Annotated in this window: 50 protein-coding genes and 1 pseudogene (2 of these 51 only partly in view); 27 read left to right on the top strand and 24 right to left on the bottom strand. The window is 73.0% G+C overall.

The window, feature by feature from the left end:
- Positions 1-487 carry the 3' end of an ArnT family glycosyltransferase gene (locus ACIOFR_RS11865; RefSeq protein WP_400995201.1) on the top strand. It extends 1,076 nt beyond the left edge of the window, so the window shows 487 of its 1,563 coding nt (coding positions 1,077-1,563); its start codon lies off the left edge, out of view; its stop codon occupies positions 485-487.
- A gap of 261 nt (positions 488-748) precedes the next feature.
- Here ACIOFR_RS11865 and ACIOFR_RS11860 read toward each other — a convergent pair whose 3' ends face one another.
- The 5 genes from ACIOFR_RS11860 to ACIOFR_RS11840 all read right to left on the bottom strand — a co-directional run bounded on the left by ACIOFR_RS11860 (position 749) and on the right by ACIOFR_RS11840 (position 7,527).
- Positions 749-2,875 (bottom strand): 3-hydroxyacyl-CoA dehydrogenase NAD-binding domain-containing protein, encoded by a 2,127-nt coding sequence (locus ACIOFR_RS11860; RefSeq protein ID WP_400995199.1) that lies wholly within the window; start codon positions 2,873-2,875, stop codon positions 749-751.
- A 2-nt stretch (positions 2,876-2,877) separates the two neighbouring features.
- Entirely contained in the window at positions 2,878-4,095 is a 1,218-nt protein-coding gene (locus tag ACIOFR_RS11855) for a thiolase family protein (RefSeq protein WP_400995197.1), read from the bottom strand.
- A gap of 261 nt (positions 4,096-4,356) precedes the next feature.
- On the bottom strand, positions 4,357-5,601 hold the full coding sequence (locus ACIOFR_RS11850) for an HRDC domain-containing protein (RefSeq protein ID WP_400995194.1): 1,245 nt from the start codon (positions 5,599-5,601) through the stop codon (positions 4,357-4,359).
- Between the two features lie 249 nt (positions 5,602-5,850).
- Positions 5,851-6,567, bottom strand: coding sequence for a LuxR C-terminal-related transcriptional regulator (locus ACIOFR_RS11845; protein ID WP_400995192.1), 717 nt, complete (start codon positions 6,565-6,567; stop codon positions 5,851-5,853).
- 309 nt (positions 6,568-6,876) lie between these two features.
- The gene (locus ACIOFR_RS11840; protein WP_400995190.1) at positions 6,877-7,527 is read right to left on the bottom strand and encodes a DUF3000 domain-containing protein; all 651 of its coding nucleotides are present in this window, start codon (positions 7,525-7,527) and stop codon (positions 6,877-6,879) included.
- Between the two features lie 147 nt (positions 7,528-7,674).
- On the opposite strand from ACIOFR_RS11840, the gene hemE reads away from it, so the two are divergent.
- The gene (gene hemE / locus ACIOFR_RS11835; protein WP_400995188.1) at positions 7,675-8,778 is read left to right on the top strand and encodes a uroporphyrinogen decarboxylase; all 1,104 of its coding nucleotides are present in this window, start codon (positions 7,675-7,677) and stop codon (positions 8,776-8,778) included.
- A gap of 64 nt (positions 8,779-8,842) precedes the next feature.
- Here the strand turns inward: hemE and ACIOFR_RS11830 are convergent, their stop codons facing one another.
- A complete protein-coding gene (locus tag ACIOFR_RS11830; protein ID WP_400995185.1) occupies positions 8,843-9,895 on the bottom strand; it encodes a DUF4349 domain-containing protein in 1,053 nt (350 codons plus the stop codon).
- A gap of 237 nt (positions 9,896-10,132) precedes the next feature.
- Between ACIOFR_RS11830 and ACIOFR_RS11825 the strand changes: the two genes are divergently transcribed.
- The 3 genes from ACIOFR_RS11825 (at position 10,133) to hemQ (ending at position 12,665) form a co-directional block, all read left to right on the top strand.
- The gene (locus ACIOFR_RS11825) at positions 10,133-10,378 is read left to right on the top strand and encodes a hypothetical protein (RefSeq protein WP_400995183.1); all 246 of its coding nucleotides are present in this window, start codon (positions 10,133-10,135) and stop codon (positions 10,376-10,378) included.
- A 155-nt stretch (positions 10,379-10,533) separates the two neighbouring features.
- Positions 10,534-11,955, top strand: coding sequence for a protoporphyrinogen oxidase (gene hemG / locus ACIOFR_RS11820; protein WP_400995181.1), 1,422 nt, complete (start codon positions 10,534-10,536; stop codon positions 11,953-11,955).
- Entirely contained in the window at positions 11,952-12,665 is a 714-nt protein-coding gene (gene hemQ, locus ACIOFR_RS11815; RefSeq protein WP_400995178.1) for a hydrogen peroxide-dependent heme synthase, read from the top strand. The genes hemG and hemQ overlap by 4 nt, the downstream gene beginning before the upstream one ends.
- Positions 12,666-12,713: 48 nt before the next feature.
- Here the strand turns inward: hemQ and ACIOFR_RS11810 are convergent, their stop codons facing one another.
- The 4 genes from ACIOFR_RS11810 to ACIOFR_RS11795 all read right to left on the bottom strand — a co-directional run bounded on the left by ACIOFR_RS11810 (position 12,714) and on the right by ACIOFR_RS11795 (position 15,937).
- Complete coding sequence (locus ACIOFR_RS11810; RefSeq protein WP_400995176.1) at positions 12,714-13,490, bottom strand: TIGR04222 domain-containing membrane protein; 777 nt, start codon at positions 13,488-13,490, stop codon at positions 12,714-12,716.
- A gap of 81 nt (positions 13,491-13,571) precedes the next feature.
- The gene (locus tag ACIOFR_RS11805; RefSeq protein WP_400995174.1) at positions 13,572-14,624 is read right to left on the bottom strand and encodes a TIGR04222 domain-containing membrane protein; all 1,053 of its coding nucleotides are present in this window, start codon (positions 14,622-14,624) and stop codon (positions 13,572-13,574) included.
- Between the two features lie 37 nt (positions 14,625-14,661).
- A complete protein-coding gene (locus ACIOFR_RS11800) occupies positions 14,662-15,108 on the bottom strand; it encodes a hypothetical protein (protein ID WP_400995171.1) in 447 nt (148 codons plus the stop codon).
- Complete coding sequence (locus ACIOFR_RS11795) at positions 15,101-15,937, bottom strand: DUF692 domain-containing protein (protein WP_400995168.1); 837 nt, start codon at positions 15,935-15,937, stop codon at positions 15,101-15,103. Before ACIOFR_RS11795 ends, ACIOFR_RS11800 begins: the two co-directional genes overlap by 8 nt.
- Before the next feature lie 224 nt (positions 15,938-16,161).
- Here ACIOFR_RS11795 and ACIOFR_RS11790 point away from each other — a divergent pair.
- Positions 16,162-17,080: pseudogene (locus tag ACIOFR_RS11790) on the top strand (GNAT family N-acetyltransferase).
- Between the two features lie 20 nt (positions 17,081-17,100).
- Here ACIOFR_RS11790 and ACIOFR_RS11785 read toward each other — a convergent pair.
- The 5 genes from ACIOFR_RS11785 to ACIOFR_RS11765 all read right to left on the bottom strand — a co-directional run bounded on the left by ACIOFR_RS11785 (position 17,101) and on the right by ACIOFR_RS11765 (position 22,712).
- Positions 17,101-19,305 carry a restriction endonuclease gene (locus tag ACIOFR_RS11785; RefSeq protein ID WP_400995165.1) on the bottom strand — a complete coding sequence of 735 codons (2,205 nt, stop codon included), beginning with the start codon at positions 19,303-19,305 and terminating at the stop codon, positions 17,101-17,103.
- 78 nt (positions 19,306-19,383) lie between these two features.
- The gene (gene msrB, locus ACIOFR_RS11780; RefSeq protein WP_400995162.1) at positions 19,384-19,800 is read right to left on the bottom strand and encodes a peptide-methionine (R)-S-oxide reductase MsrB; all 417 of its coding nucleotides are present in this window, start codon (positions 19,798-19,800) and stop codon (positions 19,384-19,386) included.
- A 25-nt stretch (positions 19,801-19,825) separates the two neighbouring features.
- On the bottom strand, positions 19,826-21,229 hold the full coding sequence (gene murC, locus ACIOFR_RS11775) for a UDP-N-acetylmuramate--L-alanine ligase (protein WP_400995160.1): 1,404 nt from the start codon (positions 21,227-21,229) through the stop codon (positions 19,826-19,828).
- A 126-nt stretch (positions 21,230-21,355) separates the two neighbouring features.
- Complete coding sequence (locus ACIOFR_RS11770; protein WP_400995158.1) at positions 21,356-21,817, bottom strand: indole-3-glycerol phosphate synthase; 462 nt, start codon at positions 21,815-21,817, stop codon at positions 21,356-21,358.
- A 112-nt stretch (positions 21,818-21,929) separates the two neighbouring features.
- Positions 21,930-22,712 carry a pyrimidine reductase family protein gene (locus ACIOFR_RS11765; protein WP_400995156.1) on the bottom strand — a complete coding sequence of 261 codons (783 nt, stop codon included), beginning with the start codon at positions 22,710-22,712 and terminating at the stop codon, positions 21,930-21,932.
- 64 nt (positions 22,713-22,776) lie between these two features.
- Between ACIOFR_RS11765 and zapE the strand changes: the two genes are divergently transcribed.
- On the top strand, positions 22,777-23,847 hold the full coding sequence (zapE, locus tag ACIOFR_RS11760) for a cell division protein ZapE (protein WP_400995154.1): 1,071 nt from the start codon (positions 22,777-22,779) through the stop codon (positions 23,845-23,847).
- Positions 23,848-23,966: 119 nt separating this feature from the next.
- Entirely contained in the window at positions 23,967-24,233 is a 267-nt protein-coding gene (locus ACIOFR_RS11755; protein ID WP_400995152.1) for a hypothetical protein, read from the top strand.
- Between the two features lie 15 nt (positions 24,234-24,248).
- Here ACIOFR_RS11755 and ACIOFR_RS11750 read toward each other — a convergent pair whose 3' ends face one another.
- The gene (locus ACIOFR_RS11750) at positions 24,249-24,920 is read right to left on the bottom strand and encodes a lysophospholipid acyltransferase family protein (protein WP_400995150.1); all 672 of its coding nucleotides are present in this window, start codon (positions 24,918-24,920) and stop codon (positions 24,249-24,251) included.
- A gap of 206 nt (positions 24,921-25,126) precedes the next feature.
- Between ACIOFR_RS11750 and uvrB the strand changes: the two genes are divergently transcribed.
- The 4 genes from uvrB to ACIOFR_RS11730 all read left to right on the top strand — a co-directional run bounded on the left by uvrB (position 25,127) and on the right by ACIOFR_RS11730 (position 31,270).
- Positions 25,127-27,217: an excinuclease ABC subunit UvrB gene (gene uvrB / locus ACIOFR_RS11745; protein ID WP_400995148.1), complete on the top strand. Its 2,091-nt coding sequence runs from the start codon at positions 25,127-25,129 to the stop codon at positions 27,215-27,217.
- A gap of 263 nt (positions 27,218-27,480) precedes the next feature.
- The gene (locus ACIOFR_RS11740; protein WP_400995146.1) at positions 27,481-28,059 is read left to right on the top strand and encodes a TerD family protein; all 579 of its coding nucleotides are present in this window, start codon (positions 27,481-27,483) and stop codon (positions 28,057-28,059) included.
- Between the two features lie 64 nt (positions 28,060-28,123).
- A complete protein-coding gene (locus ACIOFR_RS11735) occupies positions 28,124-29,980 on the top strand; it encodes a TerD family protein (RefSeq protein WP_400995144.1) in 1,857 nt (618 codons plus the stop codon).
- Positions 29,981-30,289: 309 nt separating this feature from the next.
- Positions 30,290-31,270, top strand: a complete 981-nt coding sequence (locus tag ACIOFR_RS11730; RefSeq protein WP_400995141.1) for a TerC family protein — start codon at positions 30,290-30,292, stop codon at positions 31,268-31,270.
- A gap of 147 nt (positions 31,271-31,417) precedes the next feature.
- On the opposite strand, the gene ACIOFR_RS11725 is transcribed toward ACIOFR_RS11730, so the two are convergent.
- Positions 31,418-32,071: an MBL fold metallo-hydrolase gene (locus ACIOFR_RS11725; protein ID WP_400995139.1), complete on the bottom strand. Its 654-nt coding sequence runs from the start codon at positions 32,069-32,071 to the stop codon at positions 31,418-31,420.
- A gap of 72 nt (positions 32,072-32,143) precedes the next feature.
- Positions 32,144-32,920 (bottom strand): maleylpyruvate isomerase family mycothiol-dependent enzyme, encoded by a 777-nt coding sequence (locus ACIOFR_RS11720; protein WP_400995137.1) that lies wholly within the window; start codon positions 32,918-32,920, stop codon positions 32,144-32,146.
- A 376-nt stretch (positions 32,921-33,296) separates the two neighbouring features.
- Between ACIOFR_RS11720 and uvrA the strand changes: the two genes are divergently transcribed.
- The 14 genes from uvrA to ACIOFR_RS11650 all read left to right on the top strand — a co-directional run bounded on the left by uvrA (position 33,297) and on the right by ACIOFR_RS11650 (position 49,191).
- Positions 33,297-36,290, top strand: a complete 2,994-nt coding sequence (gene uvrA / locus ACIOFR_RS11715; protein ID WP_400995135.1) for an excinuclease ABC subunit UvrA — start codon at positions 33,297-33,299, stop codon at positions 36,288-36,290.
- A gap of 280 nt (positions 36,291-36,570) precedes the next feature.
- A complete protein-coding gene (locus tag ACIOFR_RS11710) occupies positions 36,571-37,011 on the top strand; it encodes a Rieske (2Fe-2S) protein (protein ID WP_400995132.1) in 441 nt (146 codons plus the stop codon).
- A 145-nt stretch (positions 37,012-37,156) separates the two neighbouring features.
- On the top strand, positions 37,157-39,229 hold the full coding sequence (gene uvrC / locus ACIOFR_RS11705; RefSeq protein ID WP_400995129.1) for an excinuclease ABC subunit UvrC: 2,073 nt from the start codon (positions 37,157-37,159) through the stop codon (positions 39,227-39,229).
- Positions 39,230-39,347: 118 nt separating this feature from the next.
- Entirely contained in the window at positions 39,348-40,232 is an 885-nt protein-coding gene (gene rapZ / locus ACIOFR_RS11700) for an RNase adapter RapZ (protein ID WP_400995127.1), read from the top strand.
- A 45-nt stretch (positions 40,233-40,277) separates the two neighbouring features.
- Positions 40,278-41,381, top strand: a complete 1,104-nt coding sequence (yvcK, locus tag ACIOFR_RS11695) for a uridine diphosphate-N-acetylglucosamine-binding protein YvcK (protein WP_400995124.1) — start codon at positions 40,278-40,280, stop codon at positions 41,379-41,381.
- Positions 41,372-42,352: a DNA-binding protein WhiA gene (gene whiA, locus ACIOFR_RS11690; protein WP_371499835.1), complete on the top strand. Its 981-nt coding sequence runs from the start codon at positions 41,372-41,374 to the stop codon at positions 42,350-42,352. The genes yvcK and whiA overlap by 10 nt, the downstream gene beginning before the upstream one ends.
- Positions 42,353-42,687: 335 nt before the next feature.
- A complete protein-coding gene (gene gap / locus ACIOFR_RS11685; protein ID WP_400995122.1) occupies positions 42,688-43,692 on the top strand; it encodes a type I glyceraldehyde-3-phosphate dehydrogenase in 1,005 nt (334 codons plus the stop codon).
- 152 nt (positions 43,693-43,844) lie between these two features.
- A complete protein-coding gene (locus tag ACIOFR_RS11680; RefSeq protein WP_400995120.1) occupies positions 43,845-45,050 on the top strand; it encodes a phosphoglycerate kinase in 1,206 nt (401 codons plus the stop codon).
- Between the two features lie 4 nt (positions 45,051-45,054).
- Positions 45,055-45,840 carry a triose-phosphate isomerase gene (tpiA, locus tag ACIOFR_RS11675; protein WP_400995118.1) on the top strand — a complete coding sequence of 262 codons (786 nt, stop codon included), beginning with the start codon at positions 45,055-45,057 and terminating at the stop codon, positions 45,838-45,840.
- Positions 45,841-45,926: 86 nt separating this feature from the next.
- Entirely contained in the window at positions 45,927-46,163 is a 237-nt protein-coding gene (gene secG / locus ACIOFR_RS11670; protein ID WP_400995116.1) for a preprotein translocase subunit SecG, read from the top strand.
- A 224-nt stretch (positions 46,164-46,387) separates the two neighbouring features.
- On the top strand, positions 46,388-46,723 hold the full coding sequence (locus ACIOFR_RS11665; protein WP_371499845.1) for an RNA polymerase-binding protein RbpA: 336 nt from the start codon (positions 46,388-46,390) through the stop codon (positions 46,721-46,723).
- A gap of 139 nt (positions 46,724-46,862) precedes the next feature.
- A complete protein-coding gene (locus ACIOFR_RS11660; RefSeq protein WP_400995112.1) occupies positions 46,863-47,297 on the top strand; it encodes a GntR family transcriptional regulator in 435 nt (144 codons plus the stop codon).
- Positions 47,294-48,226 carry an ABC transporter ATP-binding protein gene (locus ACIOFR_RS11655; RefSeq protein WP_400995110.1) on the top strand — a complete coding sequence of 311 codons (933 nt, stop codon included), beginning with the start codon at positions 47,294-47,296 and terminating at the stop codon, positions 48,224-48,226. Before ACIOFR_RS11660 ends, ACIOFR_RS11655 begins: the two co-directional genes overlap by 4 nt.
- Entirely contained in the window at positions 48,223-49,191 is a 969-nt protein-coding gene (locus tag ACIOFR_RS11650; RefSeq protein ID WP_400995107.1) for a hypothetical protein, read from the top strand. The genes ACIOFR_RS11655 and ACIOFR_RS11650 overlap by 4 nt, the downstream gene beginning before the upstream one ends.
- Positions 49,192-49,261: 70 nt before the next feature.
- Here the strand turns inward: ACIOFR_RS11650 and pgl are convergent, their stop codons facing one another.
- The 5 genes from pgl to tkt all read right to left on the bottom strand — a co-directional run bounded on the left by pgl (position 49,262) and on the right by tkt (position 56,087).
- Positions 49,262-50,023 carry a 6-phosphogluconolactonase gene (gene pgl / locus ACIOFR_RS11645; protein WP_400995105.1) on the bottom strand — a complete coding sequence of 254 codons (762 nt, stop codon included), beginning with the start codon at positions 50,021-50,023 and terminating at the stop codon, positions 49,262-49,264.
- Positions 50,020-51,156 (bottom strand): glucose-6-phosphate dehydrogenase assembly protein OpcA, encoded by a 1,137-nt coding sequence (gene opcA / locus ACIOFR_RS11640; protein WP_400995102.1) that lies wholly within the window; start codon positions 51,154-51,156, stop codon positions 50,020-50,022. Before opcA ends, pgl begins: the two co-directional genes overlap by 4 nt.
- The gene (gene zwf / locus ACIOFR_RS11635) at positions 51,153-52,658 is read right to left on the bottom strand and encodes a glucose-6-phosphate dehydrogenase (protein WP_400995349.1); all 1,506 of its coding nucleotides are present in this window, start codon (positions 52,656-52,658) and stop codon (positions 51,153-51,155) included. The genes opcA and zwf overlap by 4 nt, the downstream gene beginning before the upstream one ends.
- Before the next feature lie 121 nt (positions 52,659-52,779).
- Positions 52,780-53,895, bottom strand: coding sequence for a transaldolase (gene tal / locus ACIOFR_RS11630; RefSeq protein WP_400995099.1), 1,116 nt, complete (start codon positions 53,893-53,895; stop codon positions 52,780-52,782).
- A gap of 95 nt (positions 53,896-53,990) precedes the next feature.
- Complete coding sequence (gene tkt / locus ACIOFR_RS11625) at positions 53,991-56,087, bottom strand: transketolase (RefSeq protein WP_400995096.1); 2,097 nt, start codon at positions 56,085-56,087, stop codon at positions 53,991-53,993.
- 475 nt (positions 56,088-56,562) lie between these two features.
- On the opposite strand from tkt, the gene ACIOFR_RS11620 reads away from it, so the two are divergent.
- Positions 56,563-57,504, top strand: coding sequence for a heme o synthase (locus ACIOFR_RS11620; protein ID WP_400995094.1), 942 nt, complete (start codon positions 56,563-56,565; stop codon positions 57,502-57,504).
- 98 nt (positions 57,505-57,602) lie between these two features.
- Here the strand turns inward: ACIOFR_RS11620 and ACIOFR_RS11615 are convergent, their stop codons facing one another.
- Positions 57,603-57,671, bottom strand: partial view of a DUF2461 domain-containing protein gene (locus ACIOFR_RS11615; protein ID WP_400995092.1) — the final stretch only. The gene runs 573 nt beyond the window's last position; only the last 69 of its 642 coding nucleotides appear in the window; the start codon falls outside the window, past its right edge; its stop codon occupies positions 57,603-57,605.

The raw sequence follows: 57,671 nt of genomic DNA, 5'->3' as shown, positions 1-57,671 counted from the left end.
CGCCGTCTCCACCTCGGCCGTCCGCTGGCGGCCGGTGGTGGTGTACTCCGCGGCCGCCGCCACCTTCTTCTGGGGCCTGGCGGTCTTCTGGCCCGGCCAGCGGCTCTACCAGACCACCGAGGTGGCCACCGCCGTCGCGGCCCAGACCACCCCCAAGGACACCGTGCTGGTCTGGGGCATGCACCCCGAGCTGTACTGGCTGGCCGACCGCAGGCCCGCCAGCCGCTACCTGACGGCCGGCTTCCTGACCAACTTCAGCGGCGGCAAGGACGGCCAGCAGGTCGGTGAGCAGTTCAGCGTCTCCGACGCCTGGCAGACCTTCGACGCCGAACTCCAGGCCAAGGGCCTCCCCGAGGTGGTCGTCGACGACTCCGGCACCGCCCCCTACAACCCCGAGCTGGTCCCCCGGATCGAAACCCTCCTGGAGACCCACTACGAGGTCGTCGGCATGACCGGCGACACCGTCATCTACCGCCTGAAGCGCTGACCCCGCCCGCCTGCTTTCCTCCCAGCGGCGCGGGGCACTGCGCGCCCCGCAGGCCCTCCTCCCGCACGGGGCCCGGAACACCCGGGCCCCACCCCGCCCGCCTGCCTTCCCTGCAGGGGCGCGGGGTACTGTGCGGCCCCGGCACCCCGGCGTGAACGCAGAGCGGCGGAGCAGCCCCCGCAAGGGCCACTCCGCCGCTCTCCAGCCAATCTCTCAGGTCATCCCTCAGACCGGCCGTCAGACCATCCCTCGAGCCGTGTTTCAGGCCGGGATCGACGCCACACCGGGCGCGAGGAACTTCTTCCCGTTGACCCGCTCCGAGACGCCCTCACGGTCCAGGTACGGGGTGATCCCGCCCAGGTGGAAGGGCCAGCCCGCGCCGGTGATCATGCACAGGTCGATGTCCTGCGCCTCGCCGACGACACCCTCGTCCAGCATCAGGCCGATCTCCTGCGCGACGGCCTCCAGGGCCTTGGCGAGGACCTGCTCCTCGGTCAGCACGGTGTCGCCGAACGACAGCAGCGCCAGCACCTCGGGGTCCAGCACCTGCTGGCCGTCCTGCCAGACGTAGAAGCCGCGCTTGCCGGCCTTGACCAGCTTGCCGAGGTTCTCGGAGACGGTGTACCGCTCCGGGAACGACGCGGCCAGCGTCTCCGAGACGTGCAGGGCGATGGCCGGGCCGACGAGCTCCAGGAGCACGATCGGGGACATCGGCAGGCCGAGCGGCAGCACGGCCTTCTCGATGGTCTCGATCGGGGTGCCCTCGTCGATGGAGCTCTGGATCGCGTCCATGAAGCGCAGCAGGATCCGGTTGACCACGAACGCCGGGGCGTCCTTGGTCAGGACGGCCGTCTTCTTCAGCTTGCGGGCGACCCCGAACGCGGTGGCCAGCGAGCCGTCGTCGGTCTTCTCGGCGCGGACGATCTCCAGCAGCGGCAGGATCGCGACCGGGTTGAAGAAGTGGAAGCCGACGACCCGCTCCGGGTGCTCCAGCTTCGACGCCATCTCGGTGACCGACAGCGAGGAGGTGTTGGTGGCCAGGATGGTGGTCGGCGCGACCACGGCCTCCAGCTCCGCCAGCACGTTCTGCTTGACGCCCATCTCCTCGAACACGGCCTCGATCACGAAGTCCGCGTCCCCGAAGGCGACGGCCTTGTCCAGGTGACCGGAGACCAGGCCCTTGAGCTTGTTGGCCTTGTCCTGGCCGATCCGGCCCTTGCCCAGCAGCTTGTCGATCTCGGCGTGGACGTAGCCGACGCCCTTGTCGATGCGCTCCTGGTCGATGTCGGTGAGGACCACCGGCACCTCCATCCGGCGCGCGAAGAGCAGCGCCAGCTGGGAGGCCATCAGGCCCGCGCCGACCACGCCGACCTTGTTGACCGGGCGGGCCAGCGACTTGTCCGGCGCACCGAACGGCTTCTTGGCCCGGCGCTGCACCAGGTTGAAGGCGTAGATGCCGCTGCGCAGCTCGCCGCTCATGATGAGGTCGGCCAGGGCCGCGTCCTCGGCGTCGAAGCCGGCCTGGAGGTCCTGGTCCTTGACCTGGGCGATGATGTCGAGGGCCTTGTAGGCGGCGGGGGCCGCGCCGTGGACCTTGGCGTCGGCGACCAGCCGGCCCCAGGCGACGGCGTCGTCCCAGGCCTTGCCGCGGTCGATCTCCTCGCGCTCCACCACGGTGGCGCCGGTGAGGACCTTGGCGGCCCAGGTGAGCGACTGCTCCAGGAAGTCGGCCGGCTCGAAGATCGCGTCCGCGATGCCGAGCTCGAACACCTCCTTGCCCTTGAGCTGCTTGTTCTGGCTCATCGAGTTCTCGACGATGACCTTGACGGCCTTCGCCGGACCGATCAGGTTCGGCAGGATGGTGCAGCCGCCCCAGCCGGGGACGAGGCCCAGGAAGACCTCGGGCAGCGAGAACGCCGGGACGCCCGAGCTGACGGTGCGGTAGGTGGCGTGCAGGCCGACCTCGACGCCGCCGCCCATCGCCGCGCCGTTGTAGAAGGCGAAGCTGGGGACGGGCAGCGCGGCGATCCGCTTGAAGACGTCGTGGCCGCCCTTGCCGATGGCCAGCGCGTCGCTGTGCTCCTTGAGCACCTCGACGCCCTTGAGGTCGGCGCCGACCGCGAAGATGAACGGCTTGCCGGTGATCGCGACGGCGGCGATGGTGCCGGCGGCGGCCTCGGCCTCGACCTGGTCCAGCGCCTCGGACAGCTTGGCCAGCGAGCCCGGGCCGAAGGTGGTCGGCTTGGTGTGGTCGAAGCCGTTGTCCAGGGTGATCAGGGCCAGCTTGCCGGCCTGCAGCGGCAGGTCCAGGTGGCGTACGTGCGCGGTGGTGACGACCTCGCCGGGGAACAGCTCGGCGGCGCGCTTCAGCAGCTCAGTGGTGCTCATGGTCACTTACCACCCTCGAAGTGCGGGTTCTCCCAGATGATGGTCCCGCCCATGCCGAAGCCGATGCACATGGTGGTCAGGCCGTACTGGACGTCGGGGCGCTGCTCGAAGCGGCGGGCCAGCTGGTTCATCAGGCGCACGCCCGAGGAGGCCAGCGGGTGGCCGAAGGCGATCGCGCCGCCGTACGGGTTGACCCGCTCGTCGTCGTCCGCGATGCCGTAGTGGTCCAGGAAGGCCAGCACCTGGACGGCGAAGGCCTCGTTGACCTCGAAGGCCTGGATGTCGTCGATCGTCAGGCCGGCCTTGGCCAGCGCCTTCTCGGTCGCCGGGACGGGGCCGATGCCCATCACCTCGGGCTCGACGCCCGCGAAGGCGTACGAGACCATGCGCATCTTGATCGGGAGGCCGAGCTCCTCGGCGACGTCCTCGGCGGCGAGCAGCGACGCGGTGGCGCCGTCGTTCAGGCCGGCCGAGTTGCCCGCGGTGATGTTGCCGTGCGGGCGGAACGGGGTCTTGAGGCCGCTCAGGCTGTCCATCGTGGTGCCCGGGCGCAGCGGCTCGTCCGTGGTGGCCAGGCCCCAGCCGGTCTCGCCGACGTCGGGGTTGGTGTTGCGGATCGCGATCGGCACCAGGTCGGGCTGGATGTCGCCGTTGGCGTACGCCTTGGCGGCCTTCTCCTGGGAGCGCACGGCGTAGGCGTCGCAGCGCTCCTTGGTGAGGTGCGGGAAGCGGTCGTGCAGGTTCTCGGCGGTCATGCCCATGAACAGGGCGGACTCGTCGACGAGCTTCTCCGACACGAAGCGCGGGTTCGGGTCCACGCCCTCGCCCATCGGGTGGCGGCCCATGTGCTCGACACCGCCGGCGACCACGATGTCGTACGCGCCGAAGGCGATGCCGCCCGCGGTCGCGGTGACGGCGGTCAGCGCGCCGGCACACATCCGGTCGATCGAGTAGCCCGGGACGGACTTCGGCAGGCCGGCCAGCAGCGCGGCGGTGCGGCCGATGGTCAGACCCTGGTCGCCGATCTGCGTGGTGGCCGCGACGGCGACCTCGTCGATGCGCTCGACGGGCAGGTTCGGGTTGCGGCGCACGAGCTCGCGGATGCACTTGACGACCAGGTCGTCGGCACGGGTCTCGTGGTAGATGCCCTTCGGGCCGGCCTTGCCGAACGGGGTGCGGACGCCGTCAACGAAGACGACGTCCCTCGCGGTACGAGGCACGGGGGCTCTCCTCCCAGGGGGACATGACGTTTGGCGCAGACCTCGGCTCACGGGTGGAGCGGCGCTGCTTCACGGTCATGCTACCCGCCGGTAACTACGTTGCCCATAGGCGACGGCCCGATATGCCTGTGTGTCCCCCACCACGTGCCCGCCCGTCCTGGGGCCCGGCGCCGGCCGCACCCGGGCGCGCGGACGCGAAGGGGGCGCCGGGAGACGATCCCGGCGCCCCCTTCGCGTCCGCGCCTACTCGCGCGTCCGCGCCTACTCGGCCTCGGGGGCCGGCTCGGCGAAGGCGGTGGCGAGGGCCGGGCCGACCAGGTCGACCTGCCACTGCCGGGCGCCCATGCGGCGCAGCGCGGCCGAGACGTCGGCCGCGGACTGCTCGGCCGGCGGTTCCCAGGACACCCGGCGGACCAGGTCCGGGGTGATCAGGTTCTCGGCGGGCAGGTTGTGCTCCTCGGCCAGTGCCGAGACGGCCGCGCGGGCGGCGCTCAGCCGGGCCGCGGCCACCGGGTCCTTGTCGGCCCAGGCGCGCGGCGGCGGCGGGCCGTCGTGCGGTGCGGAGGCCGGCGGCAGCTGGTTCTCGGGGATCTCGCGGGCCCGCTGGAGGGCGGCCAGCCACTGGTCGAGCTGGCGCCGGTTCACCCGGGGGCCGAAGCCGGAGACGGCCAGCAGCGCCGGTGCGTTCAGCGGCATCGCGAGCGCGGCGTTGACGATGGCCAGGTCCGGCAGGACCCGGCCGGGGGAGACGTCGCGCTCCCGGGCGATCCTGTCGCGGGTCTGCCAGAGCTCGCGGACGGCGGCCAGCTGGCGCCGGCGGCGGACCTTGTGCAGCTGGGAGGTGCGCCGCCAGGGGTCGACCCGGGGTGCGGGCTTCGGCGCGTCGACGAGGGCCGCGAACTCCTCCAGCGCCCAGCCGAGCTTGCCCTGGGCGTCCAGCTCCCGTTCGAGCGCGTCCCGCAGCTCGACCAGCACCTCGACGTCCAGGGCGGCGTACCGCAGCCAGGGCTCGGGCAGCGGGCGGGTGGACCAGTCGACGGCCGAGTGCTCCTTGGCGAGCGAGAGGCCGAGCACGTTCTCGGTCATCGGGCCGAGGCCGACCCGGGGGAACCCGGCCAGCCGTCCGGCCAGCTCGGTGTCGAACAGACGGCGTGGCCGCATGCCGACCTCGGACAGGCACGGCAGGTCCTGGGTCGCCGCGTGCACCACCCACTCGGTGTCCGCCAGCGCCGCGCCGAGCCCGCTCAGGTCGGGGCAGGCGATCGGGTCGACGAGCGCGGTGCCCGCGCCCGCCCGCCTGAGCTGGATCAGGTAGGCGCGCTGGCCGTAGCGGTAGCCGGAGGCCCGTTCGGCGTCGACGGCGACCGGCCCGGTGCCCGCGGCGAAGGCCGCGATCGTGTCGGCCAGCGCCTCCTGGTCGGCCACGACGGGTGGCAGCCCCTCCCTCGGTTCGAGGAGCGGGACCGGGGCTGTCTCTTCTGGGATGGCTGCTACGGCGTCGGTCACCCCCCAAGGGTACGACGGCACCCGCTCCCGGGAGTGTTGTCGGACTGGTCAGACCGGGTTCCGACATATGCCGGGGAGCGGGCCGGGCGGTCCGGGCGCCCGCCGGGGGCGGCCGGAGGGCTGCCGGAGGAGCCACCTGGGGGCCACCGACCTCCGCCACCGGCACCGGAACAGGGGAAGAAACGGGGACGGCCCGGAGGAAACGTTCCTCCGGGCCGCCACCGCTGTGTCGGGGTTGTGTGGATCGGCTCAGTGGATGATGCCCGTCCGCAGTGCGACCGCGACCATGCCGGCCCGGTCCCCGGTGCCGAGCTTGCGCGCGATCCGGGCCAGATGGCTCTTCACCGTCAGTGCGGACAGGCCCATGGCGACACCGATCGCCTTGTTGGACTGGCCCTCGGCGACCAGCCGGAGCACCTCGACCTCACGGCCGGACAGCTCGCGGTAGGCCGAGCTCTGGGTGCCCGGGGCGCCCGGGGCACCGGGTGCACCGGGGACGCCGCCCGCACCGGGCACGCCCGGCATGCCGGGCCGGCGCATCCGGCCGGCCATTCCGGCGGCGCCGAGCGGCAGCCCGGGTCGGCCCGGCATCGCGACGTTGGTGCGCGTCCCGGTGACGACGTAGCCCTTGACCCCGCCGGCCAGCGCGCTGCGGACCGCGCCGATGTCGTCGGCGGCGGAGAGCGCCAGGCCGTTGGGCCAGCCCGCGGCCCGGGTCTCGGCCAGGATCGTGAGGCCGGAGCCGTCCGGCAGGTGGACATCGGCGATGCAGATGTCGCGCGGGGTGGTGACCCGGGGACGGGCCTCCGCGATCGAGGAGACCTCGATGACGTCGCGCACACCCAGGGCCCACAGGTGGCGGGTGACGGTGTTTCGGACGCGTGGGTCGGCGATGACCACCATGGCGGTGGGCTTCGTCGGACGGTACGCGACCACGTTTGCGGGGTGCTCGAGAAGGACCGACACCAGGCCTCCTGGGGGGAGTGGCGGACGGAACCCCGATGGGGGCGGTCGGAGTGTTCCGCGGGTGGAAAGGGTCACTGACACCTTCGGCAGCATCCGTGCCCGGCTTTAGCGAAAGATCACGATCTAGTGAGTAACAATAAGGACAAATCGCGCAGGTGAGTGATGCGACATGCCCAGAAATCGCACAAATGCGATCGAATGCCGACCGGTGTGATCGCATTGGGGCAGGTAATTGACACAGTGCGCGTCAGAAGTCACACTCCGTCAGCCCTGCGGGTGGCATGGTGCGCTGAACGCCCGGAATGACCCTCAGTGGGGGCGCGGACGGCGGCGCGCGGGCATCGGCACCACTCCACCGAGTGACGGGGCGTCGGCGGGCGGCAGCGGCGTGGGGACCACCGGCGGCAGGCCGGCGCAGACGCACAGCAGGTCGCCCCAGGCCGCCAGGTGGCGCTCGAACCGGCCGTCGGACGGCGTCCAGGACGCGCGCAGCTCGATCTCGGTGGAGGACGGCCGGTCGGCGAGCGCGCCGAAGTACTGCGAGGCGCAGTGGCTCACCGTGCCGCCCGGCGCGGTGTACCCGGCGCCGTGGGCCTGTAGGGAGTCCATCAGCCAGGCCCAGCCGACCTCGGCGAGCATCGGGTCGCCGGCCATCTCGGGCTCCAGCTCGGCGCGGGTCATGGTGACGACCCGGAAGTCGCCGTGCCAGGACTCCTGCCCGGCCGGATCGTGCAGCAGCACCAGCCGGCCGTCGGCCAGCTCCTCGCCGTCCACCTCGACCGTCGCCGCGACCGCGTACGCGAACGGGGCCAGCCGGCGCGGGGCGGGTGTGGCGGAGAGCACCAGTTCGGGGCGCAACCGCGCCCCGGCCAGCGCCTCGACCGCGTCCTGGAACTCGATCGGCGCCGACTCCTTGCCCGTTCCTCCACCGTGTGCGGGGTGCCCGCCGACCGCTGCCATGCTCTGAAGACTAGGTGGCCCGGCGCCGCATTCCGAGCACCTTTCGCCGGTCCGGCGTGCCGGAGGCCGTGCGAAGCCGCCCATTCTGGAGGAATCCACCACTCACCGGGGCCGGGCGCGCCCGGGGCGCGTGCGAAGATTTGGAACGTGAGCGAGACTTCCGCGGCCACCCCCGCAGCCCAGACCGGTCAGCAGCCCCTCGCGCGCCGCGGCGCCGCGCACGACTCCGCCTTCCTGCGCGCTGCTCGCGGCGAGCCGGTGCCGCACACCCCGGTCTGGTTCATGCGGCAGGCCGGCCGCTCCCTGCCGGAGTACCTCAAGGTGCGGGAGGGGATCCCGATGCTGGACTCCTGCATGCGCCCCGACCTGGTCAAGGAGATCACCCTGCAGCCGGTCCGCCGGCACAAGGTGGACGCCGCGATCTTCTTCAGCGACATCGTGGTGCCGCTCAAGGCCGTCGGCATCGACGTCGAGATCAAGGGCGGGGTCGGCCCGGTCATCGCCGACCCGATCCGCACCGCCGCGGACCTCCGGCGGCTGCGCCCGCTGGAGCCGGACGACATGCCGTACATCACCGAGGCCGTCGGCCTGCTGGTGGACGAGCTCGGCGGAACTCCCCTGATCGGCTTCGCCGGGGCGCCGTTCACGCTGGCCAGCTACCTGGTCGAGGGCGGCCCGTCGAAGAGCTACGAGAACACCAAGGCCATGATGTACGGCGCGCCCGAGCTCTGGGCCGAGCTGGTCGACCGGCTGGCCGGCATCACCGCCGCCTTCCTGAAGATCCAGATCGAGGCGGGCGCCTCCGCGATCCAGCTCTTCGACTCCTGGGCCGGTGCGCTCGCCCCCGAGGACTACCGCCGCTCGGTGCTGCCCGCCAGCACCAAGGTCTTCGACGCCGTCGCCGGGTACGGCGTGCCGCGGATCCACTTCGGCGTCAACACCGGTGAGCTGCTCGGGCTGATGGGCGAGGCCGGCGCGGACATCGTCGGTGTCGACTGGCGGGTGCCGCTGGACGTCGCCGCCGAGCGGGTCGGCCCCGGCAAGGGGCTGCAGGGCAACCTCGACCCGGCCGTGCTCTACGCCCCCACCGCCGTGGTCGAGGCCAAGGCCCGCGAGGTGCTGGACGCCGCGGCCAAGGCGGTCGGCGACAGCCACCACATCTTCAACCTGGGCCACGGCGTGATGCCGAGCATGGACCCGGACGCGCTGAGCCGGCTGGTCGCCTTCGTGCACGAGGTCAGCGCCCGCTGAACCGTCCGCCCGCTCCGGCACCGTGCCGCGGTGCCGGAGCGGGCGCTCCGGGCTCAGGCCCGGGTCACCGTGGCGGCTCCCCGCCGGACGGCGGTGCGGCCGGGTGCTGCGGTGCGGCCGGCTCCTGCGGTGCGGCCGGGGCCTCCGGCCCGGCGGCCGGAGCCGCCCACGGGTCCGTCCCCGACGGTTGCGCCGGGACGGCCGCCCCCGCCGAACGGCGCGGGCGCCTGCGCCGCAGCAACCAGACCAGCAGCCCGGCCGGGACGGCCACCAGCAGGAACGGCGCGATCGCGGCCAGCGCGACCAGCAGTCCCTGGAACAGCGCCACCAGCACGTGCCAGCCGCCGGCCGCCGCCCGGCCGACCGAGGCCCAGAACCCGTCCTTCTTCTTGGCCGGCTCCGCCGCGGGGGCCCGCTCGGCGTGCAGCTCCAGCGTGATGGTGGAGAACGAGGTGCGCGCGGACAGCTTCTGCTGCTGGCTCTTCAGCGACTCCAGGTCGGCCTCCCGCCGGCTCAGCTCGCTCTCCAGCGAGACCACCTCGGCCAGCGTCTTGGCGTCCGCCATCAGCGCCCGGACCCGGTCCACGCTGGCCTGCTGGGTCCGCACCCGGCTGTCCACGTCGACCACCTGCTGGGTCAGGTCCTCGGCCTGACTGGTCAGCCGCAGGGTCCTGGTGCCGAGGGCGGCGAGCTGGTCCAGCGCCTGCTGGTGGCCGGTCGAGGGCACCTTCAGGGTGAGCTGGGCGTCCCCGCCGGACACGCTCTGGCTGCCGACGTAGCCGCCGGCCGCCTGCACCGCGGCGGTCGCCGCGTCCGCGGCCTTGCGGACGTCCTTCACCTCCAGGCTCAACTGCGCCTTGAACTCGATGTACTTGGGGTCGACGGCCGGGGCCGCCGACGGCTGGCTCGCGCCACCGCCCGCGGCGGCCTTGGCGTCGCCCGGTGCGGCCTTGCCGTCCGCGGCGGCCGGGTTGCCCGCCTCCGGCGCCGCGGCCGGCGCGGCCGCACGGTTCGCCGCCGAGTCCGCCCCGCCGCTCGACGCGCTGCAGCCGCTCAGCAGCAGCACCGCCGCCACCGCCGTCACCCCGAGCGCGCCCACAACTCTTCGCTCTCGCACGATTCCTGGCCCTCCCCGTTCCCGTCCGGCAGTGCCCTCCGGCGGGCCTGCTCCGCCGATCTGACGCAACCGCGTCCCGGCAGGATCCCGCCGGTTGGTCCCGAACCGGTCACATCCCGGACGCGTTCGGATGTAGAACGGGACGGTGGCCGACGGGACCAACGGTGGCGTCTTCACCGGACAGGTCATCCAGGCCCGGTAGATGACGATGCGTCAGGCCGGCCCGATGCCGGCCCGGTGCTGGCCGCGGTGGACCCGGCCGCCGCCGGACCGGGCACCCGGATCGTCGCGCTCGCCGGCCTCGGCGTCCCCGGGGAGCGCATCCCGCCCGACCCCGCGGGGCGCGAGGCCCGGTACCGCTCGGCCCTGCACGGCTGCGCGCAGAGCGGCCGGAGCCCGCTGATCGTGGCCGACGACGCCGCGTCGCGCGCACGCCGCCCTGGGCCTGCGCGACCTGGAGGAAGGCCACCGGACGGCGGCTGATCCCCGCCCGCCCCGGCCCCGACCGGTCAACCACCGCGGGCCCGTCCACCGGCATCTTCCGGGGGACGCCGGCGCGGCCCGCGCCGTCCCCGGCCGGTGTCGGCCCCGACGGGCTGGTCCACGGGCGGCAGGTAAGGACTGAGAGACTGCAGGACATGGCACAAGCGCATGTCGTGGTGGTCGGCGGTGGCATCGCGGGGCTGGCCGCCGCGGCCTTTCTGAGTGCGGGCCCCGGCCGGGTCACCCTGCTGGAGGGCTCCGGGCGGCTCGGCGGGAAGCTGATGACCGGCGAGGTCGGCGGGGTCCGGGTGGACCTCGGGGCCGAGTCGATGCTGGCCCGGCGGCCCGAGGCGGTGGAGCTCGCCCGGCTGGTCGGGCTGGCGGACGCACTGGAGCCGCCCGGTACCGCCAAGGCCGCCGTCTGGACCAGGGGCGCCCTGCGCCCGCTGCCGGCCGGGCAGTTGATGGGCGTGCCCGGCGACCTGGACGCGCTGGCCGCCTCCGGGGTCCTCTCGCCGGCCGGCCTGGAACGGGCGCGGCGCGAACGGGACGCCGACCTCGGCCCGGACGTCGCGATCGGCGCGTACGTCGCCGCCCGGCTCGGCCCGGAGGTGGTCGACCGGCTGGTCGAACCGCTGCTCGGCGGGGTGTATGCCGGACAGGCCCGGGAGATCTCGCTGAAGGCCGCCGTGCCGCAGCTGCTGGCGGTGGCCCGGGAGGGCGGCTCCCTGGTCGGAGGCGTGCACCGGATGCTCGGCCGGGCGACGGCCGGCGGCCCGGTCTTCCAGGGCCTGCGCGGCGGCATCGGCACCCTGCCGCAGGCCGTCGAGGCGTACTGCCGCCGGGCCGGCGCCGACCTGCGCACCGACACCCCGGTGACGGAGCTGCGCCGCACCCGCGACGGCTGGCGGGTCCGCACCGAGGACGGCGAACTGGCCGCGGACGCCGTGGTGCTGGCCGTCCCGGCCCCGCGGGCCGCCGCACTGCTGCGGACCGAGCTGCCCGGCGCCGCCGCCGAGCTGGGCGGCATCGAGTACGCCGGGATGGCCCTGGTCACGATGGCGTTCCACCGCTCGGAGCTGACCGAACCGCTGGTCGGCAGCGGCTTCCTGGTCCCGCCGGTGGACGGGCGGTCGATCAAGGCCTCGACGTTCTCCTCGAACAAGTGGGGCTGGCTGGACCGCGCCGCCCCCGACGCCTTCCTGCTGCGCACCTCGCTCGGCCGCTACCGCGAGGAGCAGGCGCTCGCCCTGCCGGACGAGGAACTGGTGGCCCGTTCGCTCGCCGACCTGGCGGAGGCGGTCGGACTGCGGGCCCGCCCGTACGACACCGCCGTCACCCGCTGGGCAGGCGGGCTGCCGCAGTACCCGGTCGGCCACCTGGACCGGGTGGCCCGGATCCGGACCGCCGTCGCGGCGGCCGGCGGGCTGGCGCTCTGCGGTGCGGCGTACGACGGGGTGGGCATTCCCGCCTGCGTCGCGAGTGCCCGGCGGGCGGTCGCGGAGCTGGCGGGGCTCGAAGATCCGCGGACCCCGGCTCGGGGCGGATCCGGCACGGAAGGGACAATGGGTGCATGACTGAGACCACTGAAGAGCAGCCCGTGAAGAAGAAGGCCCGTGACCTCAACCAGGTCATCCGCTACACCATGTGGTCGGTGTTCAAGCTGAAGGGCGAGCTGCCGGAGGACCGGGCCGCGCTGGCCGCCGAGGTGGACGAGCTGTTCGCGCAGCTCGACGCCAAGGACGTGACCGTCCGCGGCACCTACGACGTGTCCGGCCTGCGGGCCGACGCGGACGTGATGGTCTGGTGGCACGCGGAGGACTCGGACGACCTCCAGGAGGCGTACAACCGCTTCCGCCGCACCGCCGTCGGCCGGGTGCTGGAGCCGGTCTGGTCCAACATGGCGCTGCACCGCCCGGCGGAGTTCAACAAGTCGCACATCCCGGCGTTCCTCGCCGACGAGCGCCCGCGTGACTACGTCTGCGTCTACCCGTTCGTGCGCTCCTACGAGTGGTACCTGCTCCCGGACGAGGAGCGTCGGGCGATGCTCGCCGAGCACGGCATGATGGCCCGCGGCTACCCGGACGTCCGGGCCAACACGGTGGCCTCCTTCGCGCTCGGCGACTACGAGTGGCTGCTCGCCTTCGAGGCGGACGAGCTGCACCGGATCGTCGACCTGATGCGCGACCTGCGTCCGTCGCGGGCCCGGCTGCACGTGCGCGAGGAGGTCCCGTTCTTCACCGGCCGCCGCAAGCCGGTCGCGGAGCTGCTGGCCGGCCTGGTCTGACGGCCGGGCCCGGTCCGGGCACCCGCCGCCGCGGGCGGCGCACGGCCGTCAGTGCCGCAGCGCCGCCCGCAGCCGCGCGTCCGGTACGGCCTGCGGGCCGGCCATCGCCACCGCGGTGAGCAGCTCCCGCTCGGCGTCGTCCACCGGGCCGCCGTACTGCCGGGGCAGGGCGGCCGCGTCCAGGACCTCCAGCCCGGCGGGCGCCGCCCAGCGGGTGTACGGCCGGACGTCGACCCGGGCCATCAGCAGCGTGCCGCCGGTGAGGATCAGCGGCAGCGAGAACCAGGCGAGCGCGGCCCCGGCGTCGCCCGCACCCGGGGTGCCCAGCAGCAGGGTGGCGACCAGCAGCAGCAGCCCGGACAGGAACGCGTGCCGGACGTGGCGCAGCGCCGCCGTGGTGTTCGCCCGCACCGGCTCCGGGGTGGCCAGGCCGGCCGCCGCGAGCCGCTCGCCGATCTCCCGGACCGTCGGGTGGCCGGCGAGGTCGGTCCGCAGCCGGGCCGTCCGGCACTGGCCCTCGCGGCCGACCGAACCGATCAGGGCCCGTTCCAGCCGGCTGCGGCCCTGCGGGTCGACCACCGTCGTCCACCCGGTGTGCGCCAGGTGCAGCCGGCCCCGGCCCGCCATCAGGACCAGGACCAGGTCGACCACCCGGGTCGGCCCGCCGGCCAGGTACGCGGTCTCGTACAGCCCGACGCCGGCCAGTTGCTCCGGCCGGGCCACCGCGTCGTGCGGGAAGGGGGCGAAGGCGGCCGCGACCCGGACCAGCCGCAGGCAGGACAGCACGGCGGCGAGGCAGGCGGGGATCAGCAGGAGCAGCCACATGGGGCTGTTGTAGACCGGTCCGGGGCACCGCAGCAGCGGAACCCCGGACCGCGATACCGAACTGTGACCGGAGTCCGCAGGTCAGGAGCCGCAGCTGCTGCCGCAACTGCTCGACGACCCGCAGCTGGAGGAGGACCCGCAGCTGCTGCTGGAGGATCCGCAGCCGGAGGACGAGCTGCCGCAACTGCTGCTGCTGGCACCGCAGCTGCTGGACGATCCGCAGCTGGAGGAGGACCCGCAGCCGGACGAGCCGCTGTCACCGGACGAGCCGCTGTCGCCGGAGGACCCGCACCAGACCACGCTGGCGCCGGAGTCCGAACCGCTGAACCCGCCGCTCCCGTTGGTGGCGGCCGCCAGCCGGGCCGTCATCGCCTCCCGCAGGACCTCGTCGGTCAGGACGGCCGCGCCGCCGAGCGCCACCGCGCCGTACAGCAGCTGGTCGGCCCGGTCGCCGGCCACGTCGTGCGGGCGCCAGGGCGAGCCCTGCTGCATCAGGGCCAGCTGCCGGCGGCCGGCCGGGGTGATCCGGGCCCGGCCCGGCCGGGTGGCCAGCAGGCCGAACAGGCCGACGATCAGCAGGATCGCGAAGGCGGGGAACGGCGGGAAGCTGAAGCCCGGCTCGCTGGAGATCCGGTCCACCCAGGCGAAGCCCGACACCACGCCGAGGACCACGGTGACCAGCATGGCCAGGCCCCAGAACCGGCGGGCCCGGACCACCGAGCGGTGCAGGTCGGGGCGGAGCATCAGGCCGCGGGCGGCCAGCCGGTCGCCGGTCTGCTGCACGGCGGGGGAGGCGCAGGTCAGCCGGCGCAGCGCGGCCAGCTGCTGGCTGCGGGCCGGGCCGGCCGCCTCGATCAGCGCGGCCTCCACGGGGTCCCGCGGCGCCGGGTCGGTGACGGTGACGGTGCCGTCCCGGGAGACCACCAGCCGGCCCTCCCGCTCCATCCGGACGATGACGGTGTCGACCACCCGGGTCGGGCCACCGGCCAGGAAGGCGGCGTCGGTCAGCGGCAGCCCGCGGCCGGGCAGGCCCTGCGGGTTCGGGACGCGCCGCATCCGCCGCAGCGCGATCGAGGTCCAGAGCATGCCGAGCGCCACCAGGGCGCAGGCGACGGCGAATTCGGTGTGCCACATCGTGGTTTCCCCCGTAGGACGGTACGAACGAGAGGGCTCAGTGCCCGGGTGAGGTGGTGCGGCGGCCGAAGCGGCGGCGGGCGGGCCGCCCGTCGGCCGGCCGGAGCCACCCGGAGATGGCGCCGCGCCAGGGCGTCGCGGGCTCGGCGGCCAGCGTCCACTCGGCGAAGGCCCGGGCGTCGGCCAGGTAGCCGCCGCTCTGGCGGTGCTGCTCGGCGTACCGGCGGAACAGCGGCGCGTACGCCTCGCCGAGGATCGCCGCCAGCTCGGGCGCGACGCGGGCCACGGTGTCGCGGCGCTTGGCGGCCAGGCCCTGGGCCTGGATCCGGACCTGCTCGGGGTCGAAGCCGTCGGGCACCGGGCCGCCGGCCACCAGGGCCGCGACCAGCTCGGTCTGCCGTCGGGCCAGCGAGGCCCGGGCGACGACCAGTTCGGCGTCGCCCTCGGTTCCGCCGCGCAGCAGGTACTCGTCGCGCTCAGACATGCTGCACCCGCCGGGCCAGGACGCGGCGGATGTCCGCCAGCTCGCCCGCCAGCTCCGCCGGTGGCGGGAAGTTGTCGTCGCGTTCCAGCAGCACGCCCGGCGGCGCGGTGCGGGCGCACAGCTCGGCCAGCACCTCCAGGACGGGCGCGGTGACGGGGTGGGCGTGGGTGTCGTGCCAGCTGCCGTCCCGCTCGATCCCGCCGGCCACGTGGACGTAGGCGATCGCCTCCAGGGGCAGCCGGTCGAGCTCGGCGGTGACGTCCAGACCGAGGTTGACCCGGTTGGTGTGCAGGTTGGCGACGTCGACCAGCAGCCGCACGCCGGTCCGTTCGACCAGCTCGGCCAGGAACTCGCCCTCGCTGAACTCGTCGTCCGGCCAGCGCAGATGGGCGGCGACGTTCTCCAGGGCGAGCGGCACCGGCAGCTCCTGCTGGGCGATCCGGACGTTCTCCGCGATCACCCGCAGCGAGTCCCGGGACCGGGGTACCGGCAGCAGGTGACCGGCCTCCAGGCCGCCGGCCCGGACGAACGCCAGGTGTTCGGTGACCAGCGGCGCCGCGACCGCCTCGGCGACCTCGGCCAGCCGGGCCAGCCGCGAGCGGTCCGGGAGTTCGGCGCCGCCGAGGCCCAGCGCGACGCCGTGCGGGACCACCGCGACCCCGCGGGCCCGCAGGGCGCGCAGCGACTCGGGGAGGTGGCCGGCGCAGACGTTCTCGGCGACCACCTCGACCCAGTCCAGGTCGGGCAGCCGCTCGACCACGGTGTCGATCTCGGACCGCCAGCCGATGCCGACGCCCAGCAGGGGTGTCTCAGAAGTACGGGAAGTCATGGGTGACGCCTCCTTCCGGAGGGCTTGCCGAACAGCGGGGAAAGGTGTGGAACCAGTCCGGGCGGGGGAGGCTCCGTCGCGCTCCGCCCTGCTGCTGAGGGTGTATCCCCGGGGGCGCGCTGCCAACCCGTCCCCGGCAATCTCAGAGCTGAACTTGAGCTTTCAGCGGGGCCGCGGATTATTCAGCGGCGCCCGGGCGCCCGAGTGGCTAACGTGACCGACCTATGACCCCGAACGTCCGTGCCTTCGGCCCCGCCGACGCCGCCGCCACCGCCGCCGCCCACGCGGCCGGCCGCCCCCACCTGGTGACCACCCCCGAGGTGATCCGCTGGCTGGCCGGACGGCCGCACTACCACCTGCTGGTCGCCGAGCTGGACGGCCGGGTCGTCGGCGCCGCACGGTTCGGCCTGCTGGTGGACAGCACCGAGCCCGGCCAGGCCTTCCTCAACGTCAGCGTGCTGCCGGAGCACCGTGGCCGCGGCGCGGGCGGCGCCCTGCTGCGCGGCGGCGAGCGGGCGCTCGCGGCGCTCGGTGCCACCCGGGTGCACGGCTGGGTCGACGACGAGCCGGCCGACCTGGCCTTCGCCGCCCGGCACGGCTACCGTGCGGGCCGGGAGGCCCACTTCGGCGCACTGGACCTCACGGCCGCACCGCCGCCGCTGCCCGAGCTCCCCGCGGGCGTCGAACTCCGCCCGGCCGCCGACTTCCTGGCCGACCCGTACCCGCTCTACCTGATCGAGGTGGCCGGTGCGCAGGACGAGCCGGGCGACATCGCGCTCGACGACCAGCCGTACGAGGAGTGGCTGGCGGAGGTCTGGCAGCGACCGGACCTCGACCACGCGCTGACCACCGTGGCCGTGGTGGACGGCACCCCGGCGGCGTTCAGCGCGGCCCAGACCGACGGCGCCACCCGCTACTGGTCGGCGTTCACCGCCACCCGCACCGAGTACCGCGGCCGGGGGCTGGCCAAGCTCGACTCGCTGCACCGCGCCCGGGCTGCCCGGCTGCACCGCCGCCTACACCAGCAACGACGGCGCGAACGCGCCGATGCTGGCCATCAACGACCGCCTCGGCTACCGCCGTTGCGCCACCGAGCGCAAGCACGTCCGGGACCTCGACCAGGGCCCGGACGGCGCGTCGTAGGGCCGGTCTTCGCGCCGACATCAGGCGATGTCCACACCGTGCGCGCGGGCCAGTCCGGCCAGGCCGTCCGCCCAGCCCTGGCCCACCGCGCGCAGCTTCCACACCTCGTGCGGGGTACCGGCGTGGTGCCGGTAGACCTCGGCCACCAGCATCGCCGAGACGGCCGGGTCGGCGGGCGGGGTGAACGCCCAGCCGGCTCCGGCGGCGCCGCGCACCTCCAGCCGGGCCCGGCGCAGCTGCCCGCAGTCCGCGCCGGAGTCGGTGTCCATGTTCACCGAGACCGCGATCCGGTGCACGGCGGCGGGCAGGGCCGCCGGCCGGATCGCCGCGGTCTCGGTCGACACGCCCCGCGACGAGGTCTTCTGGCCGAGCGTCACCGCCCCGGCGGCCGCGGTCGGCTGGTGGTAGAAGACGAAGTCGTGGTCGCCGCGGACCTGTCCGTCCGCGGTGAGCAGCAGCAGGGTGAGGTCGGCGTCGGCCCCGGCCGAGCTGAACGAGACGGCGAGCTCGGCGAGGTCGGCCGCGGGCAGCACGGTGTTCTGCCCGGGGGAGAGCGCCTCGGCCGGGAGGCTGCGCGGTGCGGGCGCGGGCCTGGCCCCGAGTCGGCCGCGCAGGCCGTGCTGGTGCAGCAGTTCGACCAGTTGCGCGCCGTCGACCAGGGTCAGCGGCTTGCCCTTGACCCAGTCGCGCGAGCCCTTGCCGAAGGTGGCGGTGGTGACCAGGATGCCCTTGTTCGCGCCGTGGTGGACCCGGGTGGCGTCGAGGTCGCGGACGGCGGTCGGGTCGACCCGGCCGCGGTAGCGCTTGGCCTGGATGACGATCTGCCCGCCGGTGATCGGGTCCGGGTCCTCGGCGACCACGTCCACGCCCTGGTCGCCGCTGCGGGCGGTGGTCCTGGTCACGAAGCCCCGGCGGCGGAAGAGTTCGGCGACCAGTTCCTCGAAGACCAGCGGGTCCATCACGAACAGGTCCGGTTCGTCGCCGTCGCCGTCGCCGTCGGCGTCGCCGTCCGCCGCCGCCGGCAGGGGCGCGGCGGCCGGTGCCGGGTCGGCCTCGGCCGCGGTGGCCGGGTCCGCCGTCCGGCCGACCGGGACGGCGACCAGCTTCTCCGGGCGGGCGGAGAGCCGGCCGCCCAGGCCGTCCACCAGGCAGCTGACCGCCTCGACCCGGTCCAGGGCCAGCGCGCGGAAGCCGTCCCGCGGGACGGTCACCGTCAGCAGGTGGCGCTGGCCGGTCCGCCCGGTGGCCGGATCGGGCGCCTCCACGTAGCCGTTGAGCGTCACCGTGTCGAGCAGGCCGTCGCCGTCCGCCCGGAACAGCTCGGCCAGCACCCGCAGCGCGCACTGCGCCAGCACCTCGCGGTAGACCTCCTTGCGTTCGGTGGCGGAGCGGGCCACCTCGGCCTCCCGGTCGTCCACCTTGACGTACCGGTAGCGCGAGAGCGCCGGGACGACCGGGTAGTCGGGCAGCCGGAAGTCGACCACCAGCAGCCGGGCGGACGGGTCCCAGAGGGCGCCGGCATCCTGCGGTACCTCGTCCGGCCAGTCGCCCCGCCAGGCCAGGGCGGTCTCGAAGTACTCGGCCACCGCCGCGGTCGAACCGGCGCCGAGCTCGGCCGCCAGCCGCCGGGCGGGCTCGGCCTGCGCCGCCGCGGACCGGCGCTGCTCGGCGGCCCAGGCGTCGTACTGGGCGCGGTACTCGGCGAGTTGCCGGAGGCGCTGCTGCTCGGCGGCGCCCGCCGCGTACCAGTCGTGCTCGAACCGGGCGCGGGCGTGTGCGAGGCGCTCCTCGTACTGCCGCCGGATGCCGGGGTCGCGCGCCTGCAGCTCGGTCGGCGGGACGACGTGGTACCAGGACTGGTCGGGCAGCGGGACGGGCTCGCCCAACTGCCCGGGGTCGAACGGCGCGGGCTCGGCCGCGCGCATCAGCTCCGCGGGCCGGAAGGCCGGACCGGCCAGCCCCTGGGCCAGGATGCCGCGCAACTCGGTCACCCGGGCGTCGAGTTCGGCGGTGCGGCGGGCCGCGTCGGCCTCCCGGGCCTGCTGGTACGCGCGCAGCGCCTCGCGCTGCCCCTGGGCGGCGGCCCGCTGCGCGGACCGCTGTTCACGTTCGTACCGGGCCTGCGCCGCGGCGGCGGCCTTGCGCTGCTCCTCCGCCTGGCGGTGCTGCTCGCGCTGCGCCGCCGCCAGCATCCCCAGTACGCCCGTGCCGTGCCGCCGCGCCACCGTGCTCCTCCCACCGACCCTGAACGATGATCAGTCTGGCATGCCGGGAGGTGCGCGGTGGCGGCGGTGATCGTACGGTTACTCGCCGGGCTGCTCGGCCGGCCGCAGCGTCAGCGAGATGCTGTTGATGCAGTACCGCTGGTCGGTCGGGGTGCCGTAGCCCTCGCCCTCGAAGACGTGCCCGAGGTGGCTGCCGCAGTTCGCGCAGCGCACCTCGACCCGGCGCATGCCGAGCGAGCTGTCCTCGATGTACTCGACCCGGTCCCCGGCCAGCGGCGCGTAGTACGACGGCCAGCCGCAGTGGCTGTCGAACTTGGTCTCGCTGCTGAACAGCTCGCTGCCGCAGGCCCGGCAGGAGTACACCCCGACCGTCTTGGTGTCGGTGTACTCGCCGACGAACGGGCGCTCGGTGCCGGCCTCGCGGAGCACGTGGTACTCCTCCGGCGACAGCTCGGCACGCCACTCGGCGTCGGTCTTCTCGATCTCGTAGCTCACGGCTGGCTCCCCGGCTCGGCTGGTGTCAGTCCCTCGGTGCAACGCCGCCGAGGGCCGCCAGAATTTCGGGGCCGAGGTTGGTGACGTCGCCGGCACCCATGGTGAGCACCAGGTCACCGGGGCGGGCGAGGCCGGCGACCAGTGCCGGAGCGGCCGCGAAGGAGTGCTCCGCGGTGACCTCGGCGCCGGCCCGGCGGGCCGCGTCGATGATCAGTTCGCTGGTCACGCCGGGGATCGGGTCCTCGCGGGCCGGGTAGATGTCGAGCACCACCGAGCCGTCGGCCAGCGCCAGCGCCCGGCCCATCTCCTCGGCCAGCTGCTGGGTGCGGCTGAACAGGTGCGGCTGGAAGACCACCAGGACGCGGCCCTCGGCGGCCTCGCGGATCGCCTCCAGGTCGGCGGTCATCTCGGTGGGGTGGTGCGCGTAGGAGTCGATCACCTGGACGCCCGCGGCCTCGCCCTTGAGCTGCAGCCGCCGGCGGACCCCGGTGTAGCTGCCGATGGCCTTGGCCAGGTCGGCGGCCGGCACGCCCAGCGCGATGCCGGCGGCCAGCGCCGAGACGGCGTTGTGCGCGTAGTGCCGGCCGGGCACGGAGACGGTGAAGACGAGCTCCTCGCCGTCCAGCTCGACGGTGACCTCGCTGGTCATCCCGCGGGCGGCGACGGAGACGACCCGCAGGTCTGCGTCGTCGGCGGCGCCGACCGTGACCACGTTCAGCTCCGGCCGGCCGGCGACCCGGGCGGTCAGCTCGCGGGCGCCCGGGTGGTCGGAGGAGACCACCAGGGTGCCGCCGGGGACGATCCGGCCGACGAAGGTCTCGAAGGACTCGTAGATCTCGTCCATCGAGGCGTAGTTGGCGTGGTGGTCCAGCTCCACGTTGAGCACGATCGCCACCTCGGGCGCGTACTTGTGGAAGCTGCGGTCGCTCTCGTCCGCCTCGGCGACGAAGATCTCGCCGGTGCCGTGGTGGGCGTTGGAGCCGGGTGCGTCGAGGTCGCCGCCGATCGCGTACGAGGGGTCGAGGCCGAGCTCCGCGAGGCTGACCGCGAGCATGCTGGTGGTGGTGGTCTTGCCGTGGGTGCCGGCCACCGCGAGGGCGCGGCGGCCGCCCATCAGCGCGGCCAGCGCGTCGGAGCGGTGCACCACCGGGATGCCGCGCTCGCGGGCGGCGGCCAGCTCCGGGTTGTCGGCGCGGATCGCGCTGGAGACGACGACGCTGCTGGTGCCGGCGGGGACGTTCTCGGCGGCGTGGCCGACGTGGACCTCGGCGCCGAGCGCGCGCAGCGCCAGCACCGTCTCGGACTCCTTGGAGTCGCTGCCGGACACCTTGGCGCCGCGCACCGCGAGGATCTTCGCCAGGCCGGACATGCCGGCGCCGCCGATACCGATGAAGTGCGGGGCGTGCAGGTCGTGGGCGGCGTCGTTCAAGAGGGTGCTCCGTACTCGGGTGCGGCGGGGTGCGGCGGGGTCGGCCGGGACGGCCGGGGGCAGGACGGCGAATCGTCCTCGCGGAAGGTTCCGCAAGGACGATTCTGCACTACCGGACGGCACCCTCTAGGAGTCGCGGGCGAACAGTTTCAGGACCGGGACACCGACCTTGTGGCGGGCCTGGGAGGCCCAGTCCCGGTGGAAGAACTCCTCCACGAAGTGCGGGGAGGTGAGCACGAGCACCTCGTCGGCCCGGTTCTGTTCGACCACCTCGCGCAGGCGTTCCAGGGGCTTCTCCTCGATCACGACGCCGGTGGCCTCCGCCCCGGCGCGCCGGAGGTGGCGCAGGCTGTGCTCCAGGGATTCGCTCGCAAGAGTGGGGCTGTCGGTGTGCTCCTCGTGCTCGTGCACCGCCTTGTCGAGGTGACCGAGGGCCACGTCGTCGAGGGCGCGGAGGAGCTCGTCCTGGCGTCCGCGCGGCTGCATCAGGACGACGAACGAGACCTTCTCCTCGCCGTGGAGCGTGGTGACCAGCTCCACGTCGGCGTCGGAGAGCGCCTTTTCGATCATCAGTACGGTCTTGAACACGTGAGTCCCTTCGCTGGTGCAGGCCCCCGGGTCCGGTGTCCCTTCTCATACTGCCCGGAGGAAGCTTTCCTCACGCTGCTCACGCGCCACATGGGCCACGGGCGCACGGGCCTCACCGGAAACCGGGGTCCTCGCCGTCCGGCCGCACGTAACGGGTGAACAGGAACCCCTGCTGCTCCAGCAGCGAGACCAGCCGCATCGGCTGGGCCGCCGGCATCGCCGGGCCCTCCAGGATGCGCGGCGACCCGCCGCCGGAGAGCAGCGGCGCCAGCGACAGGCACAGCTCGTCCACCAGCCCGGCCGCCGCCAGCTGCCCGAGCAGCCGGGGGCCGCCCTCCGTCAACTGCCGGGTCCAGCCCCGGGACGCCAGCTCCGCCAGCGCCGCCGGCAGGTCCACCGCGTCCTTGCCGGCCACCACCAGATCGGCCGTCGCCGCCACCGCCCGGCGGGCCTCGGCGGGGGAGTCCTCGCAGGTCACCACCACCGTACGGACCAGCGGCGCGGTGAACAGCGGCGCCGACAGGTCCAGGTCGAGACCGCGCGAGACGATCGCGATCACCGGGGCGGGGGACTGCCCGGCGGCCTCCCGCGCCGCCGCGAACTCGGCCCGGGCCCGGGCCGGCCGGTACCCCTCCGCCCGGACCGTCTGCGCGCCCACCAGCACCACGTCCGCCAGGGCCCGCAGCACCCCGAAGATCCGCTTGTCGGCGGCGCCGGACAGACCCTCCGACAGCCCGTCCAGCCGGGCCGCGCCGTCCAGGCCCGACACCATGTTCGCCCGCAGCCAGGCCCGGCCCCGCCGGACCCGCTCCGGGTACGCGTACACCCCGGCCAGCGACTCCAACGACCACGGGTCGTCCACCGGTCCGGGCAGGGGATTGATCAGCTGCTGCATGCCGTCGAGTCTTCCACCCCCGCACCCCGGCGGGCGCCCACCGCGGGGGGCGTACCCTTTCCACGTGTCTGCTGCCCCTCACCCCGAGACCGCCGAAGCGATAGCCGTGACCCGCCCGGGCGCGCTCGCCGACCGCCGCCCCGTCGTGTCCGCCGAGCGCCTGGTCGCCGAGATGGTCCCGCCGCCGCGCTTCACCGGAGTCAGCTTCGGCAGCTACATCCCCGACGGCACCCAGCCCAGCCAGTACGAGGCCGTGCAGGTCCTGGAGCAGTTCGCCGCCGGGCTCAACGGCGCCGCCGACGGCGCCCCCAAGCGGGGCTGGTTCCGCCGCTCGGCCCCCGTCCCCACCGGCCCGGCCGGCATCTACCTGGACGGCGGCTACGGCGTCGGCAAGACGCACCTGCTCGCCTCGCTCTGGCACGCCACCCCCGGCCCCAAGGCCTTCGGCACCTTCGTCGAGCTGACCAACCTGGTCGGCGCACTCACCTTCAAGGGCGCCGTCGAGACCCTCTCCGGCCACCGCCTGCTGTGCATCGACGAGTTCGAGCTGGACGACCCGGGCGACACCGTCCTGGTCTCCACCCTGCTCGGCCGGCTGGTCGAGAACGGCGTGAAGCTCGCCGCGACCTCCAACACCCTCCCCGAGAAGCTCGGCGAGGGACGGTTCGCCGCCACCGACTTCCTGCGCGAGATCCAGGGCCTGTCGGCGCACTTCCGCCCGCTGCGCATCGACGGTCAGGACTACCGCCACCGCGGCCTGCCCGCGGCCCCGCCGCCGTACACCGACGCCGAGGTCACCGAGCGGGCCGACCGGGCCCCCGGCGCGGTGCTGGACGACTTCGACACCCTGCTGGAGCACCTCAAGGAGGTGCACCCCAGCCGCTACGGCGCCCTGCTGGACGAGGTCGGATCGGTGTTCCTGCGCGGCGTGCGCCAGGTCGACGACCAGTCCACGGCGCTGCGCCTGGTCGTCCTCGCCGACCGGATGTACGACCGGGAACTGCCGATCACCGCCTCCGGCCTCCCGTTCGACCAGGTCTTCCCGGACGAGCTGCTGCGCGGCGGCTACCGCAAGAAGTACCTCCGGGCGATCTCCCGGCTGGTCGCGCTCGCCCGCGACAGCGCCAGGGACTGACCGCCCCGGCGGGTCACCTCCCCTCGCCCCTCCCGCCGTGCGGGAACGGGGAACCCCGGCAGAATCGACATGCGGGGCCGCCCGACGGCGCCCCGGTCGCCGACCCGAGAGGACCCGTCATGCCCGACTTCCAGCCGCAGCACGACCGCCTGATCGTCAAGCCGATCGGGGGCACCGGCCCGGGCGCCGCCGACACCCGCCGTGGCGAGGTGGTCGCGGTCGGCCCCGGCCGGCCGCTGGAGGGCGGCAAGCCCCACCCGCTGGACGTCAAGGTCGGCCAGGTGGTGGTGTTCCCCGGGTTCGCCGGCGCGGAGGTCGAGGTGGAGGGCCAGACGTACGTCGAGCTCCCCGAGGACGAGATCCTGGCCCTGTCCGCCGAGGACTGAGCCCCGCCGGCCCCTTCAGCTCCGGGAGGCCCCGCCCGGCTCCAGCAGCCCGGCCCGCTCGGCCGCCGTCCGCCAGGCGGCCGCCACCGCCGCGTACGCCTGCGCGGTGGCCTCCCCGGTGTCGCCGGTCAGCCGGACCGGCGCGCCGACGTGCACGTGCAGGACCGGCCGGCGCAGCGGCGCCGTCGCCAGCCCGGACAACTGCTTGGTGGTCGACCCCGAGCTGATCCGTCGGGAGCCCGCCTGCCCGACCGGCACCACCGGGGCGCCGGTCACCGCCGCCAGGCGGGCCAGGCCGGTACGGAACGGGCCGGGCGCGCTCTCCCCGGCGTCCACCCGGCGTGGCAGCCGGCCCTCCGGATAGATCACCACCACCCGCCCGGCCGCCAGCGCCGCCGCGGCCGCCTCCAGCGACTCGGCGGCCCGCTCGCTGCCCCGGTGCACCGGGATGTGGCCGCCGCGCAGCAGCGCCCCGCGCAGCACCGGTATCCGCCACAGCCCGGCCGTCGCCAGCACCACCGGCCGCACCCCGAGCCGGTCCACGGCGGCCAGCACCACCCCCGGGTCGACCAGCGCCGAGTGGTTGGCCGCGACGATGCTGCCCGGGGCGATCGGAGCTTCCCCGGCGGTGCTGACCCGCAGCCGGCCGAGGGTCGGGACGACGGTGCGGGCGACGGTGCTGAGCATGGGGCGGTCCTGGGGTCGGGGCGGCATGGCACCCCATGGTCCCGCCCGCCGGGTCCGGGCACCTGAGCACCCGTACTCAGACCGCTGTCCCGGTGGCCGCCCGCCGTGCGGCCGGTGCCGGCGCCCGTGCCGCGGCCGGTGTGGCCGTCCGGGCCGGCGAGGGCGAACCCGTCCGCGTTGTCGGTGGCGGGTCGTACGGTGGTGTCGTGCGTCCCATCACGAGTATCGAGCGGTCCGTGGCGCCCTTCGAGGTCGTCAGCCCCTACCAGCCCAACGGCGACCAGCCGGCGGCCATCGCCGAGCTGGAGCGCCGGATCCGCGCGGGCGAGAAGGACGTCGTCCTGCTCGGTGCCACCGGCACCGGCAAGTCGGCGACCACCGCCTGGATGATCGAGAAGCTCCAGCGGCCCACCCTGGTGATGGCCCCGAACAAGACCCTGGCCGCCCAGCTGGCCAACGAGTTCCGCGAGCTGCTGCCGAACAACGCGGTCGAGTACTTCGTCTCGTACTACGACTACTACCAGCCCGAGGCGTACGTCCCGCAGACGGACACCTACATCGAGAAGGACTCCTCGATCAACGAGGAGGTCGAGCGGCTGCGGCACTCCGCCACGAACTCGCTGCTCACCCGCCGCGACGTGGTCGTGGTCGCCTCGGTCTCCTGCATCTACGGCCTCGGCACCCCGCAGGAGTACGTCGACCGGATGGTCCGGCTCAAGGTCGGCGAGGAGGTCGACCGGGACGCGCTGCTGCGGCGCTTCGTCGACATCCAGTACACCCGCAACGACCTGGCCTTCACCCGCGGCACCTTCCGGGTCCGCGGCGACACCGTGGAGATCTTCCCGGTCTACGAGGAGCTCGCCGTCCGGATCGAGATGTTCGGCGACGAGATCGAGGCGCTCTACACCCTGCACCCGCTCACCGGCGAGATCATCAGCCAGGACGACTCCGTCCACGTCTTCCCCGCCTCGCACTACGTCGCCGGCCCGGAGCGGATGGAGCGCGCGGTCAACGACATCGAGAAGGAGCTGGAGACCACCCTCGCCAGGATGGAGAAGCAGGGCAAGCTGCTGGAGGCCCAGCGGCTGCGCATGCGGACCACCTACGACATCGAGATGCTCCGCCAGATCGGCACCTGCTCGGGCGTGGAGAACTACTCCATGCACTTCGACGGCCGCGAGCCCGGCTCCCCGCCGAACACGCTGCTCGACTACTTCCCGGAGGACTTCCTCCTGGTGATCGACGAGTCGCACGTGACCGTCCCGCAGATCGGCGCGATGTACGAGGGCGACGCCTCCCGCAAGCGCACCCTGGTGGAGCACGGCTTCCGGCTGCCCTCCGCGATGGACAACCGCCCGCTGAAGTGGGAGGAGTTCCTGGAGCGGATCGGCCAGACGGTCTACCTCTCGGCCACCCCCGGCAAGTACGAGCTGGCCCGGGGCGACGGCGCCGTCGAACAGATCATCCGCCCCACCGGCCTGATCGACCCCGAGGTGATCGTCAAGCCGACCGAGGGCCAGATCGACGACCTGGTGCACGAGATCCGCACCCGGGTCGAGAAGGACGAGCGGGTCCTGGTCACCACGCTGACCAAGAAGATGTCCGAGGACCTCACCGACTACCTGCTCGGCCTGGACATCCGGGTCCGCTACCTGCACAGCGACATCGACACCCTGCGCCGGGTCGAGCTGCTGCGCGAGCTGCGGGCCGGCGAGTACGACGTCCTGGTCGGCATCAACCTGCTCCGCGAGGGCCTCGACCTCCCCGAGGTCTCGCTGGTCTCGATCCTGGACGCGGACAAGGAGGGCTTCCTGCGCTCCGGCACCTCGCTGATCCAGACCATCGGCCGCGCCGCCCGGAACGTCTCCGGACAGGTCCACATGTACGCCGACCGGATCACCCCGGCGATGGAGCTGGCGATCTCCGAGACCAACCGCCGCCGCGAGGTCCAGCAGGCGTACAACACGGCCAACGGCATCGACCCGCAACCGCTGCGCAAGAAGATCGGCGACATCCTGGCGACCATGTCCCGCGAGGACGTGGACACCGAGGAACTGCTCGCCACCGGCTACCGCAGCCCCGGCAAGGGCAAGGCCCCGGTGCCCGCCCTGGGCGCCGACCGCAAGCCCGCCAAGAGCCTGCCCGCGGCCGAACTGGCCGAGCTCGTCCAGGAGATGACCGACCGCATGCACACCGCCGCCGCCGAGCTCCAGTTCGAGGTGGCGGCCCGGCTGCGGGACGAGATCCGAGAGCTGAAGAAGGAGCTGCGCCAGATGCGGGAGGCCGGCATCGCCTGACACCGCCGGCCCGCGGGGCCGCCCCGGCAGGTCCGGGGCGGCCCCGCGGGGGCGGGGGAGCGCTGCGGTGGCGGCCCGGCAGCGGTTCGTGACGGTTCGGAGGTGGGCCGGGGGCGGGTTTGTCTCAGGAGCGCCACAAAGCGATAATCCGGAGCCGGCGACGGCCCGTCAGGCCATAAGGTGAGGTCCGGGGGGCTTGCGCCCCGCCCGTACGGGCCTCGACCGTTCAACGGGACCGGGGCCATCCAAGAGAGGACAGCACCGTGTCGGTGAACCTGGCAAAGGGCCAGAGCGTCAGCCTCCAGAAGTCCACCGGTGAGTCGCTGACCGTCGTTCGGATGGGTCTCGGCTGGAAGGCCGCCGCCCGGCGGGGCCTGTTCGGCCGCCGCACCAAGGAGGTCGACCTCGACGCCTCCGCCCTGCTCTACGCCGAGAAGACGCCCTCCGACGTCGTGTTCTTCCAGCACCTGGTGAGCAACGACGGCTCGGTCCGGCACACCGGTGACAACGTGGTGGGCGGCGTCGGCGCCGGCGGCGACGACGAGTCGATCCTGGTCGACCTCGCCCGCGTGCCCGTGCACATCACGCAGATCGTCTTCACCGTCAGCTCCTACACCGGGCAGACCTTCCAGGAGGTCGAGAACGCCCACTGCCGCCTGGTCGACGAGACCAACGGCAAGGAGCTGGCCCGTTACGAGCTCGCCGGCGGCGGCGCGCACACCGGCCAGATCATGGCCAAGGTCGTCCGCGAGGGCTCCGGCTGGCAGATGACCGCCATCGGCGCCCCCGCCAAGGCCCGCACCTTCCAGGACATGCTCCCCGACATCGCGCCCTTCCTCTGACCCGGCCGGCCCCGCCCGGGGCCCCGCGGAGCGAGCGCACGTCGAGGGGGAGAGGAACAGCACCATGGCCGCCGAGCTGGTGCGGGGGCAGAACCACCCGCTGCCGCACACCGGGCTGACCGTCAGGGTCTCGGCGGCCGGCCCGCACGCCGTCACCGTCCTGCTCGCGGACGCCGACGGCCGGGTCCGCGGACCGGAGCACGTCACGTACCCGGGCGCCCCCGAGCTCCCGGGCGTCCGGCTGTCGGACGGTGCGGGCCGCCCGCAGCTCACGGTCGACCTCGCCGCGCTGCCCCCGGGCGTGGAGCGGCTCCTGATCGCACTCGTCCTGCCGCCCGGCGGCGGCACCTTCGGTTCGGCGTCCGCGCCGTTCACGGCGGTCGCCGGGCCGGACGGCACGGACGTCGCCACCTTCACCCTCACCGGGCTGACCACCGAGACCGCGGTGACCGCCCTGGAGCTGTACCTCCGGGGCGGGACCTGGAAGGTCCGGGCGGTCGGCCAGGGGTACGCGGGCGGCGCCGGGGCGATGCTCCGCGACCACGGTCTGACCGGGGCCGACGCCCTCGCGGCCGCGCTGGTACCCGCGCCGGCCACCCCCGGGGCCGTGCCGGCCGCGACCCCGCCCACCGCGGCCGACGCCACACCGGCCCGGGGCGTACCGCTGAACATCGCCCACCCGCGCCGTCCGGCCCCCGGCAGCACCCCGCCGCCCGCCGCGGCGCCGTCCGGGGCGCCGGGCGGACCGTCGTCGAGCGGGCCTTCGAGCGTGCCGCCGACCGGGCCCGAGGCGCCGGTGGCCGGTGACGCGGCCGGCTGGACGATGGACGAACGGCTGTACAACCAGGTCTGGGGCATCTTCGAGGACGCCGCGCGCTCCGCCGCCGCCTACCGCTCCGCCGTCGAGTACGCCGACCACCGCCAGGACCAGGAGATCGAGGCGCTGCTCGCCGACCCGCGCAGCCGCTTCGGCGCCGAGGCCGAACTCGGGCGGATGCAGGCCAGGGCCCGCCGCGACGACCTGGAGTCCCGCGCCCGCGAGGTGCTCGACCGTGACACCGGCCAGCTGCTCGCCGAGGTGGCGGTGGTCGAGGCCGCCATGCCCGCGCCGATGGCCGGCTGGGACAACCCCGCCTGGGCGTCCTGGCAGCCGCCCGCCGAGCCGCCGTACGGGGTGCGGATCGGCGACCTGCACCTCCCGGAGAACCCCGGTCTCAAGGTCCCGCTGCTGCTGCGGCTGCCGCTCGCCCGCGGCCTGTGGGTGGACAGCGGATCCGCGCCCGAGTCCGGGAGCGGCGCGCCGGCCGATCCGGCGGAGCTGAAGGCCGCCGCCGGAGCGCTGGCCACCGCCACCGCGGCCCGGCTGCTCGCCTGCCACCGGCCGGGCGGTCTGCTGCTGCACGTCATCGACCCCGGGGGCGGCGCCGGGCCGGCGCTCGCACCGCTCGTCCGGGCGGGTCTGACGGCCGGCCCGCCGGCCTCCGCCGCGGCCGGTGTCGCGGCCCTGCTGACCTCCCTGGTGGAGCGGGTCGACCTGGTCCAGATGGCCCGCCGGGCCGGCGCCGCCGACGCGCTGCCGCCGCACGTGGACCCGGCCGACCGGCTGCTGCTGGTGCACGACTTCCCGTACGGCTTCGACGACGGCACCGTCGGCAAGCTCCGCTACCTCGCCGAGGAGGGCCCGGCGGTCGGCGTCCACCTGCTGGTGGTGGCGGACCGGGCCGAGGCCTCGGCGTACGGTCCGGTGCTCGACCCGTTCTGGCGCGGTCTGACCAGGATGGCCCCGGTGCCCCAGGAGTACCTGGCCGACCCGTGGGTCGAGCACCTGTGGACGTACACCCCGGCGGCCCCGGCGCCCGGCAGCCCCGCGCTGCCCGAGCTGCTGGACCGGATCGCCCGGACCGGCCGCACCGCCCGCTGAAGGGGCCCCTCCTCCGATACCCGCGCATGTCAGCCGGGGTCCCGCCGTGCCCGCTCGGTACTGTCCTCCGGTAGGCCGGAAGCCGTGTCTTTACCTTGGCGGGGAATCTCTTTACCTTCTCTTGGTGTTTTTTGGTACGGTGGACGGACGCGGAGGGGAGTACTCCCATCGCAGTGCGTCCGTCATCACGGTCGCCGGTCCCCCGGCGGCCCGGGCCACTGGTCCGCGCGCTCCGAGGACGAGTGCGCCGGGCGGAAGAGACCTCCGGCAGACGACGTGTGTCCCGCCGACCTGCCGGAGGAGCAGCAAGTGGACGTTTCCGTAGCATTGTGGGCCGGCACGATCGGGGTCCTGGTCGCCCTGATCGTGGCCGACTTCTTCATCGGCGGCCGCAAGCCGCACGAGGTCTCGATCAAGGAAGCCGGCATCTGGACGGCCGTGTGGGTCGCCCTCGCCATCGCCTTCGGCGGCTTCCTGTGGTGGTACGGCGGCTCGCAGCCGGCCGGTGAGTTCTTCGCGGGCTACGTCACCGAGAAGTCGCTGAGCGTCGACAACCTCTTCGTCTTCATCCTGATCATGAGCAAGTTCGCGGTGCCGCGGATCTACCAGCAGCGCGTGCTGATGGTCGGTGTGATCATCGCCCTGGTGCTCCGTGCGATCTTCATCGCCGGTGGTGCCGCCCTGGTCACCACGTTCTCCTGGGTGTTCTACATCTTCGGCGCCTTCCTGATCTGGACCGCCTGGAAGCTGATCCAGGACGCCCGGGCCGGCGACGAGGACGAGGAGTTCGAGGAGAACCGCCTGCTCAAGAGCATCGAGCGGCACTTCCCCTCGACCGACAAGTACCACGGCACCAAGCTCTTCATCCGGGAGAACGGCCGCCGGCTGATGACGCCGATGCTGATCGTGATGCTCGCGATCGGCACCACCGACGTCCTGTTCGCGCTGGACTCGATCCCCGCGATCTTCGGCCTCACCCAGGACCCGTACATCGTCTTCACCGCCAACGCCTTCGCCCTGATGGGCCTGCGGCAGCTGTACTTCCTGATCGGCGGTCTGCTGAAGAAGCTGGTGTACCTCTCCTACGGCCTGTCGGTGATCCTCGGCTTCATCGGCGTCAAGCTGGTGCTGCACGCCCTCCACGAGAGCGGCGTCCACGTCCCCGAGATCGGCATCCCGCTCTCGCTCGGCTTCATCGTCGTCGTGCTCGCCGTGACCACCGTGGCCAGCCTGATCGCCTCCAAGCGGCAGCAGGAGCACCAGCGCGAGCAGGAGAAGCTCGACGCCTGACCCGCCCCCGCCCACCAGGGCCCGCGACCGGTTCCCCCGGCCGCGGGCCCTCGCACACGCCCGGACCCTGCGGACCCCGGTCACCGCCGACGCCGGGCGGAGCGCCGCACCGGGATGCGGGCCCCGTCCGGGTGGCCCCGCCGGGTGTCACCAGCCGCGTTCGCGCCACTCCGGGAGGTGGGGGCGTTCGGCGCCGAGGGTGGTGTCGTTGCCGTGGCCGGGGTAGACCCAGGTCTCGTCGGGGAGCGGGTCGAAGATCTTCTCGTTGACGTCGCGGAAGAGGGAGGCGAAGGCCTCGGGGTCCTTCCAGGTGTTCCCCACGCCGCCGGGGAAGAGGCAGTCGCCGGTGAAGACGTGCGGGTGTCCCTGGGGGTCGTCGTAGACGAGGACGATGGCACCCGGGGTGTGTCCGACCAGGTGGCGCACGGTCAGTTCGATCAGACCGAACCGCAGGACCTCGCCGTCCTCCAGCAGGAGCTCGGTGGGGACGTCGATGCCCTCGGCGTCGATCCGGCCCGCCGCGGTGCGGGCGCCGGTGGCGGCCACCACCTCGGCCAGGGCGGCCCAGTGGTCGTGGTGGCGGTGGGTGGTGACGACGGTGTCCAACTGCTCGCCGACCGTCTCCAGCAGCACCGGGGCGTCGGCCGCCGCGTCGATCAGCAGCTGCGCGTCGGTGGCCCGGCAGCGCAGCAGGTAGGCGTTGTTGTCGTAGGGGCCGACGGCGACCTTGCTGATGATGAGGTGGGCCAGTTCCCGCACGTCCGGCGGGCCGCCGACCTTGACCGCTCCGTGGTACGCCATCACGCCGCTCCTTGTGTCCGCTCGCCGGTCATCCGCATGGTGCCGGTCATCCGCATCTCGATCATGCCGCGCTCAGCCCATCGCCGGAAGCTGCGGCAGGGCGGCGCGCGCGTCGGCCAGCTGGTCGCCGTCGCGGTGGACCTGGAGGCCGTCGCCGTCCGCGCGGCCGGAGAGCCAGCCGGTGAGCGCCCGTACCGGCCCCTCGACGGTGAGCTCGGGCCCGCCGCCGGCCGTGCCGAGCCGTGCGCGCAGGGCGGCGTCGTCGGCGGTCAGGGCGAGCGGGGGCAGGCCCTCGGTGTCGCGGAAGTGGTCGGCCAGCCGGAGGAACTCGGTGGTGGCGAAGACTTCCGGCCAGTGCGCCGGGGTGTAGCCGGCGTCCAGGTCGACGTGGTGGTAGTCGAGCTCCGCCAGCCGCTTCCAGGGCAGCTCGTGGGCCGGGAACAGGTAGCCGGAGCGGTGCCGCAGCTGGACCAGCCAGGCCTCGTGGGGCAGCCGGGCGGCGGCCGCGAGGAAGCGTTCGTGGCTGCGGCGCAGGTCCTCCAGCTGCTCGTCGAGCGGGCGGCCGGCGCCCTCCTCGATGTCCCGGTCGCGGGCCTCGGGGCTCGCGTACTGGGGGATGTCGACGCCGGTGCGGGCCGTCTCCAGCAGGTTGACCAGGGAGTCCGCGTTGCGCGAGAGGTGGGCCAGGACGTGCCCGCGGGTCCAGCCGGGCAGGGCGGACGGCTCGCCGACGGCGTCGGGCTTCAGGTCGGCGACGGTGTGCAGCAGCTGTCCGGTGCTCTCCTCGACGAGGCGCAGGGTGTCGGCGGCGGTCCGGGCGGCGGTCCGGGCGGCGGTCGTCTCGGTCATGGCGGTGTCGGCCTCCGTGTGGTGCGTCCGTGCGGTGCGGCGGTGCGGTGCGTCCGTGTGCTGCGGGGCTCCGGCGGGGCCGGAGCGGGGCCCGGGTTGGCCGGTTTCCGTCGTTGCCCGGGCGGGCTGCCGGTCGTTGATGTTGGTGACGCTACCCCCGAAACGGCCGCTGAGCAGGCGACTTCGGTGAGGTCGGCGACCCGGTGCCGGACGGGGCCGTCACTCGTTCGGGTGGACTGGGCTTGACTGGCTCGATAATCGAACGCCTGAGCTAGTAGGCTGCCTGCGGCAAGCTGGAAGAAACAGCCCATCTCGCACGTTGGTCTCCCCGGAGGGGACACCAAACACCTCTCCCCGGAGAAAGGCGCCAGAAGCAGTGGCCGACCGCCTCATCGTCCGCGGTGCTCGCGAGCACAACCTCAAGAACGTCTCGCTGGACCTGCCCCGTGACTCCCTCATCGTCTTCACGGGCCTCTCCGGGTCCGGCAAGTCCTCGCTGGCCTTCGACACGATCTTCGCCGAGGGGCAGCGCCGCTACGTCGAGTCGCTGTCCTCGTACGCCCGGCAGTTCCTCGGGCAGATGGACAAGCCCGACGTGGACTTCATCGAGGGTCTGTCCCCGGCCGTCTCGATCGACCAGAAGTCCACCAGCCGCAACCCGCGCTCCACGGTCGGCACCATCACCGAGGTCTACGACTACCTCCGCCTGCTGTTCGCCCGGATCGGCAAGCCGCACTGCCCGCACTGCTCCCGCCCGATCGCCCGGCAGTCCCCGCAGGCCATCGTCGACCGGGTGCTGGAGCTCGCCGAGGGCACCCGTTTCCAGGTGCTCAGCCCGGTGGTCCGGGAGCGCAAGGGCGAGTTCGTCGACCTGTTCGCGGACCTCCAGTCCAAGGGCTACGCCCGCGCCCGGGTGGACGGCACGACGGTCCAGCTGACCGAGCCGCCCACGCTGAAGAAGCAGGAGAAGCACACCGTCGAGGTGGTCATCGACCGCCTCACCGTCAAGGAGAGCGCCAAGCGCCGGCTGACCGACTCGGTCGAGACCGCGCTGAAGCTCTCCGGCGGCATGGTGGTGCTCGACTTCGTCGACCTCCCGGAGGACGACCCGGAGCGCGAGCGGATGTTCTCCGAGCACCTCTACTGCCCGTACGACGACGTCTCGTTCGAGGAGTTGGAGCCGCGCTCGTTCTCCTTCAACTCGCCGTTCGGCGCCTGCCCCGAGTGCTCGGGCCTGGGCAACCGGATGGAGGTCGACCCGGAGCTGGTCGTCCCCGACGAGGAGAAGTCGCTCGACGAGGGTGCCATCCACCCGTGGTCCCAGGGCCACACCAAGGAGTACTTCCAGCGACTGGTGGACGCGCTGGCGGGCGAGCTCGGCTTCCGCACCGACCTGCCCTGGGCCGGGCTGCCCGCGCGGGCCAGGAAGGCGCTGCTGTACGGGCACAAGACGCAGGTCGAGGTCCGCTACCGCAACCGCTACGGGCGGGACCGCTCGTACACCACCTCGTTCGAGGGTGCCGTCCCGTTCGTCACCCGCCGGCACTCGGAGTCGGAGAGCGACTCCAGCCGCGAGCGCTTCGAGGGCTACATGCGCGAGGTGCCGTGCCCGGCCTGCTCCGGCACCCGCCTGAAGCCGGTGGTCCTGGCCGTGACGGTGCAGGACCGGTCGATCGCGGACGTCGCCGCGATGTCGATCAGTGACTGCGCGGAGTTCCTCGGCGCGATGCGGCTGACGGCGCGGGACAAGCAGATCGCCGAGCGGGTGCTCAAGGAGGTCAACGAGCGGCTGCGCTTCCTGGTCGACGTCGGACTGGACTACCTCTCGCTCAACCGCGCGGCCGGCACGCTCTCCGGCGGCGAGGCCCAGCGGATCCGGCTGGCCACCCAGATCGGTTCCGGCCTGGTCGGGGTGCTGTACGTGCTGGACGAGCCCTCGATCGGTCTGCACCAGCGGGACAACCACCGCCTGATCGAGACCCTGGTCCGGCTGCGGGACATCGGCAACACCCTGATCGTCGTCGAGCACGACGAGGACACCATCAAGACCGCCGACTGGGTGGTCGACATCGGCCCGGGCGCCGGCGAGCACGGCGGCAAGGTCGTGCACTCGGGGTCGCTCAAGGAGCTGCTGAAGAACGGCGAGTCGCTGACCGGCCAGTACCTCTCGGGGAAGCGCGCGATCCCGATCCCGTCCGCCCGCCGCCCGCAGGACAAGAAGCGCCGGATCACGGTGCACGGCGCCCGCGAGCACAACCTGAAGGACGTCACGGTCGGGTTCCCGCTCGGCACCTTCACGGCCGTCACGGGCGTCTCCGGCTCCGGCAAGTCGACGCTGGTCAACGACATCCTGTACACCCACCTCGCCCGCGAGCTGAACGGTGCGCGCAGCGTCCCCGGCCGGCACACCCGGATCACCGGGACGGACCTGGTGGACAAGGTGGTGCACGTCGACCAGTCGCCGATCGGCCGCACCCCGCGCTCCAACCCGGCCACCTACACCGGTGTCTTCGACCACGTCCGGCGGCTGTTCGCGGAGACCCAGGAGGCCAAGGTCCGGGGCTACCTGCCCGGCCGGTTCTCCTTCAACGTCAAGGGCGGCCGCTGCGAGAACTGCTCGGGCGACGGCACCATCAAGATCGAGATGAACTTCCTGCCGGACGTCTACGTCCCGTGCGAGGTCTGCCACGGTGCCCGGTACAACCGGGAGACCCTGGAGGTGCACTACAAGGGCAAGTCCATCGCCGAGGTGCTGGACATGCCGATCGAGGAGGCGGTCTCCTTCTTCGAGGCCGTCCCGGCCATCGCCCGCCACCTGCGCACCCTGCACGACGTGGGCCTCGGCTACGTGCGGCTCGGGCAGTCCGCGCCGACGCTGTCCGGCGGCGAGGCGCAGCGCGTCAAGCTCGCCTCGGAGCTGCAGAAGCGTTCCACCGGCCGGACGGTCTACGTGCTGGACGAGCCCACCACCGGCCTGCACTTCGAGGACATCAGCAAACTGATCAAGGTGCTCGACGGGCTGGTGGAGAAGGGCAACACCGTCATCGTCATCGAGCACAACCTCGACGTGATCAAGACGGCGGACTGGGTCGTGGACATGGGCCCGGAGGGCGGCAGCGGCGGCGGCGGCGTGGTCTGCGAGGGCACTCCCGAGGAGATCGCCACCGTCCCGGAGAGCCACACCGGCAAGTTCCTCCGGGACATCCTGGGCGACCTCCCCACCGGGGCCACGGCCGCGGCGGAGGCGGAGAGCGGGACCAAGGCTGCCAAGATCCCGGCCCGGCGGGCCGCGAAGACGGCGGCCAAGGCTCCGGCGAAGGCGGCGGCGGCCAAGCCGGCCCGCAAGCGCACGGCGGCGGCCGAGAAGTAGCCCGCCCAGGCAGGGCCCCGCCCGGGCCCGCCCCGGCCCGCCCGGTTCCCGAGCGGGCCGGGCCATGCCATTCGGGAATCGGGCGGCGGGCCCCTCAGGAAGCGGCCCCGCCCCGGCAGGGCCCCGGCAGGCCGCGGCAGGACCCCGAGCGACCCGCCCCGGCCCGCCCGATTCCCGAGCGGGCCGGGCCATGCCGTTCGGGAATCGGGCGGCGGGCCCTCTCAGGAAGCGGGCATAGACTGCCGCGGGTCCAGACCCCGCCGACGTTCGGAGCTCCTCGATGACCGAAGCCAGCGACAGGCCCGCGCCCTCCCGCCGCACCCTCCTGTGCGGCGCAGCCGCCGTGTTGGCCGCCTCCGGCGGCACCGTCGCCGTCGCGGGGTGCTCCTCCTCGTCATCGTCGGGCGGTGCGACGGCCGGGGCCGCCCCGGTCGACCTGGGTGCCGCGGACGCGGTGCCGGTCGGCGGCGGCAAGGTCTTCCGCGAGCAGAAGATCGTGGTCACCCAGCCCGAGGCCGGGCAGTACAAGGCGTTCAGCGCCAAGTGCACCCACGCGGGCTGCGTGGTCGACCAGGTGAAGGCCGGTCAGATCCTCTGCCCGTGCCACGGCAGCAAGTTCGCCATCGCCGACGGCGCCGTCGCGGACGGCCCGGCGCCGACCCCGCTGCCCTCGTACCCGGTCACCGTGCAGGACGGCAAGCTCCAGGTCACCCCGTCCTGACCCGTTCCGGCCGTCCGGCCGGGGCGCCCCCGACCCCGGTTGGGGGCGCCCCGGCCCGGTCCCGCTCCGGTCGGGCCCGGGCCGTCGCCGACCGAGGAGTGGATCGGCCCGCGGGCTGTCACCGCCAATCGGTAGGGTGAATGCCATGGCTGACCCGTCCACCTACCGTCCGGCGCCCGGCGAGATCCCGGTCTCACCCGGGGTGTACAAGTTCCGCGACGCGCACGGCCGGGTCATCTATGTCGGCAAGGCGAAGAGCCTGCGCCCGCGGCTGTCCTCCTACTTCCAGGAGATCGCCAACCTCCACCCGCGGACGGCGACCATGGTCACCACCGCCGCCTCGGTGGAGTGGACGGTGGTCGCCACCGAGGTCGAGGCGCTCCAGCTGGAGTACTCCTGGATCAAGGAGTTCGACCCCCGCTTCAACGTCAAGTACCGCGACGACAAGAGCTATCCGGAGCTCGCGGTCACGTTGAACGAGGAGTTTCCCCGCGTGCAGGTGATGCGGGGGGCGCACCGGAAGGGCGTGCGCTACTTCGGCCCGTACGGCCACGCCTGGGCGATCCGCGAGACGGTCGACCTGCTGCTGCGGGTCTTCCCGGTCCGCACCTGTTCCAACGGCGTCTTCAAGCGCGCCCAGCAGGTCGGCCGGCCCTGCCTGCTCGGCTACATCGGCAAGTGCGCCGCGCCCTGCGTCGGCAAGGTCTCGGCGGCCGAACACCAGGAGCTGGCCGAGGAGTTCTGCGAGTTCATGGCCGGCCGCACCGGCGGTTTCCTGCGCCGGCTGGAACAGCAGATGCAGGAGGCCGCCGAGGAGATGGAGTACGAGCGGGCGGCCCGCCTGCGCGACGACATCGGCGCGCTCCGGCGCGCGATGGAGAAGAACGCGGTGGTCCTCGCTGACGGGACCGACGCCGACCTGCTCGCGCTCGCCGAGGACGAGCTGGAGGCGGCCGTTCAGATCTTCCACGTCCGCGGCGGCCGGGTCCGCGGCCAGCGCGGCTGGGTCACCGACAAGGTCGAGGACGTGGACACCCCGGCGCTGGTCGAGCACGCCCTGCAACAGCTGTACGGCGCCGGCACCGAGCCCGTCCCGCGCGAGGTGCTCGTCCCGGCGTTGCCCGAGCCGGCCGAGCCGGTCCGCGAGTGGCTGTGCGGCCTGCGCGGTGGCCAGGTGGACCTCCGGGTGCCGCAGCGCGGCGACAAGAAGGACCTGATGGCCACCGTCGGGCGCAACGCCCAGCAGGCACTGGCCCTGCACAAGACCAAGCGGGCGGGCGACCTCACCACCCGCAGCCGCGCCCTCCAGGAGATCGCCGAAGCCCTGGAGCTGGACTCCGTCCCGCTGCGGATCGAGTGCTTCGACATCTCGCACCTCCAGGGCGAGGACGTGGTCGCCTCGATGGTGGTCTTCGAGGACGGTCTGGCCCGCAAGAGCGAGTACCGCCGCTTCCAGATCAAGGGCTTCGCCGGGCAGGACGACGTCCGCTCGATGCACGAGGTGATCACCCGCCGGTTCCGCCGCTACCTCCAGGAGCGCGAACAGACCGGCGAGTGGGCCGTCCCGGAGGCCGACGACGAGGGCCCGGCCGAGGGCCCGGTCGAGGGTGCGGCGGAGGGGCCGGCCGGGGCCGCCGGTCCGACCGGGGAGGACGGCCGCCCGCGCCGGTTCGCCTACCCGCCGCAGCTGCTGGTGGTCGACGGCGGGCAGCCGCAGGTGGCCGCCGCCCGGCGGGCCCTGGACGAGCTGGGCATCGACGACGTCGCGCTCTGCGGCCTGGCCAAGCGGCTGGAGGAGGTCTGGCTGCCCGGCGAGGACGACCCGGTGGTGCTGCCGCGCACCAGCGAGGGCCTCTACCTGCTCCAGCGGGTCCGCGACGAGGCGCACCGCTTCGCCATCCGCTACCAGCGCACCAAGCGTTCCAAGCGGCTCACGGCGGGGGAGCTGGACTCCGTCCCCGGCCTCGGCGAGACTCGCCGCCAGGCCCTGCTCAAGCACTTCGGTTCGCTGAAGCGGCTGCGCGCGGCCACCGTGGACGAGTTGTGCGAGGTCCCGGGCATCGGCCGCCGCACCGCGGAGACTGTTGCGGCAGCGTTGTCCTCCCGTACACCTGCCACATTTGCGGTGAACACCGCCACGGGCGAGATCATTGACGACAGTGTTGAGTCCGGCCGCGTCGATCAGGGCCTGGTCGACACACCCCAGGAGACGCCATGACGGCCGACGTCGCCCGTCAGCACCGATGCCGGGAAATCCCCCGACGGGGTGAGCCCGGGAAGCCGGGCGGCATCTGGCGCGTTCTCCACAGCAGAACCACCGAGAGCGGGGAACCGAAGTGACTGTGTCCAGTGCGGGCGAGGCCGCCCCGGAGCTGGTGATCATCTCCGGCATGTCGGGGGCGGGCCGTAGCACCGCCGCGAAGTGCCTGGAGGACCTGGGCTGGTTCGTGGTGGACAACCTGCCGCCTGCCCTCATCCCGACCATGGTCGACCTCGGCGCCCGTTCCCAGGGCGCCGTGCCCAGGATCGGCGCCGTGGTGGACGTCCGGGGCCGGACGTTCTTCGACGACCTGCTGACCTCCCTGGAGGAGCTGGAGAAGCGCGGAGTCCGGCTCCGGGTGGTCTTCCTGGAGTCCTCGGACGACGCCCTGGTGCGCCGTTTCGAGTCGGTCCGCCGCCCGCACCCGCTGCAGGCCGACGGCCGGATCGTGGACGGCATCGAGCGCGAGCGCGACCTGCTGCGCGAGCTGCGCGGCGAGGCCGACCTGGTGATCGACACCTCCAACCTGAACGTCCACCAGCTGCGCGCCAAGCTGGACGCCCAGTTCGCCGACCACGACGAGCCGGAGCTGCGGGCCACCGTGATGTCGTTCGGCTTCAAGTACGGCCTGCCGGTCGACGCCGACCTGGTCGTCGACTGCCGGTTCCTGCCCAACCCGCACTGGGTCCCCGAGCTGCGCGCCCGCACCGGCACCGACCCCGACGTCGCCGAGTACGTCTTCAAGCAGTCCGGCGCCCAGGAGTTCCTGGACGGCTACACCGAGCTGTTGCGGATCGTCACGGAGGGCTACCGCCGGGAGGGGAAGCGCTACATGACTCTTGCCGTAGGCTGCACCGGTGGCAAGCACCGCAGTGTCGCCATGTCGGAGCGGCTGACCAAGCGTCTGATCGCGGACGGTGTGGAGACGGTGCTCGTCCACCGCGACATGGGCAGGGAGTGACCGGCCGGGAGTGACAGCAGCGCCCCGTCCGTCGCTCACAGGAGCATGAGACAGGAACATGGGGTCGGTGTGACGGGATACTCGCCAGCGCGGCAGCTCCAGCACAGGCCTTCCGAGCGGGCCCAGGCGACCGGCCCCGCCCAGTCCGGCCAGAAGCCCCGCCCGGGCGCGCCCAGGATCACCGCGCTCGGCGGCGGGCAGGGCCTGTCCGCCTCGCTCTCCGCGCTGCGCCGGCTCACCAACGAACTGACGGCCGTGGTCACGGTCGCCGACGACGGCGGCTCCAGCGGACGGTTGCGCACCGAGCTGGGGGTGCTGCCGCCGGGCGACCTGCGCAAGGCGCTGGCCGCGCTGTGCGGGGACGACGAGTGGGGCCGGACCTGGTCCGAGGTGATCCAGCAGCGGTTCACCGGCAACGGCGGGCTGGGCGGCCACGCGGTCGGCAACCTGCTGATCGTCGCGCTGTGGGAGAAGCTCGGTGACCCGGTCGAGGCGCTGAACTGGGTCGGCCGGCTGCTCAACGTGCAGGGCCGGGTGCTGCCGATGTCGGCCGTTCCGCTGGACATCGAGGCCCAGGTGCGCGGCCACGACCCGGCCGCCCCGGCGGCGGTCACCGCCGTCCGCGGCCAGGCCAACGTCGCCGTCACCCCCGGCACCGTGCTCTCCATCAGCCTGCTGCCGGACGGCCCGCCGGCCGTCCCGGAGGCGGTCTCCGCCGTTCTGGAGGCGGACTGGGTGGTGCTCGGCCCCGGGTCCTGGTTCACCAGCGTGCTGCCGCACCTGCTGGTGCCGGAGCTGGCCAAGGCCCTGGTGGAGACCCGGGCCCGGCGCCTGCTCACGCTGAACCTGGCGCCGCAGCCGGGCGAGACCGAGGGCTTCACCCCGCAGCGCCACCTGGAGGTGATAGCGGACCACGCCCCCGACCTCGCGGTCGATGCCATCCTGGTGGACGAGCGCGCGGTCACCGGCGGTGCCTTCGGGCAGGCCGACCTGGCCGGGCTGGAGAAGGCAGCCGAGCGGATGGGCGCCGCACTGGTGCTCGACCGGGTCGCACACGTCGACGGTTCGCCGCGACACGACCCGGAGCTCTTGGCGGCTGCGTACGACCGGATTTTCCGGACACATGGAAGGATCGGCCCATGGCGATGACGGCAGCGGTCAAGGATGAAATCAGCCGGCTCCCCGTCACCCGTGCCTGCTGCCGAAAGGCGGAGGTCTCGGCGATCCTGCGTTTCGCGGGCGGACTGCACATCGTGAGCGGTCGCATCGTGATCGAGGCGGAGCTGGACACCGGCCAGGCGGCGCGGCGGCTGCGCAAGGACCTGCTGGAGATCTTCGGGCACTCCTCGGACCTGGTGGTGATGGCCCCCGGCGGCCTTCGCCGCGGCAGCCGGTACGTGGTGCGGGTGGTGAAGGACGGCGAACTGCTGGCTCGGCAGACCGGGCTGGTGGACGGCAGGGGGAGGCCCATCCGGGGCCTGCCCCCGGCGGTGGTCTCGGGGGCGACCTGCGACGCGGAGGCGGCCTGGCGAGGCGCCTTCCTGGCGCACGGCTCGCTGACCGAGCCCGGCAGGTCCTCCTCCCTGGAGATCACCTGCCCCGGCTCCGAGGCGGCGCTGGCCCTGGTCGGCGCGGCCCGCCGGCTGGGCATCCCGGCCAAGGCCCGCGAGGTGCGCGGGGTGGACCGGGTGGTGATCCGGGACGGCGACGCGATCGGTGCCCTGCTCACCAGGCTCGGCGCGCACGAGTCGGTGCTGGCCTGGGAGGAGCGCCGGATGCGGCGCGAGGTGCGGGCCACCGCGAACCGGCTGGCCAACTTCGACGACGCCAACCTGCGCCGTTCGGCCCGGGCGGCGGTCGCGGCCGGGGCCCGGGTGCAGCGGGCGCTGGAGATCCTCGGCGAGGAGGTGCCCGAGCACCTGGCGGCCGCCGGCCAGCTGCGGATGCAGCACAAGCAGGCCTCGCTGGAGGAGCTCGGCGCGCTCGCCGACCCGCCGCTCACCAAGGACGCGGTGGCCGGCCGGATCCGTCGCCTGCTGGCGATGGCCGACAAGCGGGCGGCCGAGCTGGGTCTGCCCAACACCGAGGCCAACCTGACCGAGGAGATGGCGCTCAGCTGAGCGGTCCTCCCCGATGGTCTGAACCATTTTTCGAAGAGCCCGGCGTCTCGCATCGCGGACGCCGGCTTTTCGGTGTCCGGACACCACCCGGCGCCCTCCCCGGCCGGGCCCTCCCCGGCCGGTGCCGGCGGCTGCGCGGCCCGCCGGCCCAACTCCCCTGCGTCGTCGGCCGCTGCGGGCTGCGGACCCGCTCACGGGCCTGCTGCGGCCCGGCGGCGACGGTGAGGCGATGTGCCGCGCCGGGCGTCGGAGGGGTAGGGTCAGTCCTGGTCGGGGACATCCCATTTCCACCCCCGCCGGGCCAGGCCCGGCGTACCTGACAAGGAGATCGGTTCGTGACGATCCGGGTAGGCATCAACGGGTTCGGCCGCATCGGCCGGAACTTCTTCCGTGCGGTTCGGGCCCAGGGCGCGGACATCGAAATCGTCGGTGTCAACGACCTGACCGACACCAAGACCCTGGCGCACCTGCTCAAGTACGACTCGATCCTGGGCACCCTGCAGGCCGAGGTGTCCCACACCGCCGACAGCATCACGGTCGACGGCAAGACCTTCAAGGTCATCGCCGAGCGCGACCCGGCCAACCTCCCCTGGGGCGACCTGGGCGTGGACATCGTCATCGAGTCCACCGGTATCTTCACCAAGGCCGACCAGGCCAAGAAGCACGTCACGGCCGGTGCCAAGAAGGTCATCATCTCGGCGCCCGCCACCGACGAGGACGTCACCATCGTGATGGGCGTCAACGACGACAAGTACGACGCCGCCAACCACACGGTGATCTCCAACGCCTCCTGCACCACCAACTGCGTGGCGCCGCTGGCGAAGGTGCTGAACGAGAACTTCGGCATCGTCAAGGGTCTGATGACCACGGTGCACGCGTTCACCAACGACCAGGTCACCCTGGACTTCCCGCACAAGGACCTGCGCCGCGCGCGGGCCGCCTCGCTGAACATCATCCCGACCTCGACGGGTGCCGCCAAGGCCACCGCGCTGGTCCTGCCGGAGCTCAAGGGCAAGCTGGACGGCACCTCGCTGCGCGTCCCGGTCCCGACCGGCTCGATCACCGACCTGGTCGTCACGCTGGAGCGCGAGGTCACCGTCGAGGAGGTCAACGCGGCCTTCCAGAAGGCGTCCGAGGGCTCGCTCAAGGGCATCCTGGAGTACACCGAGGACCCGATCGTCTCCTCCGACATCGTGAACTCGCCGTTCTCCACGATCTTCGACTCCCTGATGACCATGGTCCAGGGCAACCAGGTCAAGGTCTTCGGCTGGTACGACAACGAGTGGGGCTACTCCAACCGCCTCGTCAACCTGACCACCCTCGTCGGTGGCCAGCTCTGACCTCAGCGGGCGCTGACGTGATGTAAGGGGCAGGGCCCGGACGGCACTTCGGCCATCCGGGCCCTGCCTCTGCGCACCACACCCTCGCTCGAAACCGCGGCCCGCCGCAGTGCCGCTGCCATGTGCACCTTCCCCCGGGAGATACGAAGACCGTGAAGACCATCGAAGACCTTGAGGTCACCGGTAAGCGCGTGTTCGTCCGCGCCGACCTCAACGTGCCCCTGTCCGACGGCAGGATCACCGACGACGGCCGGATCCGCGCCGTCGCCCCGACCATCGCCAAGCTGGTGCAGGCCGGCGCGAAGGTGGTCGTCGCCTCCCACCTGGGCCGCCCCGACGGCGAGCCCAAGCCGCAGTTCTCGCTCGCGCCGGTGGCCGTCCGGCTCGGCGAGATCCTCGGCGTACCGGTGGGCTTCGCCTCCGACACCGTGGGCGAGAGCGCGAAAGCCACCGTCGCCGCCCTGGCCGACGGCGAGGTCACGCTGCTGGAGAACCTGCGGTTCAACGCCGGCGAGACGTCGAAGGACGACGCCGTGCGCGGCGCCTTCGCCGACGAGCTGGCCTCGCTCGCCGACCTCTACGTCGGCGACGGCTTCGGCGCGGTGCACCGCAAGCACGCCTCGGTCTACGACCTGCCGGCCCGGCTGCCGAGCGCGGTCGGCGACCTGATCGCCACCGAGGTCGGGGTGCTCAAGCGCCTCACCGAGGAGGTCGAGCGCCCGTACGTGGTGGTGCTCGGCGGCTCCAAGGTCTCCGACAAGGTCGGCGTGATCGACAACCTGCTGGGCAAGGCCGACCGGATCCTGATCGGCGGCGGCATGGCGTACACCTTCCTCGCGGCCCAGGGCCACGAGGTCGGCAAGTCGCTGCTGCAGAAGGACCAGATCCCGGTCGTCCTGGAGTACCTGGAGCGGGCGCGGAAGAACGACGTCGAGTTCGTCGTCCCGGTCGACGTCGCGGTCTCCGCGGACTTCCCGGACACCAAGACGCACGCGCCGGTCGAGGACTTCGCGGTCGTCGACGCGGACCGCATCCCGGCGGACAAGGAGGGCCTGGACATCGGCCCGAGGACCCAGGAGCTCTTCGCCGCCAAGCTGGCCGACGCGAAGACCGTCTTCTGGAACGGCCCGGTCGGTGTCTTCGAGCACCCGACCTTCGCCGAGGGCACCAAGGCCGTCGCGCAGGCACTGCTCGACAGCTCCGCTTTCACCGTGGTCGGCGGCGGCGACTCCGCCGCGGCCGTCCGCATCCTGGGCTTCGACGAGAACGAGTTCGGGCACATCTCGACCGGCGGTGGCGCAAGCCTCGAGTACCTGGAGGGCAAGACCCTCCCCGGTCTCGCCGCCCTGGAAGGCTGATCGCATGACCACGCGTCTCCCGCTGATGGCGGGCAACTGGAAGATGAACCTCAACCACCTCGAGGCCATCCAGCACACCCAGAAGCTGGCGTTCGCGCTGGCCGACAAGGACTACGAGGCCGTCGAGGTCGCCGTCCTGGTCCCCTTCACCGACCTGCGCTCCGTGCAGACCCTGGTCGACGGCGACAAGCTGAAGGTCAAGTACGGCTCGCAGGACATCTCGGCGCACGACTCCGGCGCCTACACCGGTGAGATCTCCGGTCCGATGCTGGCCAAGCTCAAGTGCGCCTACGCGGCGATCGGCCACTCCGAGCGCCGGCAGTACCACGGCGAGAACGAGACGATCGTCAACGCCAAGGTGAAGGCGGCCTACCGCAACGGCATCACGCCGATCCTGTGCGTGGGCGAGCCGCTGGAGATCCGCAAGGCGGGCACCCACGTCGCGTACACGCTGACCCAGCTGGACGGCGCCCTGGAGGGCGTGTCCGCCGCGGACGCCGAGTCGATCGTGGTGGCGTACGAGCCGGTGTGGGCGATCGGCACCGGCGAGGTGGCGACCCCCGAGGACGCCCAGGAGGTGTGCGCGGCGATCCGGGTCCGGCTGGCCGAGCTGTACACCGCCGAGCTGGCCGACAAGGTCCGGGTGCTGTACGGCGGCTCGGTCAAGTCCTCCAGCGCGGCCGGCCTGATGGCCAAGCCGGACGTGGACGGGGCCCTGATCGGCGGTGCCTCCCTGGACGCCGACGAGTTCGTCAAGATCGTGCGGTACCGTGAGCAGGCAGTAGGCTAACGCCGCCGCAGCAACGTAGGCTTTGGGCCGGACCGCTTTCGTGCGGCCCGGCCCTTCGCCGAAGATACGAGAGAGTTGGTCCCGTCGTGGTTCTCGGGTTCTCGATTGCCCTGATCATCCTGAGTCTGCTGATGATCCTCCTGGTGCTGCTGCACAAGGGGAAGGGCGGCGGCCTGTCCGACATGTTCGGCGGTGGCGCGATGTCGACCGGCGGCGGGTCCGCGGTGGCCGAGCGCAACCTCGACCGGATCACCATCCTGGTGGGTACCGGCTGGTTCGTGTGCATCGTGGTGCTCGGCCTGGTGCTCAAGTACAAGAACTGAGCCGCCTTCACCACGGATCTGACGAGGGGTCGCCGCGCCGCCTATCCTGTGGGAGCCCGGCGGCGGAGGTGGTGGTGGCAGATCCTTAACTCCCGCTTACACTAGGACGACTTCGCCACCGTCCGCACGCCGCGGCCGGGCGGCAGTGGGTACCGGCCGCAGTCCGGACCGGATCCAGGGCATCGGTCGAGGTCGCATCGCACCAGCACGCAGGGAGTCAGACCGTGGCAAGTGGCAACGCCATCCGAGGCAGCAGAGTCGGCGCCGGCCCGATGGGCGAGGCGGAGCGCGGCGAGTCCGCCCCCCGCAACCGGATCTCCTTCTGGTGCGCGAACAGGCACGAGACGCGCCCCAGCTTCGCGGCCGAAGCGGCCATCCCGGACACCTGGGACTGTCCCCGCTGCGGCTTCCCCGCCGGCCAGGACGAGGAGAACCCCCCGGCCCCGGCCCGCAACGAGCCGTACAAGACCCACCTCGCCTACGTCCGCGAGCGTCGCACCGACGCCGACGGCGAGGCGATCCTCGCCGAGGCGCTGGCCAAGCTCCGGGGCGAGATCTGAGCAGACGTCAGGTATGACACGAGAAGGGGTCGGGCCAGTGGCCCGGCCCCTTCTCCGTGTGCACCCGAACCCGGCCCCGCCGTCGCGGCTTGACGGCGGGGCCTCACTTCCACCACCATTCCACTAACTACTTAGTGGAATGGTGGTGGAAGTGCTCGCGTACCGGATCGAACGCCGTAGCGGTGTCGCTACCTACCTCCAGATCGTCCAGCAGACCGAGCACGCGCTGCGGCTCGGAGTCCTCCAGCCCGGGGACCGCCTGCCGACCGCGAAGGAGGTGGTGGCCGCCACGGCCGTCAACCCCAACACGGTCCTCAAGGCCTACCGCGAGCTGGAACGGCGAGGGCTGGTCGCCCCCAGGCCCGGTCTCGGCACCTTCGTCCTGCGCTCGCTCGCCCGTGAGGAGGCCGCGGCGGACTCCCCGCTGCGCGCCGAGCTCGCGGACTGGGCGGCCAGGGCCAGGACCGCCGGACTGGGCCGGGCCGACGCCGAGGCGCTCGTCGTCTCGGTGCTCGACGAGGAGTTCACGGCCCGCCCCGCCGGCGCGGCCGAAGCACGGGAGGGGAACGAATGAACGGGCTGAACCCCGCCGGGGCCGCCGAGAGCGGCCCGACGGCACTGGAAGTCAGCGGACTCGGCAAGCGCTACCGTCGCGGCTGGGCGCTGAAGGACTGCTCCTTCCGCCTCCCCGCAGGCCGGATCTGCGCCCTGGTCGGGCCGAACGGCGCCGGCAAGAGCACCCTGATGTCGATCGTGTCGGGCCTGCTCACGCCCACCGAGGGCACCGCCGAGGTCCTCGGCCGGCCGCTCGGAGACCCGGCCACCCGCAGCCGGATCGGTTTCGTCTCCCAGGACAAGCCGATGTACGCCGGGTTCACGGTCGCCGAGACCCTGCGCCTGGGCCGGGAGCTGAACACCACCTGGCACCAGGCCAAGGCCGAGGACGTGGTCGCCCAGGGCGAGATCCCGCTGTCCGCCCGGGTCGGCTCGCTCTCCGGCGGCCAGCGCACCCGGGTCACCCTGGCGCTGGCGCTCGGCCGGCTGCCCGAGCTGCTGGTCCTCGACGAGCCGATGTCCGACCTCGACCCGCTGGCCAGGCACCAGTTGATGGGCGTGCTGATGGCCGAGGCCGCCGAGCGCGGCATCACCGTGCTGATGTCCTCGCACGTCATCGCCGAGCTGGAGGACTCCTGCGACTACCTGGTGCTGCTCTCCGGCGGCGGCGTGCTGCTGGCCGGTGACATCGACGAGATCGTCGAGGGCCACCAGCTGCTGGTCGGCGACGACGGCTCCCAGGCCCCGAACCCCGCCCAGGTGGTCGAGATGCGCCGCGCCGGCCGTCAGATCACCGCCCTCGTCCGGCCGGACGGACCCGCCCCGGACGGCTGGGAGACCGGTGAACCCACCCTGGAGGAAGTCCTGTTGGCCCACCTGCGCACCCCCGGCGCGCCCGCCCTGATCACCGCCGAGGCCCGGCCCGCCGAGCGGACGGTGGCGGCATGACCACCGTGGACACGACCCGACCCGCCCGCACCGGCCGGCTCGCCCCGCGCGGCATCTGGTGGCTGATGTGGCGCCAGCAGCGCGTGGTCATCCTGCTCTGGCTGGCCGCCGTGGTGGCCGCCGCGGTGGTCTTCCCGATCCTGCGCGGCGCCATGGTGGAGTACATCGACAGCCACCACATCGCGGGCTGCGCGCTGATCAGTCTCGACCCGGCCTGCCAGGTGGAGGGCGTCCAGCAGTCGGTGGAGACCTTCCGGGCCCGGTACGGCGAGATCCTCCACGGCGTGGGCCTGCTGCTGCTGATGCTCCCGGTCGGGGTCGGCGTCTTCGTGGCCGGCCCGCTGCTCTCGAAGGAGTACGAGAGCGGCACCTGGCGGCTGGTGCTCGGGCAGTCGGTGAGCCGCACCCGGTGGCTGGCGGCGAAGCTCGTCACCACCGGCGGGGTGGCCGTCGCCGGCAGCCTCGCACTGATGGGCCTGTTCCGCTGGATGTGGCTGCCGTCGGCCAACTTCGTCTCCGGCGTGGCCTGGTGCAGCAGCACCTTCATCGTCTCCGGCGGCCCGCTGCTGGCGGCCACCGTGCTGCTCGCGCTGGCGATCGGCGCGACGGTCGGCAGTCTGACCCGCCGCGTGGTGCCGTCGATGGCGATCAGCTTCGGGGCCGTGATCGTGGTGCAGTACCTGCTGTCGAGCATGCGGCCGTACCTGGTGCCGTACCAGACCCGGATCGTCTCCAGCTCCGAACTGCCCAACGACGTCTGGGCGTTCGACCACGGCTTCGTGACCCCGGACGGCCGGCACCTCTCGTACGGCGCCTCGGACATCCCCGACGGCGCCCGCGAGTACACCGATCTGCACACCGCGGCCGACTACTGGCCGCTGCAGGGCATCGAGTCGGGGATCTGCCTGGTGCTGGTGACCGCGCTGGTCGGCTTCCTGTTCTGGCGGGCCCGGCACGCGGACTGACCCGCGGGCCGACCGGACACGAAAGGGGCGGGTGGACGCGATCGCGTCCACCCGCCCCTCGTCGTCGTGCCTACGCGGCCCTGGTCCTGGCCGCGGCCGTGCGGTCGAGCAGCCACAGGGTGCGCTCGGTGCCGTACGCGCCGGAGGCCGGGGCCTCCTCCTCGCCCGGGTCGCCGAGAGCGAGGGCGACGGCGTCGGCCTTGTCCTCGCCCGCCGCGAGCAGCCAGACCTCGCGGGCCGCCCGGATGGCCGGCAGGGTCAGCGAGATCCGGGTGGGCGGCGGCTTCGGCGACTCCCGGACGCCGACCACGGTCAGCTCGCGCTCCCGGACACCGGGGTGTCCGGGGAAGAGCGAGGCGACGTGGGCGTCCGGGCCGACCCCGAGCAGCAGGACGTCGAAGGTCGGGACGGTGCTCCCGGGCTCCGCCGCCGCGGCGAGCTCCGCCGCGTAGCGGGCCGCGGCGGCCTCGGCGTCGGTGCCGTCGACGCCGTCCGAGGCGGGCATCTCGTGCACCCTCGCCGGGTCGAGCGGGACGTGCGCGAGCAGCTCGTCGCGGGCCTGGACGGCGTTGCGGTCCCCGTCCGCGGCGGGGACGAAGCGCTCGTCGCCCCACCAGAGGTCGAGCCGCGCCCAGTCGACCGCGTCGCGCGCCGGGGAGGCGGCGACCGCGGCCAGCAGGGCGTTGCCGTTGCGGCCGCCGGTGAGCACCACCGAGGCGGTGCCGCGGGCGGCCTGGGCGTCCACGATCCGGGTGATCAGCCGGGCCGCGGTGGCCCGGGCCATCAGGTCCGTGTCGTGGTGGACGACGAGCTGCCGCCCGGTGCCGCTCATGAGCCGCTCCGCTTGCGCGGCGCGGCCTTCTTCGGCGCGGCCTTCTTGGGAGCGGCCTTCTGGGTGACGGCCTTCTTGGCGGCGACCGGCTTGCGGGCGGTGGCCGCCTTGCGGGCCGGCGCCTCGGTGGTCACCTTGGCGGTCACCCGGGCCGGGGCCGCGGTGGCCGCGGCGACCGGCTCGGCCGAGGACCGGGCCGCCGTGGACGACTCCTTCAGCCGGTCGACGGGCGTGCGCACCGCCGCGGCGTAGATGTCGTCCGGGTCGAGCCGGCGCAGCTCCTCCGCGATCAGTTCGGCGGTGTCCCGCCGCTTGAGCGCGACCATGCGGTCCGGCGCACCGGGCATCGCGAGCGTGCCCAGCAGCCCGTCCGGGCGGTCCAGGGTGATGTCGCCGTCCTTGGCCCGCAGCCGGACGGCGGTGATCCCGGGTCCGGCCGTGACGACCCGCTCCACCGGCACCTTCAGCCGGGTGGCCAGCCAGAGGCCGAGCAGCTCCACGCTGGGGTTGTACGACTCGCCCTCGACGACCGCGGAGGTGATCGTGACGGGCCGCTGGTCCAGCGCGGCGGCCAGCATCGAGCGCCAGCCGGTGATCCTGGTCCAGGCCAGGTCGGTGTCGCCGGGGGTGTAGCTCTCGGCCCGCTGGCCGAGTTGGGCGACCGGCGACTCGGCGGTGACCGCGTCGGTGATCCGGCGCTGGGCCAGTGCGCCGAGCGGGTCCTGGGCCGGGTTCTGCGGTGCGTTCTCCGGCCACCAGACCACCACGGGGGCGTCCGGCAGCAGCAGCGGAAGCACCACCGACTGGGCGTGCAGGGCGAGTTCGCCGTGCATCCGGAGGATGACGGTCTCGCCGGGGCCGGCGTCGGCGCCGACCAGTATCTCCGCGTCCAGGCGGGTCTCGGCGCGGGCCCGGGGCGAGCGCCCGGCGCGTTTGATGACCGCGAGGATGCGCGAGGGGTGCTCGCGCGACGCGTCGTTGGCCGCCTTGAGCGCGTCGTACGCGCTGCCCTCGTCGGTGACGATGACGAGGGTGAGCACCATGCCGGCGGCGGTGGATCCGCTGGCCCGGCGCGCGTCCATCAGCGCAGCGTTGATCTTGCTGGACGTGGTGTTCGTCAGGTCGATCTTCATGGCCGGCGCCAGCTCCTGCCGTCTCGTGCGAGCATCTCGTCCGCCTCGGTCGGACCCCAGGTGCCCGCCGGGTACTGGGCGGGCTTGCCGTGGGTGTCCCAGTACTCCTCGATCGGGTCGAGGATCCCCCAGGAGAGCTCGACCTCCTGGTGGCGCGGGAACAGGTTGGCGTCACCCAGCAGGACGTCCAGGATGAGCCGCTCGTACGCCTCGGGGCTGGACTCGGTGAAGGACTCGCCGTAGGCGAAGTCCATCGTGACGTCGCGGACCTCGAAGGAGGTGCCGGGTACCTTGGAGCCGAACCGCACCGTGACGCCCTCGTCCGGCTGCACCCGGATCACCAGGGCGTTCTGCCCGAGCTCCTCGGTGGCGTAGGAGTCGAACGGCAGGTACGGGGCGCGCTGGAAGACCACCGCGATCTCGGTGACCCGCCGGCCGAGCCGCTTGCCGGTGCGCAGGTAGAACGGGACACCCGCCCAGCGGCGGTTGTTGATCTCCAGCTTGATGGCGGCGTAGGTGTCGGTCTTGGACTTGGGGTTGATGCCGTCCTCCTCCAGGTACCCGACCACCTCCTCGCCACCCTGCCAGCCGGCCGCGTACTGCCCGCGCACGGTGTGCTTGCCCAGGTCCTCGGGGAGCTGGACGGCGCTGAGCACCTTGAGCTTCTCGGCGACCAGGGCCTTGGGGTGGAACGAGGCCGGCTCCTCGATGGCGGTGAGCGCCATCAGCTGGAGCAGGTGGTTCTGGATGACGTCCCGGGCGGAGCCGATGCCGTCGTAGTACCCGGCCCGGCCGCCGATGCCGATGTCCTCCGCCATGGTGATCTGCACGTGGTCGACGTAGGACCGGTTCCAGATCGGCTCGAACATGGTGTTGGCGAAGCGGAGCGCCAGGATGTTCTGGACGGTCTCCTTGCCGAGGTAGTGGTCGATCCGGAAGACCTCGTCCCGGGGGAAGACCTCGTGGACGATCCGGTTCAGCTCCTGGGCGCTCTCCAGGTTGTGGCCGAACGGCTTCTCGATCACCGCGCGGCGCCAGGAGCCGGGCGGCGGGTCGGCCAGCCCGTGCTTCTTGAGCTGCTGCACCACGACCGGGAAGGCCTTGGGCGGGACGGACAGGTAGAAGGCGAAGTTGCCGCCGGTGCCCTGCGCCTCGTCCAGGTCCTCGATGGTCTTGCGCAGGGTGTCGAAGGCGTCGTCGTCCTCGAACGTGCCCTGGACGAACCGCATGCCCTTGGCGAGCTGCTGCCAGACCTCCTCACGGAAGGGGGTCCGGGCGTGCTGCTTGACCGCGTCGTGGACCTCCTTGGCGAAGTCCTCGTCCTCCCACTCCCGCCGGGCGAAGCCGATCAGCGAGAAGCCGGGCGGCAGCAGGCCGCGGTTGGCCAGGTCGTAGATGGCGGGCATCAGCTTCTTGCGCGACAGGTCACCGGTCACGCCGAAGATCACCAGGCCGGACGGCCCGGCGATCCTCGGCAGCCGGCGGTCGGCGGGGTCACGCAGCGGGTTGACGGGGGTGAGCGGGGGGTCGCCCTGATCGCCCTCCGCCCCCTCGACATCCGGGTACGGCTGTGTGTTGCTCACGTGGTGGGCTCCGCTTCCAGTGCTATGGCGACGAGCAGGATCACTTCTCGTCGGCGAACGAGGCCAGCGACGCCGTCACCGTGTCCACCAGCTCGTTCCAGGAGGCCTCGAACTTCTCCACGCCCTCGTCCTCCAGCACCTGGACCACGTCGGCGTAGTCCACACCGGCGGCGGCGATGGCGTCCATCACGGCCTGCGCGTCGGCGTAGTTGACGGTGATGGTGTCACCGGTGATCACGCCGTGGTCGTCGGTGGCGTCCAGGGTGGCCTCGGGCATCGTGTTGACGGTGCCGGGGGCGACCAGCTCGGTGACGTAGAGGGTGTCGGGCAGCGACGGGTCCTTGACACCCGTCGAGGCCCAGAGCGGGCGCTGCGGCTTGGCACCGGCGGCCTCCAGCGCCTTCCAGCGCTCGGAGCCGAACACCTCCTCGTACGCCTGGTAGGCGAGGCGGGCGTTGGCCAGGGCGGCCTTGGAGCGCAGGTCGCGGGCGTCGCCGCCGATCTTCTCCAGGCGCTTGTCGATCTCGGTGTCCACGCGGGAGACGAAGAACGAGGCGACCGACTCGATCGAGGACAGGTCCAGGCCGGTGGCCTTGGCCTTCTCCAGGCCGGAGAGGTACGCGTCCATGACGGCGCGGTAGCGCTCGAGCGAGAAGATCAGCGTGACGTTGACGCTGATGCCCTTGCCGAGCACCTCGGTGATGGCGGGCAGGCCGGCCTTGGTGGCGGGGATCTTGATGAACACGTTCGGGCGGTCCACCAGCCACCACAGCTGCTTGGCCTCGGCCACGGTCGCCGCGGTGTTGTGGGCCAGGCGCGGGTCGACCTCGATGGACACCCGGCCGTCGCGGCCGTTGGAGGCGTCGTAGACGGGGCGCAGCACGTCGGCCGCGTCCCGGACGTCGCTGGTGGTGATCATGCGCAGGGCCTCGTCCGTGGTGAGCTTGCGCACGGCGAGGTCGCGGAGCTGGCTGTCGTAGGCGGTGCTGCCGCCGCCGATGGCCTTCTGGAAGATGGTCGGGTTGGTGGTGACCCCCACCACGTGCTTGCTCTGCACCAGCTCGGCCAGGTTCCCGCTGTTCAGCCGGTCGCGGCTGAGGTCGTCCAGCCAGATCGCCACGCCTTCGTCGCTGAGGCGCTTCAGTGCGTCAGTCATGGTGCTCAGTCCTCTTCTTATCTTTTTGTCTTCGTTCGGGTCGTCGGAGGGGCCGGGGTACCGATGTGCGGTCGGGTACCCCGGCTCCGGTGGTGCTATCGGGAGACGGCCTCGACCGTGCGGAGCGAGGCGCGGGCCGCGTTGGCGACCGCGTCGGCGGTCAGGCCGAACTCCTGGAAGAGCACCTTGTAGTCGGCGGAGGCGCCGAAGTGCTCCAGGCTGATGATCCGGCCGGCGTCGCCGACCAGTTCGCGCCAGCCCTGGGCGATGCCGGCCTCGACCGAGACGCGGGCCCGGACGTTGGGCGGCAGCACACTGTCGCGGTAGGCCTGGTCCTGCTCGTTGAACCACTCGATCGAGGGCATCGAGACCACGCGGGTCGGGACGCCGTCGGCCTCCAGGGCCTCGCGGGCCTGGACGGCCAGCTGGACCTCGGAGCCGGTGCCGATCAGGATCACCTTCGGGGCGCCGTCGGACGCCTCGGCCAGCACGTAGCCGCCCTTCGCGGTGCCCTCGGCGGAGCCGAAGACCTCGCGGTCGAAGGTCGGCACGTTCTGCCGGGTGAGCGCCAGGCCGACCGGGCCGGGGTGGCTGGTGTGCCGCTCCAGGACGGTGCGCCAGGCGACCGCCGTCTCGTTGGCGTCGGCCGGGCGGACCATGGCCAGGCCCGGGATGGCGCGCAGCGAGGCCAGGTGCTCGACCGGCTGGTGGGTCGGGCCGTCCTCGCCGAGGCCGATCGAGTCGTGCGTCCAGACGTAGGTGACCGGCAGCTTCATCAGGGCGGCCAGCCGGACGGCCGGGCGCATGTAGTCGGCGAACACCAGGAAGGTGCCGCCGAACACGCGGGTGCGGCCGTGGAGCGCGATGCCGTTCATGGTGGAGCCCATGGCGTGCTCGCGGATGCCGAAGTGGATGGTGCGGCCGTAGGGGCTCGCGGACTTCAGCGGGTTGCCCTCGGGGAGGAAGGAGCTGTCCTCGTCGATGGTGGTGAGGTTGGACTCCGCGAGGTCGGCCGAGCCGCCCCACAGCTCCGGGATCACCGCGCCGAGCGCCTTGAGGGTTTCGCCGGACGCCTTGCGGGTGGCGACCTCCTTGCCGGCGGGGAAGGAGGGGACGGCCTTCTCCCAGCCGGCCGGGAGCTCGCCGATCTGGATCCGGTCGAAGTCGGCGGCGCGCTGCGGGTTGGCGGCGTGCCAGGCGCGGAAGCCCTGCTCCCACTGCTCGCGGGCGGCCTTGCCGCGCTGGATGACGTGCCGGGCGTGGTCCAGGACCGCCTCGGAGACCTCGAAGGTCTTCTCCGGCGAGAAGCCGAGCACCTTCTTGGTCGCGGCGATCTCGGCGTCGCCGAGCGCGGAGCCGTGGGCCTTGGCGGTGTTCTGGGCGTCCGGGGCCGGCCACGCGATGATGGTGCGCATCGCGATGATCGACGGGCGCTCGGTCTCGGCCCGGGCGGCCTCCAGGGCGTCGGCGAGCGCGAACACGTCCACGTCGCCGTCGGCCTTGGGGGTGATCCGCTGGACGTGCCAGCCGTACGCCTCGTAGCGGGCCAGGACGTCCTCGGAGAAAGCGGTCGCGGTGTCGCCCTCGATCGAGATGTGGTTGTCGTCGTAGAGCGCGACCAGGTTGCCCAGCTTCTGGTGGCCGGCGAGCGAGGAGGCCTCGGCGGAGATGCCCTCCTCCAGGTCGCCGTCGGAGACGATGGCCCAGATGGTGTGGTCGAACGGCGACTCGCCGGCCGGGGCCTCGGGGTCGAACAGGCCGCGCTCGTAGCGGGCCGCCATCGCCATGCCGACCGCGTTGCCGATGCCCTGGCCGAGCGGGCCGGTGGTGGTCTCCACGCCCGCGGTGTGGCCGTGCTCCGGGTGGCCGGGGGTGCGGCTGCCGGCGACCCGGAAGGCCTTGAGGTCGTCCAGCGACAGCCCGTACCCGGCCAGGAACAGCTGGGTGTAGAGCGTCAGCGAGGTGTGCCCCGGGGACAGCACGAAGCGGTCGCGGCCGACCCAGGACGGGTCCGTGGGGTCGTGGCGCAGGAAGTGCTGGAAGATGACGTAAGCCGCGGGGGCCAGGGACATCGCCGTGCCCGGGTGGCCGTTGCCCACCTTCTGCACGGCGTCCATGGCCAGGACCCGGGCGGTGTCCACGGCCCTCTGGTCCAGTTCGGTCCACTCGAATACGTTCGGCGTCGTGCTCACCCTGACTCAGGGCTCCTTCCATAGTGAAGTGTGACCCCGTGAAGGGGACCGGGTCGGCCACGGCGCTGTGGACCTGACGCTTGGATGGTGCCGGTCACGGAGGGTTGATCCCGCTTCTCTGTGCGAGCCTACCGCCCTGGGGGCCCCTCACCCTGCGTGGTGGGACAACCGGGGTTTCCGGGGGACCATTCCCCCGGGACTGTGTCACCTTCTCCGTCCTACCCTCACGGAAACTCCGCCGTTCCGCGCGTCCGAGGGGTAAGACGAACGCGTGCGAAATCCGGTGAAACGCCCATATCTCCTGTCCGGTCTGCGGTGATTCACCCGGCGGTGTGCGGTTCGGCTCGCCGGGGTACCCCGGAGCCGGCCGGGAGATATGGAGCGTCTAAGGTGGCGTGGTACGCGCAGAGCGGACGTATCGGCACCCGTGGGTGCGGTGGACGCCTGTGAAGGTTCATCGTGAGTTGGGGTGTTCGTGACCGCCGTCGAATCCCGCCCCGCCGGGGCGGTCGGAGCGACGCCTGCGCATCGGCCGTTCGGGGCCCGTGTCGGGGCGTTCGTCGCACTGACGAAGCCTCGGATCATCGAGCTGCTGTTGATCACCACCGTGCCGGTGATGTTCCTGGCGCAGCGCGGTGTGCCGGATCCGCTCCTGGTCCTCTGGGTCGTGGTCGGCGGGTACCTGTCCGCCGGCGGCGCCAACGCGCTCAACATGTACATCGACCGCGACATCGACGCGGTGATGAGCCGCACCGAGCGCCGTCCGCTGGTGACGGGCATGGTCTCGCCGCGCGAGGCGCTGGTCTTCGGCATCGCGCTGGCGGTCGGTTCGACGATCTGGCTCGGGGTGCTGGTCAACGCGCTGGCCTCGGGGCTCGCGCTGCTCGCGCTGCTGTTCTACGTGTTCGTGTACACGCTCGGTCTGAAGCGGCGCACGGCGCAGAACATCGTCTGGGGCGGGATCGCGGGCTGCATGCCGGTGTTCGTCGGCTGGGCGGCCGTCACCAATTCGGTGTCCTGGTCGGCGCTGGTGCTGTTCCTGGTGATCTTCTTCTGGACGCCGCCGCACTACTGGCCGCTGTCGATGAAGGTCCGGGACGACTACGCCCGGGCCGGCGTGCCGATGCTGCCGGTGATCAAGGGCAACCTGGCGGTGGCCCGGCAGATCGTCGCCTACTCCTGGGTGATGGTCGTGGTCTCGCTGGCGCTCTGGCCGCTGGCGCACACCAGCTGGCTGTACCCGGTCGCCGCGGTGGTGCTCGGCGTGGCCTGGCTGAAGGAGGCGCACGGCCTGCACGCCCGCGCCAAGGCCGGTGTGGTCGGCGCCAAGCTCAAGGAGATGCGGCTTTTCCACTGGTCGATCACCTACCTGACCCTGCTGTTCGTGGTCATCGCGGTCGACCCGTTCGTCAAGTAGCGAGGGCGGCTCCGCCCCGAAGGGCCCCACCGGTCGACCGGTGGGGCCCTTCGTGTACGCCCCGCGGCACCGTCCCGCGGCACCGCCCTGCGGGGCCCTCAGCGGGGCGGGAGCGCGCTGGGGCCCACGTGGTCGTCCAGCCAGTCCTTCAGCGGCCGGGAGGCGCG

It is taken from the genome of Kitasatospora sp. NPDC088346, from assembly GCF_044740765.1.
GTDB lineage: Bacteria > Actinomycetota > Actinomycetes > Streptomycetales > Streptomycetaceae > Kitasatospora.
Note: the sequence above shows the minus strand (reverse complement) of the source record. Positions and strands in the feature narration are given on the sequence as shown.

Coding starts and splice junctions, on each gene's coding strand:
- ACIOFR_RS11800 (WP_400995171.1), bottom strand. CDS start 15,108: ATGTCTGAGCGCGACGAGTACCTGCTGCGCGGCGGAACCGAGGGCGAC.
- hemQ (WP_400995178.1), top strand. CDS start 11,952: ATGACTGAGACCACTGAAGAGCAGCCCGTGAAGAAGAAGGCCCGTGAC.
- opcA (WP_400995102.1), bottom strand. CDS start 51,156: ATGAAGATCGACCTGACGAACACCACGTCCAGCAAGATCAACGCTGCG.
- ACIOFR_RS11805 (WP_400995174.1), bottom strand. CDS start 14,624: ATGTGGCACACCGAATTCGCCGTCGCCTGCGCCCTGGTGGCGCTCGGC.
- ACIOFR_RS11725 (WP_400995139.1), bottom strand. CDS start 32,071: ATGGCGTACCACGGAGCGGTCAAGGTCGGCGGCCCGCCGGACGTGCGG.
- ACIOFR_RS11840 (WP_400995190.1), bottom strand. CDS start 7,527: ATGGCAGCGGTCGGCGGGCACCCCGCACACGGTGGAGGAACGGGCAAG.
- ACIOFR_RS11735 (WP_400995144.1), top strand. CDS start 28,124: ATGGCCGCCGAGCTGGTGCGGGGGCAGAACCACCCGCTGCCGCACACC.
- pgl (WP_400995105.1), bottom strand. CDS start 50,023: ATGAGCGGCACCGGGCGGCAGCTCGTCGTCCACCACGACACGGACCTG.
- ACIOFR_RS11710 (WP_400995132.1), top strand. CDS start 36,571: ATGACCGAAGCCAGCGACAGGCCCGCGCCCTCCCGCCGCACCCTCCTG.
- tal (WP_400995099.1), bottom strand. CDS start 53,895: ATGACTGACGCACTGAAGCGCCTCAGCGACGAAGGCGTGGCGATCTGG.
- tpiA (WP_400995118.1), top strand. CDS start 45,055: ATGACCACGCGTCTCCCGCTGATGGCGGGCAACTGGAAGATGAACCTC.
- ACIOFR_RS11750 (WP_400995150.1), bottom strand. CDS start 24,920: ATGCTCAGCACCGTCGCCCGCACCGTCGTCCCGACCCTCGGCCGGCTG.
- uvrC (WP_400995129.1), top strand. CDS start 37,157: ATGGCTGACCCGTCCACCTACCGTCCGGCGCCCGGCGAGATCCCGGTC.
- ACIOFR_RS11655 (WP_400995110.1), top strand. CDS start 47,294: ATGAACGGGCTGAACCCCGCCGGGGCCGCCGAGAGCGGCCCGACGGCA.
- ACIOFR_RS11795 (WP_400995168.1), bottom strand. CDS start 15,937: ATGACTTCCCGTACTTCTGAGACACCCCTGCTGGGCGTCGGCATCGGC.
- ACIOFR_RS11660 (WP_400995112.1), top strand. CDS start 46,863: ATGGTGGTGGAAGTGCTCGCGTACCGGATCGAACGCCGTAGCGGTGTC.
- whiA (WP_371499835.1), top strand. CDS start 41,372: ATGGCGATGACGGCAGCGGTCAAGGATGAAATCAGCCGGCTCCCCGTC.
- ACIOFR_RS11765 (WP_400995156.1), bottom strand. CDS start 22,712: ATGCAGCAGCTGATCAATCCCCTGCCCGGACCGGTGGACGACCCGTGG.
- yvcK (WP_400995124.1), top strand. CDS start 40,278: ATGAGACAGGAACATGGGGTCGGTGTGACGGGATACTCGCCAGCGCGG.
- hemG (WP_400995181.1), top strand. CDS start 10,534: ATGGCACAAGCGCATGTCGTGGTGGTCGGCGGTGGCATCGCGGGGCTG.
- ACIOFR_RS11810 (WP_400995176.1), bottom strand. CDS start 13,490: ATGTGGCTGCTCCTGCTGATCCCCGCCTGCCTCGCCGCCGTGCTGTCC.
- ACIOFR_RS11650 (WP_400995107.1), top strand. CDS start 48,223: ATGACCACCGTGGACACGACCCGACCCGCCCGCACCGGCCGGCTCGCC.
- ACIOFR_RS11860 (WP_400995199.1), bottom strand. CDS start 2,875: ATGAGCACCACTGAGCTGCTGAAGCGCGCCGCCGAGCTGTTCCCCGGC.
- ACIOFR_RS11755 (WP_400995152.1), top strand. CDS start 23,967: ATGCCCGACTTCCAGCCGCAGCACGACCGCCTGATCGTCAAGCCGATC.
- ACIOFR_RS11720 (WP_400995137.1), bottom strand. CDS start 32,920: ATGACCGAGACGACCGCCGCCCGGACCGCCGCCCGGACCGCCGCCGAC.